This is a genomic window from Sporotomaculum syntrophicum (genome assembly GCF_009932395.1).
GTDB classification, from domain to species: domain Bacteria; phylum Bacillota; class Desulfotomaculia; order Desulfotomaculales; family Desulfallaceae; genus Sporotomaculum; species Sporotomaculum syntrophicum.
The window spans coordinates 408,712-466,382 of the sequence record NZ_LSRS01000003.1; the positions used below are offsets into that span (position 1 = coordinate 408,712).

Genomic DNA, 57,671 nt, shown 5'->3' on the forward strand with positions numbered 1-57,671 from the left:
GGACGAGGCACTGGCCGACGAAATTATCGGCCGCTCCGAACCCGTGGGTAACATAATAAGGATCGGCAGCACACCATTTAAGGTAGTGGGCGTGGTGGCTAAAGGCGACTCCATATTGGGCTTTTCAGAAGAGCCCAGGGTGTTCATCCCCAGTCGATCCTGGCAGAACATGTTCGGCACATATATAAACAGCCTGGAAGGAAGTGCTGTTTCCAGGGAAAAGGTGCAGGAAACCATGATGCAGGCCGTAAAGGTACTGGAACGGCGGCATCGCAGTTCCGCCCAATACGTTAGTTACAGCATGGAGCAGGAAATGCAGTCGGCCAACCAAGTAACCGGCATTATGACCCTGATTATCGGCGCCATCGCCGGCATATCGCTTTTAGTGGGCGGCATTGGGGTAATGAACATTATGCTGGTCTCCGTCACTGAGCGCACCAGGGAAATCGGTATTCGCATGGCCGTGGGGGCCAGGCGCAAGGATATATTGACTCAGTTTCTTATTGAGTCGGTAGTACTCTGCTTGATCGGGGGCATAATCGGCATGCTGCTCGGTGTTGGGGGAGCCTTTCTGATTGCCAAGTTGGCCAATTGGCCGCCCCTGGTATCCTGGTGGACTATGTTGATCGCCTTCACCTTCTCCGCTGCCGTCGGCATTATTTTCGGCATACTCCCCGCCAACAAAGCAGCCAAGATGAACCCCATCGAAGCATTGCGGAGGGATACATAAGATTACCCTACACCATTATAAGGTGTTTCATCTTCGAGAAAAAACAAACTGACCGACGGAATTGAACAGTTTGACAGTCAAAGGTGAACACTTTCATCCCGAAAAGGCTGTACAATAGTGTAAGCCCTCATCAGCCGAAATATATGCCGAATGGTTAATGCTGGTGTTCAACTTTCAGGCAAAAGTGTTCAGTTTAAACATCGAAAATAGCTGAATTTTATCGAAATTATGTTAAAATGGTTGACAGTTAAAATAGGCTGTCTATAATTATAACCATAAGGAGCAAATTGTAGAATTAGGGTATGATAGAGTCCATGGGCAGTTGCATACGTACGTCTCGATAATCAAATACTAATAATGTTGTATTTTATAAAAACAACAACCTGTAACCATTAGCGGGCGGTAATTGCTTTTGTAATCTAAAATCAAAATTTATTAATCAGGAGGGATAATTGGTTATGGAAAAATACACAGGCGTAAAGTTAGTTGAAGCGGAGCCAATGAGTTTAAAAGAAGCAGAACAAAAATTAAACCTGACATTAAAGCCCACTAACGAAGCCGGGTATATAGTTAAGTATCCGGATGGTTTCGACACCTGGATGCCAAAGTGGGAGTTCGAGCAGACATTTTTCAAGTTGGCAAACCAAACCTTTGCGTTGGCTCTTGATGCTATATTGCATGGAGAAAAGGTAGTCCGCACTAGTTGGAACACTAAAGAAGAGTGGTTAGAGCTTATAACCTCAGTACAGGGTAATTCTGCTGATCTTGAAAAGTCGGATACTCCCAGTGTTTTACCGTTTATCGGCAAGAGAGTGTCACCATATCGCTTTGTTCCTTGGACACCTAACATGGACGAATTACTTGCCAAGGACTGGACGATACTTAAACTGCCGAAAAAGGGTAAACAACCAGGAAGTCACTAGGTTTTCTGAATTTAACTGTTATAAATGTACTATTGAACCTCCATACAATAGCTTAGCCAGTTTGCCAGGCCACTGCCCCGGATTTTATCTACATACCGCTCGCTGTACCGTACCTTAGCTTAACATGCAGTTTAGCCGTTGCTCCAGAGTTTCTCTAAGGTAAGATATTTTAACACCGGCTACTTGGTATCACTGGGATAACACCAGGTGGGTTCAAACAAACTAATAAATCTTCTCACTAACCGAGCTTCATTACCGTCTGATGCATTAGCTAAGATATTTTTTATGTTGGTGTAATTTCTTAAGGTAGCAACGACAGCTTTTTTATCAAGTACCATTAGTTGGCTGAATGCTTTGTTTTGTTCTAAAAGGATTTATTTATGGCAAAGCATGTTACAGTACAGGCTGTTTTATACAAAAATAATAGAGCCAGGCGATTACTGCTTGGCTCTATTCTTCATTTTTCACTTCAGCAAAAGTTATAAAAGCTCACAGGCAATCTTCTCATTTTATAACCGCTAAAGAGCAAATAAAGGTTCTACTGGATGAGAAACCCACTGATATCCTGGATGGAGAACTGATAGTACAGGTTTTAAAGGAGCTAGATTAATGATACCGCCAGATGAAATGGTTTTTATTGCCGGCTTACAGCAGGATAAATTAGCCTGAATAGTGAATAAGCGCTTCATTATATTTTTGTTATAGGAGGTATTTTATCATGGAATATAGTGAGGTATTAAAATACCTGGCTCCCTGTGGTCTTGATTGCATGAGATGCGCCGATTGTGAGCAGGGAGAAATCAAACAACTAAGTTCAAGGCTTAATCAACTGCTTGGTAATTATAAGCCGGTAGCCAAAATGAAAACAGATAAACAACCTGTTTTCAACGATTACGCTCTGTTCAATGAAATCCTAACTTTATTTACCTGTATTCCTTTTCCCCCACGGCTTTAAAACAGAAACAAACACTACCACAACCAGCAGCGCCACCTGCAGGAAACCAAAATATTGGTTCATTTGGCTAAAGTATAAATAGGTAGCATCTTTTATCGCCTCTACTCGTTGGATATCGGCAATGCTTGTAGCCCCGTTTACCCATGGCCCCAGGAAGAAGGTGCCGAAGAGTATTTGGGCTATAGTCATGAACCATTTGAAAATTACCCAGTAGAATCTTGTAAATCCCCAGTTAGTGAAAAGTGAGAAAAGTAAACCGGTTAATAAAGTTCCCATGGCCGCGGGTATCACGATGAAATCGTCGATTAACTTAATCGCGGCATTAACTGCGTATAATTCGTCACCATTGGTGATTTGCTGTTTGGCAAACCCGAGCAGCACCATACTGATGCCCGCTCCAATCCAGGTACAGACCAAAAAGATGTGTAAACCCTTTAGCCAGGCTCTTCCTTTCAAGCTCAACTGTTTCATGTCGGTTATTCCTTTCCTGCCTCGAGCGCTATAGGCAAGTAAGCATATGGATACATTACTTAATATAACTGTCAAAACAATAATATAACTTAAAATAAGAAAAATCAACCAAGTTTATAATGCCAGGGACAACCCGCTCTGTATAATAAACATTTTATCTCACCTCGGATACCTTGATACAAGCTTCCCGCTAGAGTCATACAGAGCGCCAGGGTCACCATCATTATTCCATATATTCTCTGTTGTCCAAACAAGAACACCTGAGCCCGCAGTGGCATTGGGGCCTGTTGTTATTTTAATAGTTTCCCCGGGTGCCAATGTTGTACCCGACGGGAATGTGAATTCCTGATTGCCTTTTTCACTGACGAGCCTCCACCCGGAGATATTAACTGCAGCTTCGCTATTATTCTTAATGGTTGTTATTTCAGTTTTTAGATCAATGCATGCAATAGCTACGCCAGAACTTGGACTGGTTGCAGATGGACTAATGTTTGTTGATGATGCCGGTTTTGGGTTTATTGTCCCTGTATTTGCAGTACGTACTTTAACCTCTGATGGCTTTTTATTAAAGGTTACTGTGTTGGCGTCACTGGTGGCGATAATGGTACCCTGTTGGTCCGTGCGAAATACATCAATGCCGGCAGTTGCTAAATCATATAGAATCTCTGAATGCGGGTGACCATAATCGTTATCTTTACCTACACAGATTACAGCGTATTTTGGAGAGACTGCCTTCAGGAACGCAGGTGAAGTAGAGCTTGAGCTCCCATGATGTCCCACTTTTAAAACGTTAGCTTTAAGGTTATAACCGGCACGGAGCATTTCAGCTTCAGATACGTTTTCTGCATCACCGGTGAATATGAAGCTGGTATTTCCAAATGATAGCCTCAACACTGCGCTATAATTGTTAAGTTCTTCGTAGCCGGTACTATTTGGTGCAAGTAGTTCTGCTGTCACTTCCATGCCTACATCGAGCTTTAGGCCACCCTTCGCTTCCGTGACTTTTAACCCTTTATTCTTAATTGCTATAAGGAGATCTTCGTAGGTCTTTGTGGTGTGGGTAACTCTAGGCAAATATACTTTACCGACTTTAAAGTTCTTGACAGCAGCATCAAGGCCCCCTATGTGATCCTCGTGAGGATGGGTTCCAATTACATGGTCAAGCTTTTTAACGCCATTTTTCTTTAAATATTTTACTACCAGGTTACCGTCACTGTTATTGCCAGCATCTATCAATATATTATGACCAGAAGGTAATTGTATTAAAATAGCGTCTGCCTGGCCAACGTCAATGAAGTGTACTTTGAGAGTACCGGTTGCTTTATTGTTAACTTGTTTATCATTATTACCGGTTTGGCTTTGATTTTTTTGTTGATTTAAATCCTGTTGTTCCTTTGTTGTATTTAGCCCTGAATTACTTGAAATTGTCTCACTTGTTGGTTGGTTAGTTGTACTACAACCAGCCATGATACCAATTGTAGAAATTAAAATAAGTGCTGCTAAGGCATAAATTAAAAATTTACTTGCTTGTACGGCTCTACGAATTAAGTGATAGCCTGCAGTAAATATGAGAATCATACATGACAGGGCAGAGATTGCCAGTATAACGTCAGCCATTAATGTATCATCCCTTTCATCACTTAACAGTTGTTACTTAGCCAAGACACGATTTGATCCCACATAATATATATTCCTCATCTATAATCATTTTACTACGTACCTTAAGGATAACCCTTTATGATATCTAATAAATTTGATAATCTTACTTTAACCATTGTCTACATTTTTATCTTTCCTTTTAACCTCGAAACTAAAGGATAATAAATTCACACCTGTAATTACTTCCATAAAATCGATTCCTTTGTATTCAATTATTTTTTGCCCTCAATACTGGGTGTTGGCGTACTCATAAGATTAACTTTTTCGGGAACTATATACAATGAACTTAGATATATTTTTCCTGGAGGCATCTTAATGAACTTTTTAAAAAGCGCCGGGCAAACAGAAGCACTAAAACTAGATGTTCATGAGGCATATACTCTTTGGCGGGCTTATACCGATAGAAATGCCTCTATACATCACCTGAGCATGTTAAAATATTACATTCACGATGCTGATTTTAATGTTTATTTAACCAAAATACTCAGGGATTTAAAAAAGGAAAGTAATACCCTGGAGCAACTATTACAAAAATACTCTATTGCAGGTCCTGAACCGGCTGTAGATAAGCATAAAGCCGCTGGCAATGCTCAATTAGAACTAGATCAGGAAGTAGCTCAAGTGCTCAATCGGTTTATCAGGTTGGACGTTAATTTAATGGCCTTTAGTTTAAAATTTACACCTACCAATGATGATATTTGGTCATTCATGGTTGAGCTTGCTAAATCCGCAATAAATAGGATTGACAATCTTGTAATATATATGAAACTAAAAAACTGGCTTTACATGCCCCCGCTATATCCCCATGTGCCGCCGGATAACCATGAGCAGGTTGCAATCAATTCAATTACTGTACTATGGGACCAACTGGTTTACAGATATCATAATCTCCGGCAAACACAGTTTTTTTCAACCTTTGCATCTGATGCAGATTTAATAATCCTATTAAAAACGGGTATTGGAATCCTACAAAAGCAAATTAAAGCATTAGAAGATAAGATGGTATATTATGGAGTAAGCTTACCCAAGCATTATCCCAATGTCACTGTTAATATAAAAGACAAAAGTATCATAGATGATAAATTTATACTTAATATAATTAGAGTAGGCATGCGAGATGCATTGGCACTGCATGCATCATCCATTCAGGAGATCATCGTTAATGATAAGTTAAGAAAATTTTTCATCGACATGACCTTAAGTGAAATTGATTATTTAAGTAAATTTACCATATACGGAAAGGTCAAAGGTTGGGTATTTCCAACCCCGGTATTATTGGGAGTGAAATAATATTTATAAAAATCCTTGGGGGAATTAAAATGATCTTTGGGAAAAACTCCAGGCAAGTGGAATCATTAAAACTAGATACTAATGAGGCCTATACCCTCTGGCGGGCATATACAGATATGAATCTCACCATAGGCCACATGAGTTTAATAAAAAATTTTATTCACGATGCTGATTTTGTAGTTTATTTATCAAAAACTATTGAGGATTTAAAGAAGGAATGCCATACTATAGAGAAACTCATGCAAAAATACTCGATAGCCGCCCCTGAACCGGCTGTAGATAACAATAAAACCTCGGGCAATTCTGAAGTATTAACCGATCGAAATGCAGCTGAGGTATTATATCGATTTATAAGGCTGGATGTTAATTTAATGGCTTTGAGTTTAAAATATCCACCTACCAATGATGATATTTGGTCCTTTATGGTCGGTCTTACTAAATCGGCCTTATATAGGATTGACAGTCTTATAAAATATATGAAGCTAAAAAACTGGGTTAACGAGCCACCGTTGTATCCTTATGTGCCGCCGGATAATCATGAGCAGGTCGCTACCAATGAAATTGCCCTTTTGTGGGAGCATCTGATTTATAGGTATCATAGTATTAGACAGATACAGAATTTTTTAGCATTTGCTTCAGATCCCGATTTAATAACGTTATTGAAAATGATTATTGGATTAATGCAGGGAAATATTAATACGTTAGAAGATAAGCTGGTATATTATGGAGTAAGTTTGCCCAAGCATTATTCCAATATTATTGTTAATGTTGAAGATAAAACTATAGTGCCTGATAGATACTTGTTAAGCAGTATACTTCAGGTGATGAGAAATGCTATAGTTCTGCACGTCTCACTCATTCAGGAGGTCATTGTTAATGATAAGTTAAGGAAGTTTTTTATTGACCTGTCCTTAAGTGAAATCGACGATTTGGGCAAAATAACCAAGTACGGAAAGGTTAAAGGTTGGGTATTCACAACCCCCATTTATAAAGTATAAAATGAACTGGGCTTAAATACTTAATGACTTCAATGATAATGGGAAAGGTACCGAGTTTACTCTAAGCAAACAATGTTATTTATCACCAAACGGATAAAAGATCCCTAGCTTGAGCTTATACAATATTAATGAGCTTTTGTACCTATTATGCATGTTTTTTTGGCTTTACTCCATAATATGGTGTTGTATAATATTAGTAAGCAGGCTTTGAAGATACATATGGCTTTAAATTTAAGGGAGGTGAAAAATTGAATACAGTTTAACAACTCCATATCTTAATTAATTGTCTGGTTCTTCTTTAAATATTTATATTCAAGAAAGGGGGTTAATACATGAGGTTGAAAAAACACCTCCAAGTATTATTTTTTTTTAGCTTAATATTCTGTATACCATTCTTTATAACTTCAAAGGTTGATGCCGCACCACCTCCTGCCGCTCCTTCTGACCTTATTGCAATTGCAACCTCCGCAAACTCAATTTACCTAACCTGGCAAGATAACTCAGGAGCTGACAATCCCGAAGCCTGCTTCATGATTTACAGGGGTGAGCACCCTGGTGGATCCACAACTTATTTAACTTCGGTTAAAAGAGATTTTAATGAATTTACGGTCACAGACCTTTCACCTAACCAAACTTATTACTTCTCTGTTAAAGCTTATAGCGATTGGGGCAGTTCTGAAGCTTCTAACGAAGCCAACGCAACTACCTCACCTCCTTTTGCCAATCTAATAAGCTTACAGATAGGGAGCCCGGATATGTTGGTTAACGGCAAGCAACAGAAAATCGATCCTGGTAGGAACACCACCCCCATGGTAATAGATGGAAGGTCAATGGTACCTATTAAAAGCATCATTGAAGCTATGGGCGGTGAAGTTGCTTGGGACAGTGTTGAGCAAAAAGTCTCCGTGAAGCTAAAAGACAGTAATGTGGAGGTTTGGATTGGCAGTAATAAAGCCAAAGTTAACGGACTTAATGCAATAACTGATACCGCACCCAGTGTTATCAATGGCCGCACCATGCTGCCTTTAAGGTTTATCTCAGAGAACCTGGGTAGTGATGTAAAGTATAATAGCTCAACTCAAAAGGTAACCATTATCCAACGATAATATATGCGGTTGATATAATCTAGGCCAGGTTACTAACTGGCGAAAATACAAACGGGGGGGGGTAAGATGAACATCAAAAAAATTATTTATTATACATTTTCGCTGCTTTTATTACTGCTACTGACTGGAGGCTGCAGTAACTCAGAAAAAACTTCTGCACCAGTAAATAACTCCGAAAAAATTGCTGATGAAAAGAAATTATATGATCCAAGAGAACTTGTAACCAAGGAAGATGCAGAAGTTGCTCTGGGGGAACCCGCTAGAGAACCTGAATATCGGGAAAACCAAATGGGAGGAAAACTTTGCGTATATTATCCCGTAAAAGAATCCCTAGGTAAGTTTATCCAAATATCTGTCTCGCAGGATGAAGGTTTTACATCTGAACTACAATCACAAAAATACACTGCTGCAAAACTGTATATGGATACTAAGGCTGGCCTTGACCAAGTGCAAACTATATCTGGTATAGGGGACGATGCGTTTTGGGGTCCTCTCGGCCTTCACATCTTAAAAGAAAATGTTTATATAACTATCGCGGTGGGTAACACCAATAACCCAGAGAATTTGGAAATAGCCAAAACCTTAGCAATCACTGCTCTAAATAAACTTTAACTTATTGATTAAATAATTCCTATGTTGGACCAAGGAGCACCGTCATAGCAACGGTACTCCTTGGAAAATAGAAGTTAGCCAAAGTTTGTAATAGAACCTGTGAGGTGAAGATGATGGAGAAAAGAAACCGAGGTTGAACTGTATGCTGCACCATTTACATATGATACGGGCTGAACGATGCTCCCCATCGATTTGTTGTCACTTTTAGATTTACCATGGTAACGCAGCCCGCCAATTAGTAGATGATAAGTATTCACCATTCTGCTTAACACGATTAAAACCTGTACATTACGTAATTAACCGTATAAAGGATTAGAGCCAGTATTAATAATCTCAAAGTGATTTGTTTTATTCTTTTATCTTTCCTAACAGTGCCAATGAGCATGCCTATTATTGCAGCGATAACTAAAGCAAAAATTAATATACCCATAATTTATGTCTCCTTTTAATTCAAAACTTATCACAAAACCGCTGCATAAGCCACCTGCTAGCAAGCCGTTGCTGAAAAACACATCTGAGCCCACTGAAGCGTTGCCTAACTTATGATACCTGTCATCCACTCTCAATTGAACTGTTTAGTTCTCACACTTAATTTGCAGGGCGGTCAGGCTTTAACAACTAAATTGGCAAGGCGGTAAAGCCGAATTTGGCCGCAATCATGGCGTAGGTGGGTACAGGCACGCCGTGCTGCCTGCCCAGGCGGACCACCTCAAAGACAAGCCCGTCTATTTCGGAAGGCCTGTCTTGTTTGATATCCCTCTGCATGGAGGTGGTAAAGTTAGGTGCGGAGTTGTCCAGGCTTTTCAGATTAGTGGCCAGGAGGTCCACTGTAAAGTGGATGTCCATTGCCCTGGCCAGTGACTCAATCTCCCGGACCAGCGCTATAAAGGTGTCCCTCTCCTGCCCTGCCCGCTGGGCTGCGCCGGCTTCCGTATCGTAATAGATGCCGCAGGCGCCCATGGGTGACACAAGGGAGAATTTTTGCAGCGCGTCTCTCTTGATGTCGTCCGATACGATAGCCCTAATGCCGCAGTCCCGCAGGTCTGCTGCCACTTGTTCCAGTACCGGCCGGTACTCCTCAGGTTTTCTCACACCGAAGACCACTCGGAAGATATCTCCGTTGTGCATAATCGTACCGGGCTCTTTTATCTCGGCGGCGATATAAATACAGCCGTCGGTCACCAGTAATCCGGGCAGTTGTTCCTGCAGCTTATTTCCTGTGCCGAAGATATTCAGCAGCGGTATGACCACCGTATCAGAATGAGCCACTCTTTTGATAAAAGGGACGGTCGCTTCCAGGTCATAGCCCTTGACGCAGACGAATACCACATCCGGCTGCTGATGGTAGTGCTCCATATCCCGGGCCTTAATCGGGTAGACGGTGTAGTTGCCTTTAAGGGTGGTTTCCATTTTCAGGCCGTTACTTTGCATCGCCGCCAGGTGCTTTCCCCTGGCGATCAGGGTGACATCCTTACCCGCTTCTGTCATAAAGGCTCCGATACTGCCTCCTGTGCCGCCGGCTCCGATGATTATGTATTTCATTTATGCCATTCGCTCCTTGTCTCTTCATTCATAAGTATGAATGGGGCGACAATTAAATTGCCTTCTTATATTAGTTTATCATTTCCCGGTTGGGCTGGGAATAGGTTAGCAGAACCGGTAATGCCCGGTATGAGCGGAAGTTGGTGGTGCAGGTTCTTGGCCACATAACGGAGGATGTTGTGATTTTACTGGTTATGCTGCAATGCCCGGGTGACTGTTCCATATAACCGTCACCCGGGCTAACCAACCTTTCAATGCAGATGTTCATGGCTTGATTATTTAATGGCTTCAATGATATAAGAAGCAATATAATCTTCGTAATGCATACCCGGTGCCCATGACCGGACAATCTCCTTACTGTTATCCTTGGGGGCCATTTTAATCTCGGTAAAGCCGGCCTTTTGCAGCATGGCTTTGATATCTTCAGCCAGCTCTGCGCCGCCGATACAGCAGGCGTTCAAGGCCAGGTTCTGTTTGACCTCCTCAGGCAATGGCGCGATAGCCACCACATCGGAAATGGATAGCCTGCCACCGGGCTTGAGCACCCGGTAAGCATCATTAAAGACCAGTTGTTTATCCGGGGATAGGTTGATTACACAGTTGGAGATGATTACATCCACGCTGGCGTCGGCGACAGGTAAGTGTTCGATTTCTCCCAACCTGAACTCTACATTGGCATAGCCGTTTTTTTGAGCATTTCTTCTGGCTAGCTTAATCATATCCGGGGTCATGTCAATCCCGATGACATGGCCGGTTTCACCCACCTGCATTCTGGCCAGGAAACAATCAAAGCCTCCGCCGCTGCCCAGGTCAACCACTGTTTCCCCTTCTTTAAGCGCCGCGATAGCAATCGGGTTGCCACAGCCTAAGCCCATGTTAGCTTCCTCCGGCACATTGGCCAAATCGGCTTCGGTATACCCGATTCGCAGAGATGCTTCAGTGACATCCAGCGGCACCGGGCTGCAGCCGCTATTACCGCTGCAGCAGTTTCCCTCGGCCCCATTTACTGCAATGGCTGCATAATTTTTACGAATAAATTCTCTGACGGCTTCCTTATCTTCCATTTAAATCACCTTCCATCTTTTTGTTGCATTTAAGCTTTTCAACTATTAAGACGCAGGCTTAAGAAAAAGGACGCAAATTCGTACGTTTTTTTTCACAGTATCTGCAGTCACTGCATTTACGTTCATAATCTATTGTATTCATAAATCCGTTATAAAAAGAAAATTACATGTTTAAGTATTCACATTCTGCATTTCCAGGGCGTATAGTATATTTGTATATGTTTACGCAAAATTAACTTATTGAGGAAGTGCAACCCCCATGTTTAACCTTAGTCTGCCGGGTATATAAAGAACATTTAATCCCCACTTTGTTATCAGGGCGGGGATTATTGTGTAGTAATTTAAAGTTATTGCTTTTTACATTGCTAATTAACAAATAAATGCTGTTTGAGCTTTACAGCGCAGTCTGGGTAGAACCATAATACTAAAAACCTGAGTATTGTGGTACCCAGGTTGTATTCACTATGGCTTAACTGCCGCACTAGTCTACTCTCCTGTCCTCCAATTATAGCTTAGGTAATCCTGTGAACCTGCAGAGTTGGATATCCTTCCCTGTTATCAAGGATGATCTTAATTGTTTGCGCTGAGCCGAAATACCCTTTAGGAGTGTAAATTGTAATACCTTCAAACATAAATTTATTATAATTTTCAGGAACCAGTGGGAAGCCTAGATGCACGGCAGGCGCATTGAGAAAACCGCCACAGCCAATCACTATGGGTTCAAATTCCACGATAATGCATCCGTATCCGGCAAGAATATAAGCCTTAGCGTCTTCCGAAATATCAAAATTGACGGCAATAGGCAAATCACCAAGCGCCGATGCACTTATAGACATTTTAACCATCCTCCCTATATAATTTTCAATAGCAACCCTTTTCAACGAAAACCCGTAATAACATAAATTCACATACAATACCTGCAGTCAAGCTATAAATTACTTTGCTGTTGAGCTTCCATCAGTTAAGCGCAATTGTTTACTAAGCTCCCTACGAGAGCTATTCGTCACATTTTCCTCACCCTGATCCCTGCTTTGGTTCCGGTGTCGGAGGTTCCGGTTTGGGGTCGGCATCGTTTTGTGCTGGATCTTGTTGCGGAGGGTCTGTATTTGTTGGTTCATTAACTACTTGACCAGTAGAGTCGGAACTTTGCTCCTCTACCGGTATTACAACAGCAGGCTGTTGATTAGTTTTTTCTGTAGATGCATTATTATCCGTTTTCACCGTTTGATTTGTCTGAGGTGCTTGTACTTTACCAATAGTACCAGTCTCAATATTATTTAGGCCAGTGTTTTCTGTCGTGTTATTGCTATGAATTTCCTTTATTGTTGCATCCGCTGGAGTTGTTTCTTCCCCCACAGCTGCCGGCACTGTTAGCTTACCTTCCGTCTTACTGTGTGCAGGCTGCGCATAAAATATCATTGGCCATGTATACCATAAAGCAACTATTAGTATAGCCGGCAAAACAGCCACAGGTGTTTTCCACCAGGCCACGGCAGCAAGCAATGCGAAACCCGCCGCTGCTATACAATATATACAGGGTATAATCTCATTACTTTGCCAGTCCCAAATTATGTAAATAACTAAAAACAGATGCACCAGCACAGCAAACCACAATAAAAGCGATGTTCTACGGTGGCTAATTAAAACAGCAATAGCACAAACTGTATAAAAAGCAATACCGATATAAGCTAAATTATTACCCCTTTCATATGCTGCTATGATAGCCCCGGCTAGTGCCGCAATTACGACTAACTTCTTTACCAGCATCAGGAGTTTATTATTTTCCACATCAATTCCCCCACACATCTAATTTACTACTGGATTAATTACTAACTTAGTTTCTGTCCACCGGGGTCCATCTGGATGGCCAGGATTTGTGCCTGGGCTGCCCGATATCATAACGTTTGGGGTTATTCTCCGCCATGTATTTGTATACCTCCTTGCTTCATCCATTGCGCTGCTCACCGGTTAATTGACTTTTTTATTGTTAAAGGGGACCATTTCATTTTCAGTGCGTAAACAAGCACCGTAATTGCGTTCCTTTTTCCGGTGGGCTAGGTTGTCGGCTATTTGGGCAAATAAGCCGTTATTAATTGCTGCTAATCTTAGTTTAAAAACATTTTCATTTAAGGAATAAAACACCCAGCGGCCATCTTTGTCGTCTAGTACCAGATTGCTTTTCCTTAAAATCCTGAGGTGGTGAGAAACAGCCGGCTGGGACATAGCCAGCTCTTCCATAATTTCACAAACACACAAATCTTGCATGGACAACATGAAGATAATTTTCAACCTGGTTTCATCAACTATAACCTTTAAAAAATCCAACATTTCTTTCATGGTATTTCCTCAAAAAAAGTGCTGGTGGAAGCGAGTGCCTCCAGGCTAACGACTCGCTGTTACCTGGCCGGAATTTATGCCGAATAAAGCTACAGCTACGGCAATAGCCAATTCAAAGTATTACTTGCCGCGGTAAAGGAAAGGGTAGTGGTATGCTCATAGTTGATGCCCAGCTTTTTGCTTATGAAGAATGAAAACAAGAACATCGGTTATTGAATCAGCCATGCATTTTATTCCCCTATCATATAAAATATATCATCCTTATTCTAGCAAATCGTTTAAATTTGAACAACCTTTTTGAAATTAACCATTAATAACTAACCCGTAAAACAAACTTATCATAGATAAATTCCGTATATTTTTTTCACTCATCTGTAAACGTTCTTTTCAATTCTTTTGTCAGTTGTTCCTTAACGTAACCGATAAAAATTTGGCCAAATTGCTTCATTCTTACATAAAATATTTTTTATATTTAAAGTAAAATATGTCATATAAAAGTTCACTTATATAATAATTGCATATCTTCATTAAAGTCAACAGTTTGCATTTATAACAGAACAACCCCGGCAAGGATTTATATTCCTCGTGGGGTTGTTCCGGTCTCTGTATAGTTGAGCTATCAGCCCGCCTGCAATTTTTGCCATTTCATCAATTATTTCTTTAGCCAGGGCATTGTCTTTATCCATATAGTTATTAACTTCCTCTTAAGAAATTGAGGACAGGGTAACGTCTGTCAAAGCAATAAAAGAGACGGAGGTAGTGTTTTTCCCAAATACGGGCTACAGACATAGGATACTGCATTCTCCCAGAATATCAATCAGGTTTTCTTCACCTTTCTCACTCACATGGACGTACTCTACTAATCCATTTATTATGAAATATAAATGAGCCGGTCTTTTCCCCTGCTATACTATGACCGTTTTCTTGGGGTATTTAACATGTGGCCTATTTATGAAAATTTTATGCCACCTTCTTAAACCGGATGGATCATAAATAACTCTATAGTTCAGGAAAATACCCCCCCATATGCTCTCATCCTTTTTTCGTCAGAACTACTATACATCATTATAAGATTGTTGAGAAAGTTTTGTTATCTTCTAAAGTTCCACATTTTGGCGTAATATCCTTCCACAAAATAACATAATAATGTTCAAATGACATCTTCTTTAAAAACACCCGTCAAATAAAGAGCTTTCCAAGTGTTTAAAGTGATAAATAATATCAAACTGCTCTTAGAACTTTTTGTATTTTTGGATCTCACGCCAAAATTCATTAATACAGTTTTGTTCTTCGGCTCTTTTTATGAGCTTATTTATAATTTGGACATGTTTTAGACCTTCGTCCTCTTGACGCCCCAGAGATAAATGAGAAATAATTGTTTCACGTATGACTAAGGGAAGACTCATAAATGTATAAGTTAATGTTTTGTAACTAACATGATTATTGGTTTGATTTATAACGAAGGGGATATACTCTTTACTAGATGAATCATCTCTTGTGTTTTCTTTTACTTTTATTAACGGAATCTTATAGTTTTTGTATATTTTTTTATTGCACAAATTGGTATCGGCAATAAAACGATCTTCTTGATCATCTAAAATTCGAGGATAAATTCTTATATCTAGATAATCTTTTTTGTCTTCAGTAAAGATGCTTAATGTGATCCAATTATATCGTGGTATCCAATCAGGTTCCCCTCTTGAAGGGTGAGTTGCTCCACTGCCAACAATCAGTGTGCTTCTAATTTGTTCAATAGTTTGAATGTGTTTGTGGCCGTAAAGCTGAATGTGCACCCTAGAATCCATTTTGTTTTTTAGCTTTAATTTCGGGTCTTGCCAACATTGCGGCGGGTGATGACACAATGTAAGATATATTTCATTCTCTCTTCGACTTGGTATTTGACTCTCATTGATAAACATCAATCGTTCTTCAGCACCTTGAGCATTATCGTCGGCATTTGATATTATTGTGGAATTCATTCCGAGAATTTTTAAATTATACTTGTTGTTTAATGGGAACTCCGCTTCCCATTGCGGTTTATCCGGACTGATAAAACATCCGTATTTTCCGGCAAATTCCGTAATGTAACATTCAATGGGGGCAAAGAGTATATTATTATACTTATCCCTAGATAATTTTGCTAAAGTGTCATTGAACGTTTCGACAGAATCGGATGTCGCCAGTTTGTCCTGTATTAATTTCACGATATAACTTTCTTTGGGAACATCCTGGTCTACATCATGATTTCCCGGAACACAAAATACATCTTCTTCAGCTATTTCCAATCGTGAACACAATTCACGAAGAAATACAGCTCCAACTGCATACTCTTCATATTTTCCACTAAAAGCAATATCACCACAAATCAGAACACCTTTGATATTTATTAGGTGCTGCTTCGCATTATCACTAATATCGTTTAATAATTCATTTCGTAAATCCTCATCTACATCGTACCTATCACCACTAAATTTTGTAAAGTGAATATCTGATAAGTGAATAAATGAAATCAATTTATTTATCACCTCGTTCTTAGTGCTCCCACATAGTTTAAATGCACCAGGCCTTATATAATATGCTGCAAGACCAATTAATTATAAAGGAAATTGCTCTTGGGCTGCTGCCGGTGGAAATGAATGTAAATATTGGGCAAAAAAAAACTGGCTTTACGCCAGGCTGACTTAAAGGATTTTCTGTCATTTCCAGCATGTCCTGGATACCCTGAGACTTCAGAGATTAAACTTAGAATTTATTTGCAAGCACCTGATTTCTTAATTAATTTATTAGCTTGTTTGTGGTTTTAAACATGTTTTTTTATATCAATTGGCATGGCCAGCCGTAATGGTCTGTTTATCTCTCTCCTATAATGTATTGCGATCTAAAAAATCTTGTTGTTATTTACAGGTTGTTTATCCTTGGCGGTGTACTACTTTTTTCATCCCTACGCTTATTTATTACCAGCTAAACTAGCCCGAATTTTGTTGGGTGATTTTTCGCTGGTTCTTTTAACCGGGTTTTTATCTATAGGCCTATTTATGGCCACGTATGTTTTAACTGGTAATTATAAACCCCCAACCATAGCCGCTGCAGGTTTATCATTTATGACATTGGGCCTGGTGGGGCACTTTACATGTTTTTTGATAACAAGATTTCCTGCTTCACCCAGTTACATAATCTTTGTCGTTGGCCTGACATTGCTGATGTATGCAGCTTTGCTCTTTGTAAAGACAGATGGCGCACATGTTAATCCAGCTGTTTGGGCTGGCAGAAACGCCCTCAATATTTTTGTTTTGCATTACCTAATTTATGTTTATGCCAAATATGCAGGCCTGCTTGGATTATTTAACAAGCCCTTACTCGGTGCTGGTTGCTTTGGCAGTAACGGCTTTCTTTTTACTGCTAAGCAAATGGATGGTCTGGCCGCTTGCAGGCCGCCACCGCAATAATATGTACCAATGCGGTGTTTAGAAGTCACTAGTATATCTTAATCTAGTATATTGATTCGGGAATGCCGTCATGGTATATTTGTATTCCTTTTGAATGAAACGTTGTCATGAACTTGATTTGGTTTATAATAGAAAATAAAGAAGGAATAACATTTTGTGCCGCCAAGCGAGAAAGTGGTGCATCGATGGAAGGTATGGGTAAGCCTAAAGGAGGTTAAACAAGATGAAGATAGAGGAACGTTATAAGAAAAGATATAAAACAGGCGATACTCCATGGGATATTGGTAAACCTGATTTTAACCTTATTCAGACTGTATCCACAATGGCTATAACACCATGTAAAACACTGGATATTGGATGCGGAACTGGTGATAACTCTATATGGCTTGCCCAAAACAGCTTTGATGTGATAGGTATTGATACTTCGGAAACTGCAATACAGAACGCTGTTGAGAAAGCTTCCAAAGCTAATCTCAAATGTACCTTTATTATGCTTGACTTTCTGACTAACAAAATTGATGGGGCGCCATTTGGTTTTGCATTTGATAGAGGTTGTTTTCATTCATTAAATACAGATGAAGCACGGAAGAGCTTTGCAGAAAATGTAGCTGCACATTTAGAAAATTATGGCTTGTGGCTAAGTATTATTGGCAACGCTGATGAACAACGTGACAGACCGGGTCCACCTCAGCTTGCTGCTAGGGATATTGTTAACGCTGTAGAGTCTCACTTCGAAATTCTTTCGCTCGTTTCAAGCTATTTTGGGTCTAACAGCCCAACCCCTCCTAGAGCCTGGGTTTGCTTAATGCGTAAAAGGCATTTCGCATAAATACCTGGTAACCATCATTAATAATGCCAAGATTTTAAAATATACGGTTAAAATAAAAGGCCCCTGCAACGATCTTTAAATTCGCGGCAGGGACTATTTATTTTTAAGAAGCATTATTTCATTTTATGCAACTCCCGAAGATTAACTTATCCAAGTAATATCGGCCTTGTCAATCTGCCAGGAATTGTCCATATAAATAATTGTAGTCACGACACCAATAGCTCCATTACCGGACCTGTATTTTGAACCCTCGATTTGAACTTTGGTGTCGGATTTAATATCAACTTTTTTAATACTTAACAGAATTCCATTCAGTATCATATGCTTTTCATCAAACAAGCTTTTTTGTTTTAAATCATCAAAAGAAGCTTCCATAACTGTGACCTTATATTTTTTGAAATAGTCTAATATGGTTGCTTTGTCTTGTGCATTTAAATTAAGGCCGGTCATATCAATAGCAATGTATTCCATATTTGAATTCAGTCCTGCATCTAGAGGCATAAATGAATCAAAAGCCTGAGTGTATATTTGAGGCAAGTTTTGCTCGGCCTTTATTTCTGTCATTTCCTGATTACATCCTGAGAAAATATATAACATAATTATTGCTATGCCTATCCGTCCAAGAAGACGTTTTTTCATAGTAACCCCCCGAAGCAGTATGGGTGTAAGGAAATATGCCTGGATAGCTGTTATCTGGTTATATAATTTTTAGTTATTGCGTTCCAGCAGGGCTTTTAAAGATGTCTCCAAGTCCCCACCTTCCTCTATGACGGTTCCCGTCCAAAGGATGCCTATAAGCGATGTTACGCCGTCCTTCCGGGATATAACCAGTTGCGGACTGCCCATGCTGCATGTTTCCATAAGCCATCCGGCTTCATCGACCTGCATACCACCGGCCAGAACCACCTTGCTCAAATCATCCGGCAACAGGCGATATTCCAGTGCGTAAACATAAATGGGCGTATCCGTTAGCTGAGCAAACTCTTTAACCAATTCTAGGCGGATCATTTTACTATCGATGATCTTTACACTACCGCTTGATTCAAGTTGAGCAATATCGTTCCTAATATATTCCCATGCAATACTATTTACATCATCTAGTACTCCTGTCTTCAGTTCCGGTTGGGATGCTTGATTTATTCTCACTGTTCGGTTCCAGGCATCCCATCTTACTCCTGCACCTAATGCTTCAGAGACAAACCTCAGCGGAACCATAGTTCTTCCCTGAAAAACTTTAGCCGGGGCATCTAAATTGACAGCTTCTTCATTAAGAAAACCATGTGTTGCGAATGTTTGCAGGCGTATTCTGGTTTGCCCTTTAGTAGCAGTGATAGTTTCAGTTGTTGCATCATAATCTACCACAGCACCTAAAGCTTCAAAAACAGTTCGAAGGGGCACCAGTACCCGATCGTTTTCCATAACTGGTGAGGCATCAAACTGAAGTTGCTCATCGTTTAACATTACCGTAATCGGTTGAGTCGCCATAACACTAGTTGGTAAACTAGTCGTTAAAAATACTCCAACTAACAAAATTAATAGCCACTTTCTCTGCAAATCAAAAACCTCCCTTTTAAATTTTACTGGTAAGACGGTGGAAAGTAATATTTAGTTCCCTCCTCCCGTGCATCACAACCGCTGGATAAGCACTTCCACCAGCTCCTGCACCCGGGCCGTATGAAAAAACCTAGGGTAGAGTTTCATCCTCTTAAGAAAAAAATAACAGTATAGCTGTTGCCATACCATTTATCCTATAAATAATTTTTTACACCATCCCTATGATATAGTCTAATTTCTTTGAAATGTTATCAATAATTTTTTTTTGAATTAGCTTTAGATACTCAGTCAATAAGGACAATACTTTTTGGTACCATAAACACGGGTCAATCGTGCCGCTTGATATGACACCATATCTGACAAAACCCCTCAATAACATTATAAAACAGATATTCCATCCAGCTTAGCCATGTTTCTTTTTCTGACAATACTAAGCCGGATATCACAAACTTTTCTTGTTTATACCCGTAAAATAAAATGTGGCAAAGACTTAATTGGGTTGAAATGGAAAATTGAGTACTAAATGAGTAGCGCTGTAACAGACAAAACCCTGTAACATAAATTTAATAAGCTTATATAATATATTGCAATATTTCCCGTTAAAAATTTGTTGAAACGTGTCGATAATAATAATAAACTAACTATTGGTAGCGAAATATTAGTGTCCGGCTTGTTCTCGATACCTGCATCATGATTGATTAATATGTGACAACATAGTTGTTAAGGAAAGAGGAGAAGCTATATGAAGTCTATATCAAAGAATAAACGGATCAAAGTCACGGTCAACGGCCGGGAGTTGGAGGTTTATGATGAGCTGACCATTCTCCAGGCACTTATCCAGGAAGATGTGGAGATACCGCACCTTTGTTATGATATACGACTCGAAAGAGCTAACGGCAACTGTGGATTATGCGTTGTGGAGCTGGGTGAAGGTGCAGAGATGCGAGAAGTTAAATCCTGCCAGACACCCATCCAGGCAGGTATGATCATCAGGACCAACAGTGATCACTTGAAAAATTACCGTAAAGTTCGTTTGGCCCAGTTACTGTCCGACCACAATGCGGACTGCGTTGCGCCCTGTGTAAGCACCTGTCCGAATAACGTCGATATTCAAAAATATCTGCGCCATATCCAGGCCGGCAATTTTACAGAAGCACTACAGGTGATCAAAGAAACCAACCCTTTCCCTGTCGTTTGTGGGAGGGTATGCCCGCATCCTTGTGAGGCTGCTTGCCGGCGCAATTTGGTGGATGCACCGGTGGCTATTAATTACGTTAAACGTTTTGTCGCTGATCTTGACCTTGGTAGTCCAAAACCATGGTCACCCAAAGTGAAGCCTGCTTCCGGCAAGAAGATCGCCATCATTGGAGCAGGCCCTTCCGGCCTGACTGCGGCTTATTACAGTGCCATCAACGGCCATGATGTGACCGTCTTTGAACGTCAGCCTCATGCCGGTGGTATGATGCGTTACGGTATCCCGGAGTACCGGCTGCCGAAAGCTACTCTGGACAAGGAGATTGAACTGATCCGTAATCTGGGGGTTAGAATCGTTACGGGCAAAGCAGTGGGCACCCACGTCATGCTAACTGACCTGCAGCAGGATTTTGACGCGGTATATCTGGCCATCGGATCCTGGGGTACAACACCATTTCAATTGGAAGGTGTCTGGACGGGTATCCAGTATCTAGAGCAGAACGTTAAGGGATTAGATACCAATACCGGTAAAGAAGTTGTCGTTATCGGCGGTGGTAACACCGCCATCGACTGCTCTCGTACGGCGTTGAGAAACGGTGCTGAAAAAGTAACTATACTGTATCGCCGCTGCAGAGAAGAAATGCCGGCTGAACCCTATGAGATCGAGGAAGCGGAGCACGAGGGAGTCGGCATGATGTTCCTGATCTACCCGGAAAAGATCGAAATCAAAGGTGATAAAAAGATTTTACGCTGCCTCAAAATGCAGCTGGGCGAACCTGACCGTTCAGGAAGAAGAAGGCCGATTCCCATAGAAGGTAGTGAAATTATCATCGAAGCAGATACAGTCATTGCAGCCATCGGGCAGAGCACCGACACCCGCTTCCTCTACAATGACCTGCCTGTTCGCCTGAACAAATGGGGCGATGTAGATATTAACGGCAGGACCTTTGAAACCTCAGAAAGTAAGATCTTTGCCGGAGGTGACTGTGTTACCGGACCGGCCACCGTTATTCAGGCTATCGCAGCCGGTCGGCATGCGGCGGAGTCCATAGATAGCTTCCTGACCGTTGGGTATGCCAAAGTCCACCGCGAAGACTACAGCTGCAGTCGTGGTTCACTGGAAGATCTGCCCAGGTGGATGTATGAAGACACGCCTAGGCTGCCCCGGACGGTGATGCCGGCTCTGGATCCGGAGATCAGAAAGAAAAACTATGCCGAAGTGGAACTGGGCTTATCCGAGGAGCAGGCGGTGGCGGAAGCCGAACGCTGCCTACAGTGCGGCTGTAAATCCAGGTACGATTGCGACTTGAGAAACGCGGCCAGCGATTATAACCTCGAATTTAAGAGTCCTGATTATGATCGTCCATTTTTCCCGATTACTGATGATCACCCGTTCATTACCAGAGACCATAACAAATGTATTTCCTGTGGACGGTGTATTACCGCCTGTGCAGAAGTTGAAGGCCCGGATATTCTTACCTTTTATATGAAACATGGCCGCCAGCTTGTTGGCACCAAAAGCGGTCGTCCGCTTGAACATACCGATTGCATCAGCTGCGGGCACTGCGTCAACGCCTGCCCTTGCGGTGCGCTGCGCTACACCAGCGAAAAGGGAAAAGTCTTCAGAGCTTTGCATGACCCGTCCAAAACGGTAGTAGCCTTTGTTGCCCCGGCCGTACGGGCGATTATTGCTACCCGCTATGGCATATCTCCTGAGGCGGCTACTCCATTTATCGCCGGCCTGCTGAAACAGCTAGGTTTTGACAAAGTCTTTGATAACGCCTTCGCCGCCGACCTGACAATTATGGAGGAAACGACAGAGTTTCTGGACCGGGTGACCGGTCAGGGAGTGATGCCCCAGTTCACTTCTTGCTGCCCGGGCTGGGTCAACTTTGTGGAACGCAGGTATCCGGAAATTATACCGCACCTGTCCACCTGTAAATCGCCGCAGATGATGATGGGTGCTACAATAAAGAATCATTTTGCTCAAATGGCCGGCCTTGCCAGACAAGACCTCTATGTCGTTTCCATCGTGCCTTGTATTGCTAAGAAATATGAAGCCAAACGACCGGAATTTGCAACTGACGGCATTCCGGATGTGGATGCAGTACTGAATTCTGTAGAAATGCTGGAAATGATGGATCTGAAATTAATTGACCCGGCCGATGTGGTGCCACAAGAATACGATGAACCGTACAGAATGGTTTCCGGTGCCGGGATCCTGTTTGGTAATTCTGGTGGTGTAGCAGAGGCCGCTTTGAGAATGGCGGTGGAAAAGCTGTCCGGTGTACCGCTGGCCGATCATCTTGACTTCACTGAAATCAGAGGTTTTGATGGTGTCAAGGAGACCACCATCGAAGCGAATGGAGTCAAGGTGAGGGTGGCAGTAATCAGCGGGCTGCATAACGCGGAACCTATCATTCAAAAAGTAGCCCGGGGCGAGGAAATCGGCTATGACCTCATTGAAATCATGGCCTGCCCGGGTGGTTGTATCTCGGGCGCGGGACATCCGGTACCTGAAAAAATCGATTCTTTAGAAAAGCGTGAGCAGGTCCTCATCGACATCGATATGTCCTCGAAGATACGTAAATCCCAGGATAACCCGGACATCATGAAGCTTTACCAGGAGTTCTACGGCCAACCAAATTCACAGCTGGCCCATGAATTGCTGCACACCCATTATTACCAGGTGGAAGGAGATACCCTGGGTGCCAAGGTGCTCAAAAAAAGTGACTCGGCCTTCCTGACCAATGAATTTGAAATTTGCGTCTGTGATGCTTGTTCCGCCAAAGGCTCGAAGGAGTTATACCAGGCTACCTATAATAGTATTCATGCTCAGAAAATGGATGCTTTTGTTAAAGTTAGAACGACCCGCCTGAAGGCCGGCCATGCCGGAGAAGGCATCCATGTGATTTTGGACGGTAAAAAAATCGAAGCGGCAGAGTTAAGCAATATCTATAAGGCGATCCGGGCGAACAGGTAATTGATACGGACGAGCTAGTCATTCATATAGTTGGAAAAAGCCCTTACTAAAGGGCTTTTTCGCATTTAAATTGCATAACTCTTGGCTGATCAGTTAATTAATTATTCTTCAGTTAGAACTCCTCATATTATTTATCATCGAAAGTTTAGAAAGTTATACTAAACTGTTATGTTAATGCTGTAATAAACGCACCGGCCGCTACAGCCGTACCGATAACACCGGCCACGTTAGGCCCCATGGCATGCATTAACAGGTAGTTTTGCGGATTGGCTTCCATGCCCATATTTTGGACCACCCGGGCCGCCATAGGCACAGCAGACACACCGGCAGCGCCGATAAGCGGGTTGACCTTGTTCTTGACGACCAGGTTCATAAGCTTGGCTATTAATACGCCGCCTGCTGTGGCAAAGGCAAAGGCCACTACGCCCATGATAAATACGCCGATGGTTTTAGGGGTCAAGAAAACTTCTGAAGTCATAGTGGAACCAACTGCTACACCGAGAAGAATGGTGACAATGTTCATTAAAGCATTACGGCTAACGTCGGTCAGTCGTTCCACTACACCGCTCTCCATGAATAGGTTACCCAGCATAAACATAGCAATGAGCGGTGCTGACGCAGGTACCAGCAATATAATAATGAGCGCCCCCAAAATAGGGAATAAAATTTTTTCCGCCTTGTTAGGCCAGCGATTCATTTGCATAACCATGGACCGTTCTTCTTTGGTAGTTAACATCTTGGCAATAGGTGGAATTATAATCGGCACTAGCGCCATGTAGGAATATGCCGCTACTGCAACCGAACCCATCATGTGCGGTGCTAAGTTGGCGGATAGGAAAATGGAAGTTGGACCGTCGGCACCGCCGATAATACCAATACAGGCTGCTTCATAAACGGTGAAGCCCATCAATAAGGCACCAAGGAAAGCACCGTAAACACCAAGCTGAGCTGCCGCGCCAAGAAGCAGTGTTTTAGGATTCGCAAGCACCGGCCCAAAGTCAGTCATTGCACCCAGACCTAGAAAAATAAGAGGCGGGATTAATTCATTAGCAATTCCGTAGTGGTAAAAGATGTAAAAAAGTCCACCCTCTTCTAAAAGGCCGGTTAAAGGTAAGTTGGCCATAAATATTCCAAAGCCGATGGGCAATAGGAGTAGTGGCTCAACCCCTTTTATGATGGCCAGATATAAAAGGACAAATGAAATCAGCCACATGGCAATTTGACCTATGGTCACCTGCCATAAACCCCAACTACTTAAAACCTCAGCTAATTGTTCCATAAATAATCCTCCTCGTATTATTACTACAGTATTCTTTTTAACTTAACTCCTAATTTGTCATCAATTGTTAGAGCTATTACTGTCGTGGGAGCTCAACTTGAACATTTTAACATTGCTATCCAAAAAATCACTCGGTTTGTTTATCTGTTTGTTTTTTAGACAGGCTTTCTGTTATACTGCCGGTAATTGTCACGGTAATTTGCAAGACTAGCAGTACCGCGAAAACAGATACTAATCCCGATATCGCTACCATTGTGGCTTGACCCCAGTCAACCATAAATATATTCCTCCCTTCCATATAATTAAAATTGTATTTTCAACATGGGTACACTCAAAAAAACCAAATTCTGATTGTGTGCTTCAATTGTTGACTAAACATCCATACCAGGGCTCCCAAAGCTCATAACAAAAATTGTTATGCTACACCAGCAGAGGTTATCGTAATGAATTCTGATTACAATTTCATTTGGTAATGTTATTTAATTCACTAGCGTTGCATAATTGGATTTCTCAATGTCAAATACCCTTGGACTTAAAGAACGAAATTTACTTTTCAACTGCATCTGCAGATTATTACAATTGTTTAAAGAAAATAAAAAGGCAGAGAACCTCTTACGAAGCTCTCCGCCCATTAAGCTCAATATCTTGAAGCAGTTGCCTGCCCAACCGGAAATTTATTTATATTAATTTAAATTAATTTTAGCTTATTATTAATTAAAAATCAACATTTTCAATTAAAAATCAACATTTTCAACTATAAATCAACATACCTCTGGTTTTCGGTTTCGCGGTCAGTTTTTTCCGCCTAAATTTATAGGTTAGTGTTTATATTAATTAACTTTGGCATATTACCCTACACTTGTTGTCGTTTGTTTACCAAACTATGGTATTTTTTTCGATGATGGTTCACTAAATCATGTTTAGCCCCGTTACCCGCTTAAGCGGGCTGCTGTCCGTGGAGGTAATGGTTGAGCAGGACCGGGTTGTAGAAGCCAACGCCAGCGGCACCATGTTCCGGGGTTACGTGTGGATTATGCGGAACTGTCATGTTACCGACGCTGTCTATCTGATTCAGCGTATTTGCGGGATTTGTCATTCGCCCACGGCGCTATGGCCAGTTATCTGCTTAACGAGCTGTATGCCAACGAGCTGTCCGAAAATGCCCAGTATTTGCGTAATGTGATGTATGGGCGGATTTTCTGCAAAACCACATTCAGCACTTTTATCTGTTCCGCCTGCCGGATTTTGTTCGTATGCCGGATTACCCGCCTATCACGGGCAGAACCTTACGGATGCAAGGCTAAATCCGGACGACAACCGGCGTCTGGAGGGGGGCTATTAAGGCCGGCCAGCGCAGCCATGAAATCCTGGCCTAATGAAGCAAAAAAAAACTCCTCCTGCATTTAAAGGGGGAGCTTTCTCATGAGAGTCAGCAAGGCAAGACTGACCCGGGGGAGGCGGCAAGTTTAATAAAATTATCCAAAGTAGTCTGGCTATCTAAGCTTGAGACGGGGCTTGCTTATGCTGGAATTAGGGCTTTAGCTTAGACAAAAGCTGTGGTTTTGTATGCAAAGGTCTATTTATTATTAGTTGGAATTAGCTGCATTCCGATATCTAGGTATTTTTTGGCGAGATCAATATACAGCTGCTTACCATAATTCCATAGTTCGGTATCCTTTTCTTTCACTTCGCGAACCTTACAGGCCGGATTACCCGCCACTACGATTTTTTCAGGAATAACTTGACGCATCTTAACAACCGCACCTTCCGCCACGATAGTACCAGCACCAATTACTGAACGAATACTGGTTACCGAACCCATGCCCAGTACAACAAAATCGCCAACTTCAGCAGCATGCACTACTGCTCCGTGGCCAATGGTTACTTTTTTTCCTATTTTGCATGTTTCCTTCGGTGGAGCATGGACCACGACACCTTCTTCAACAGCAGTCCCGGAACCTATTTCAATAGTTCCGTAATCACCGCGCAAGATAGCACCATGACCAATGTAACAGTTGTCCCCAATTTTGACGTCCCCAATTACCAATGCTTGCTCACTAACATAAGTATCTTTACCGATTACAGGCTGCTTCCCGTCAAATGAATAAAGCAATCTTTTCACCTCTTATTAAGCAACAGACCTTTCTCTATTTCCTGGCCTGGGCATAAATCTTTCAGCTCAATCTACCAGAGAAGTAGCCAGAACGTTCTCCGGCCACTTTATAGTTTTTATAAGTTTACCAGTTGCTGTTCAATAACTTCCAAGCCGCCTTTGCAGCGCAGTTTTTTATTTTTACAGCAGTTCTTTTGTTTTTTATAGGCAGCTTAGTCTATGTAATTATTTGCACTCCTTGTACCTTTACCAGACATTTGCCCCGTCCCATCCGGCCCGTTTTCCAGCGCCTCTTGGCATATGACTCACCTCTATATGGTTTATGACATATGCCCCTAACAGTTTTTATTATACAACGTTGATCACATATGTCAATAACTTTGGAGTCAATTTTTACATCTTAGCTATCCAACCTATAATTCTTAATAATATTAATTAATAGTATTGAGGGGTTTAGGAGTAATAGGTATAATTATATTATTATCATAATTTTGTTGAAATTATAAAATATTAATTTTTTTTATTTCTTGTCTAAGCGATTGGGTTAAACAAATCTATTTTTTTAAATTGTCGGTAATTCTGCGGCGGTAGTCATCAACAGCATCTCTGGTGTTTGTAAATTTAATGAAGGTAAAGGAGGTTTTTAGCATGGAATTTAAACAGATTTACACTCCGGGACTTGCACACTGCTCATATGTTGTTGGAGGAAGTAACGGCTGTGTTGTGATAGACCCGGCCAGGGAGGTTTCGCAATACATAGCCATTGCGAACTCGTTGCGTCTCCCCATCAAGGGGATAATAGAAACGCATCTGCATGCAGACTTTGTGTCGGGGCATCTAGAACTGAGAGAATTGACGGGCGCAACTATATATATTACTGAAAAGGCCAATGCTGAGTTCGAACATTACGCCGTTAAGGATGAGGAAGAAATTCAGATCGACACGCTGCTCTTCCAGATGCTTGATACACCGGGACACACACCTGAATGTTCGGTATTTATTGTTTCTGATCTTGAACGGGGCAGGGAACCCGCCTTGGCTTTCACTGGAGATACCCTGCTGGTGGGCGATGCGGGAAGGCCGGATCTGTTCCCGGACATCAAGGAGGAGCTAGCTGCAAAACTTTACAAGAGCCTGCGCAGACTGGAAAAACTCGGTGACAATATCGAGTTATATCCGGCACACGGTGCAGGATCCCTTTGTGGTAAAGCCCTCTCTTCCAAGCTTTCTTCCACAATCGGCACAGAAAAGATGCATAATTTAGCTATATTAAAACACCCTGAGGAAGAATTTATCAGGAGCTTCTTGGAAGAAATGCCTGAGGCTCCCGATCATTTTTCCCGCTGCTCCGCGATAAACAGAAAAGGTGCGACTGCGGTTTTTAGGTTGAATGAACCGGTCGGATACACGCCGGAGGAGTTCTTAAAACTCAGCCGCACAGGCTATGTAGTTGTCGATACACGTGATCAGCTTGCGTTTGGAGCAGCTCATATTCCCGGAGCCTACGGTTTGAGCCTGAAGGGTAATTTTGCGACTTTTTCCGGTTGGGTCTTGCCACCTGATAAACCCATCCTGCTGGTTCTTGAGGATATGAGGGATATGCCTGTCGCCCTTAAAGGTCTTTACAGTGTTGGCCTTGACAATGTAGTGGGTTATCTTGACGGTGGTATGTCCGCTTATGCCGCAAGCGGTCTGGAAACTGCAAGGTTAGAAAGTATTTCGGTCACTGAAGCCAGGGAAAGGTATGAAAAAGGAGAAATACTACTTATCGACACCAGACTTAAAAGTGAATGGGACAGTGGGCATATCAAATGTACATCCCACATCCCCGCGCCTGATGTAAGAAAAATGTATCATGTTCTGGAGGGCGACAAGCCCGTTGCTTTTATCTGTAACTCAGGTAACAGATCACTTCTTGCAGCCAGTTTGATGCTTAACATGAGCAGTATGAAAAACGTCATCAATGTAATCGGTGGTACGACAGCCTGGGAAGCCCTCGATTATCCCATTGTTACGGGAGGAGAAGATATTTGTGAACTATCTGTTCGTTGATTCATGACAAATTATAGCTCCATCAACAAAGCTGAGATGACTGTAATTTATAAACATATCTGGATTGTTGCACTCGCCTGGCCAACGGCTGCACCTCAGGACACAGTTATACTTGGAATCGCCACATTACAAAACAAGCTTTTTGACAAAAGTGTTTACATCGTTTTGGGTACGATTACTGCGTTACAAATCAAGCTTATCATGTTTGAAGGCGGTTAAAGTGCTTAAGTAAATTAGATACTTGCTGGCCGGTGTCTACTTGGTTTTGTATTGAGCCGTACCGGTGCTTCAGATTATCATAAATAAAGACTACTACTTGAAAAGAGGTATGTCGTAGTGATTGAGGAAAAGATCCTGATTGCTGACGATGAAGAGCTCCTTCGCAATATGCTTAAAGAGTATCTGAGCCCGGCAGGTTACGTGGTTGATGAGGCCGAGGATGGATTTGAAGCAATGATGTTGTTTAAACAAAACAAGTATGCCCTAGTGGTTCTGGATGTGATGATGCCAAAAATGGACGGCTGGAGCGTGTGTCGGGAAATTAGGCAAATATCCAATGTACCGGTGATTATGCTGACTGCACGGGGTGAGGAGTATGACAAGCTTTACGGCTTTGAGCTGGGGGTGGACGACTACCTGGTCAAGCCTTTCAGTCCTCGGGAACTGCTCGCCCGCATCAAGGCCATTATCAAAAGAAGTGCCGGTGCGTCTGTGTCGACAGCGCCGGGTAATAAAGTAAGCTTTGAGGGTTTGGATATCGATTTTGACGCCCACAATGTTTATGTCGACGGCATGGTTATCAACCTCACGCCTAAGGAATACGATCTGCTGAATTTTTTTGCCCGGCATCCTAACCGGGTTTTTTCCCGGGAACAACTGCTGGAAAATGTATGGGGCTATGATTTTACCGGGCATGACCGGACTGTGGACACCCACGTAAAAATGCTCCGGGATAGTCTTGGGCATTACCGTAAATTCATTGTCACCGTCTGGGGAACAGGCTATAAATTTGAAACGGGAGCCAAGAAATGAAAAGCATTGGCTTTAAGCTCTGGGCGGTCATGATGGCACTGGTGATGGTGGTCTTGTTACTTTTATGGCTATTCCAGATCGTCTTCCTGGAAAATTTTTATACCCGTATGCGTATATCAGCGGTTAAAAATGAAGGCACTGCCATCGCCGGACTGCTGGTGGACGGCAACAGAGCCGAGTTCGAAAACAGGCTGGATGCTTTTGCCTATAATAACAACCTGAGCGCTGAGCTGCTGGACGGCAGTGGCAAGAACGTCTACACTACCGGCCCAACCGGTGCAGGAGGGCATATGCCCATGCAAAGAAATGCGGCTCGGAGAGAGGCCTTCCAGGCAGTCTTGGCTGGGAAGGAAACAATGATTTTGCTAACTCACCCACGCTTCGGCAATGAATTCATGCTGATCGGCTTGCCGGTAGAACAATCCGGCGGAATGTCCGGGGTGCTTTTGCTCAATATGTCCATGGCCCCGGTTGAGGATACTGCGCTGATTTTAAAACGGCAGCTGTTTTACATCACCCTAATGCTTTTGGCTGCCGCTCTGCTGCTCTCTTTGCTCCTCTCCCGCAGCTTAACTAAGCCAATTTTAGTCATCAAAAAGACGGCCGAGGAAATGGCTTCCGGGAACTTTAACGCCCGGGTTGTCCTGAAACAACAGGATGAAATTGGTCAGCTGGCCGGGACAATCAATCACCTGGGGCAACAGCTGGCTCAAATCGAGCAGCTGCGCAAGGACTTGATTGCTAACGTTTCCCATGAACTGCGCACGCCTTTGAGCATTATCAGAGGTTATGCTGAAACCATTCGGGACGTGACCGGTGATATTCCGGCCAAAAGGGAAAAACAGCTGGAGATTATCATTTTAGAGACAGAGCGGCTCAACAAAATTGTAGACGATATTTTAAACCTTTCTCAGTTCCAGTCAGGTTTAATTCAGCTGAAACTGAACTGTTTCGACCTGCAGCAGGCACTTGCTGCAGTGGTTAAGCGGTATGCTGTCTTAAGCGAGAAAACCGGGGTGCAAATCATCCGGCCGGAGGCTATTGGGGCGAGCGTGGAGGCAGACCGGGAAAGGATTGAGCAGGTGCTATATAATTTAATCAATAACGGCCTCAGCCATACCCCACCTGGCGGCAAAGTTACAATCAAAGCCATTGATCGCGCTCAAACGGTTCGGATTGAAGTGGCGGATACGGGTACCGGCATCCCGGCGGAGGACCTGCCCCATATTTGGGACCGCTATTATAAAGCGGATAAAACAGTCGCCCGGAGTTCCCTGGGTACCGGCCTGGGGCTGGCCATTGTCAAGAGTATCCTGGAAGCACACGGAACAGCCTACGGGGTGACCAGTCAGGACGGAGCCGGCACCACCTTCTGGTTTGAGCTGAGGAAAGTACAAGCAACCTAAAGAAACCATCCATAATATTTTATTAATTTTTCACACTTCTATCATACTTTTATCACAATTACTCTTTAAAATGTAAATGTAAGCAAAAAAAAATTTGAGAGGAGTGAGGAGTATTGAAAAATTTGCAAAAACTGCTGGTAATGGCAATAGTAGTAGCTCTTATTGGCGCAGCCGGCGCTGCCTATGCAGCAGTAGCAAAAACACCGGCTGAAATCACAGCCGAATTAACTGGAAAAACAGTAAGTGAACTTTACCAGGAGCGCTCGGAAGGAAAGACATACGGAGCAATCGCTAACGAGGACGCCAAGCTTGATGAATTTCAGGCCCAAATGCTGGAGCAAAAAAAGATTGTCCTTGAGCAGAGAGTTTGCGAAGGTAGTCTGACCCAGGAGCAGGCAGACAATATTTATAACACTATCCAAAGCAGGCAAGAAAACTGTGCTGGAGACGGCACCGGCATACGCGGAAGATGCGGTTTAGGTAAAGGCAATGGTTTGGGCATGGGAAACGGCAATTATGACGGAAACGTCAGCTACCGGGAGATAAAAAACGGCGCCGGTAATGGATTAGGGAATGGTTTTTGCAAGCATTAGACCATCAATAAACAAGACAGCTTTTATGCCGTCTTGTTTAATAACCTCTGAAAATATGAGCCCAGCAGGCAAACAGAGAACCGCTCCCTTGTATGCAATACTGCATCCTGGTTTTGCCATCCCTCCTGGGAATGCTTAAGTTAACTTGTCAACGGCATTTGGGCTGAATACCTACTGCTAAATATATAAATCCACCGCCCACATTGTGGCGGTGGATACTAACTAGTCGAGTTTGTTAATTTTTACCCAGGAAGAAATAGTGTCTTCTTCTCTGAGTGTTGCACCTTCAGCACCGCCGGTGGCGACGTTACGAATGGTGACAATATCCCCTGCATTAAGGTCGAGTGTAACGGCAGCTACTATAGTCTGACCTGCGCCATTAAACTCAGCAACAATGGCATCGTTAACAGCAACTGCCCAGTCCTGGGGGTTATTCTGTGACGTGTAAATCCCAAAGCTGATGTCGTAGACACCGGCTAATTCAACAGTAATTCCTTCTTCCCCAGGTGCATGAGTGATATTAAATAATGGTCCATTGTTGCTGTAATTGATGTCATCGCCTACAGGTACATTTTGTGTGCCTATCTGGAATACAAAGCCGAAAGCAGCCAAGCCCGTAATAATACCCATAATAATCCTCCTTTCTACATGTTTTGGGAAGAATATACCACATATTACCTTTCTCTTTTTCCCTGCCCCATATTATGCAAGCAATAGCCATATAGTGACAAAACAATAAAATTCAGCTGATAGCAATTAACATAGCTAACCCAACTTTGGGCTAACATTTCTTTGTGTCTGGAAAAGTTTAAATCCCACCTGAATAAATTCCCGGTGGGATTTGATTATAGCGATCATGCTATACATGAATATATATTAAAGACCGGCATGCAACGCCGGTCTTATATGCTACCTATTTGTTATCCTGCCATGGGTAAAGTATTGTGTTATTTTAACAGCAACAAGTCCAATAAGGTTCTCATTGGTCATGGCTTGATCTCCCGGGCCTATGACAGCTAATGGAGTGCGCTGCCCAGCGGCGATAACGGCAGTTATAACAGGAAACCGTTTCGTCCGCCACCATTTCATCTTCGTCGTCACAGACAAAACCGGAACATTTCTTGGCAATCCGTGCCGCCTGGACCCAGTCTTCCGTGCCGAGTATAAATTCCTCATGATGTTTTGCATTATTATCCATGTTAACTCCTTAATAAACTCTTAACTGTTGTTTAGTGCACGTTTTCCAGCATGGTGCACCGTTTTCTGCTTTATCACGATAGACCAGCACAACGCTTTTATCCCTCAGCAATACTTTTTTTACCTTTTCACCGAGCCGGATAACCTCGGATTTGTTGAGGACCTGGCCGTCCAGGCTCTGTACCAGGTCTACCGGATAGTTACTTAAAATATCACCCACACGAATAGTGTTATCCGGGGTGTCTATTTTGAGCTTGCCTTTAAACCGGCCGTCGTTTCCCCCCAGCCGCAAGCCCGCGCCGGCCAGAGCGCCGATAACCCCCTGGCCGGTGCCGCCATGCTCTGAGAGATGGATGTTTAGCCGGGCAGCCAGGTCATAAGCTTCATCCTTAGTCAGCACAAATTGCTTAGCCGTGTAGCCAAAATCAGTCAGCAGGGACTGGTTGGACAATAGTTGTGGTACGCATACGCACAGGCCGGGGTCGGAACCTTCAGCACATTCTTGTTCCAGCAGGTCTTGTGCATAGCTAATTATATCTTGTAAATGTAGCTCGGTAGTCATCACGGGAAAACACATCGCACTGTTGTGAGAGGTATAAGGTATGTCCGGGTGTACCAGTAGTTGGTGACGGGTGATGCCATAGCTTTTACCCCAGCCCTGCTTCTCGATCCCTTTGGCAATGGCTTCAGCGATTTCACCGGTACCTTTGCTGTCAAGGTTGTCAGTGTCGTCAATACATACAAGTACTCTCATGCGTTTTATTCCCTCCTGGGATGTATTTACTTATTACCCTTGGCTTTGCGCATTCCTTGGGCTTTTAACACCTGGTCTATCTCTTCATCACTCAGCTGCAGGTTAAAAAATTCTGCATAGAAACCTTTGGCCTCGTCAGCCAGGTCAAGTTCAGTAAACTTATCAGGATAGAGCAGCTGTGCTGTCCATAATATTGCCAACGGTGTTTCCAGTGAACCTGGGTGTCCCCAGCGAGAGATCCCGATGGGCATTTGATATACCCGGTGATTTTGTACCGCGCTCAAGGTAGCCCACTGCTCATTGGTCATTATGTAGTCGCCTACACCATATTCATTAACTAAGATAACATCCGGGTTCCAGAGCAAAATTTGTTCCAGGCTGGCGAAATGTTTTTCTTCAATCAGCTTTAACGGTTGATTGACTGAAACATTATTAACACCGGCTGCCTGCAGCCAGTCAGCTGGCAGGGTATCTTTCATATCCGTCCTGGTGGCCTCGTTCACTGAATGGTAAACCCTTACTCTTTGTGAGCTAGGAATAGAACTAACTTTTTTTTCCACCCGGTCAATACAAGCCTGGTAAAATTCGTTATACTTACGAGCTTCAGTCTCTGCCCCAATCGCCTGCCCAATCATAGTCACGGCGTACTGCTGCTCACGCATATTATTAAAATCAACTACCAGATAAGGAATATTGGCTTTGTTTAGTTTGGCTACTTCACCCTCGCTACGTGCAGTTTCGCCCTTAATAAAAGCAAGATCCGGCTGAGCTTTAATCAGCTCTTCAATATTTATGGAACCGGAGGTCACAGGTATATTGGCTTCTTTAATGCCCGGGTAAAGTGAGTTTAACAAAACATCTCTTTTAAGACCGTCCACCACGGAAACTATCTGATCAGCTTTGCCGAGCATGGCTACCACATGGCCTGAGAATGCATAAAGGCAGGCTATCCTATCCACCTGGTCAGGAATCTCTACCTGGCGGCCAATGCAATCTGTAACCGTTATTGTTCCGGTTTGCCCGGATGTATCAGGTTGGCTGTCTTTTGTGCCATCTTGACAGCCGGTTAATAAGAGTGATATAGCGATAACAAACGTCAAGCAAATAATTATACTACGTCTTAGCTTGATCAAACAGTTTGACCTCCTTGGAAATTATTCGCTAGTGTGCCCACAGGGATAATTTGTTTTAATTCCCCTATTTCATCGATGTGCTGCGTTACAACTTTAGCATATATATTATATACCGATTGTAGATTTTCCTCGGTGAGTATATTATCCGGATGGCCTTTAGCCATAAAACTATGGTTGCTCATCAATGCCACAAAGGTGTTGATTCCATGGTTGGCAAAATAAAACGCATGGTTAGGAAAATGGGTAGCCATCACCACGGATAGCCCTGTATCCCGGACCAGCCGCACAATGGTTTCCAGTACAATTAGTTCGTGTTTGAAATCCAGATGGGCGGTGGGCTCATCCATGATAATTAATGGTGTTTGCTGGGCCAATGCCCGGGCAATCATGACTAGCTGCCCTTCCCCCCCGCTTAATTGGGTATAAGGCCGGTCCTTATATCTACTAAGACCTACCATGGCCAGCGCATCTTCCGCAATAGCCCGGTCTTCCATATCGGGAGAACTAAACATACCGGTATGCGATGCCCTGCCCATTAACACGATATCCAGTACCGTATAGGGGAAAGTTTTGGCGTGACTTTGCGGAACGTAGGCCATCTGATTGGCAATTTCCCATATGCGGTACTGATTGATGTTTCTGCCCATTAACTTTATTTCACCCGCATTAAACTTTAAAATTCCAAGTATGCAGTCCAGCAAAGTGGTTTTGCCGCACCCGTTAGGACCGATGATGCAGTGCACCTCCCCCGGGCCGATACTAATCGAAATATGCTCAAAAATTTTAGCGCTTTTATAACTGAAGCTGGCATCAATAACCTCTAACAAATGCACTGTTACCAGCCTCCCCCTTTGGTTTTTTTGAGCAGGTAAACAAAAAATGGTCCCCCCACCAGAGCGGTTAAGATACCAAGGGGTATCTCTGAGCCGGTTATAACCCGCCCCAGGTTATCGACAATAATTAAAAAACAGCCGCCCAGAGCTATGCTTGCCGGGATAAGCAGTTTGTTATCATTGCCCACCAGCATCCGGCCTATATGTGGGATTACCAGGCCTATCCAACCAATAATGCCACTTACACACACCGCTCCGGCAGTTGCCAGGGTGGCGCAACATATGACAATGCCCTTGGACAGCGCTGTGTTTATGCCCAGCGCATGGGCTTCTTTGTCTCCCATAGAAAGCACATTGATCCTCCACCGGATGGCTACCAGCCCTGCCATACCTACTACCATGGGAATACCGGCGATGGCGATGTCCTGAAAACGCGCGGTAGCCAGGCTACCCATTAACCAAAACACAATGGTGGGTAATTCATTGTATGGATCGGCTACGTATTTAATAAAAGAAATTAGTGATGAAAAGATTGACGATACAATTACTCCGCCTAGAACTAACATAACTGTGGGAGTGGTATTGTAAACCCGGCCGATAAAATAACTGAGCAATACAGCCAGGCCGCCAAAGCAAAAGGCGAATAGATAAACGAGGCTGGTTTGATGAAATAAAATAATGGCCAGGGCTGCTCCGAAGCCGGCCCCGGAGCTAACACCCAAAATACCCGAGTTGACTAACGGATTGCGAAACAGTCCCTGAAAAGCAGCACCGCTCACTGCCAGGGAACCACCCACCAGAGCCCCCAGTATCGCCCTCGGCAGCCGGATATCCCAAACTACTGTCTGGGATATCTCCGGGATACCGGTGGCTGAGGAGGTTAGCTTAGACCATAATATTTGGGTAACAATATCAATTGACAACGGGTATCTGCCTATGAACAGGGATAAGAAGATTACAATAAACGGACTAATTAGAATTATCAGGTACATTATTTTCTTACCCGTTATATTCACCCCTTGCTGTTTAACCAAAGCTGCACCTGGTTTTGATATACTTATGATTTTCTTCTCTTGAAATACAGGTAACCGACCGCAACGGCAGAACCCACAACAATCAGGCCCAGCACCAGTGAGGGTGTATTTGACCTTCCGGATTCGTTATCAACGTCCTGAATTGATGTACCTTCCTCCGTTGAGTTAACATCAACAGCAGTTTCAGTTTCTTCATCGTTTTTAATCGTAACGTTATCCTCTTCCGGAGTCTCTTTCGAATTCACTTCCGGGCTTGAGGTAATTCCTGAACTTGGTTCTTTATTGTTATCATCGCTGTTTGAAATTGAGCTAACAGCAGCAGGTTGGCTTGGACCTACTGTCTGGCTGACATTGGGGGAATTGGTTTGACCTGCCTCCTTTACCGGCGGAACCGAATTGGTCTTTGTTGGGACATCCTGATTAGTTTCGCTGATAACGGGTGATGGTGTTGCGCCGGCTGTGGTAAAGGCTATGTGAACATCCCGCCCCAGTGTAACACCGCTCTTTGAGGTCAAGCTGGAAGCGACCTTAATTGTATAACCCGTGCCAGGTGTTAAAGCTTGCGCAGGTTTGAGAACTACATCTCTTTTTTTCTCCGGCTCAACCTGGTCATCGGCCATAATCACCTGCAGGGGTATTGCAGTTCCCTCGCTGTCAAAGAGGGCAAAACACTGCATATTGTTGTCCTTAACAGTCATGTTGATTACATTTTTGTTAAAATGCAGGTTGAATGCTCCTGAAACTGGTACATCCTTTTGTCCGGAAACCGGATTAGAGGATAGTAGTGCCAGGGGAGCATCATCACCACCGCCTGAACCATCACCTGAACCAGTTCCATTTGCAGCAAACGCTGCAGGTAAAATTACTGCGAGGCTAAATACTATGCACAGGAATGCAACCAATAGCCTTGATTTTTTATTGATGGCCACCAAATCCCTCCCTTAAGCAGTTTAATGACTCAGGAATCGCTGTACACGATATAAACAGTGCTGTAAATATTGATCTATGCCGCCGACTTATATGCCACGGGCAGATCGGCAAATGATTCGAGTACCCCGCCACTAGTAGATTTTATTTGTATATTGGGGTTATCACTTTTTAAGTAGGACAGTGTTACGCTTTGCCCGGGAGTAAGAATCTTAGTGTTTAAAACCAGCTTTATTTTACCGACTGTATTAGTGGCGCTTACTGCGGTAACGGTATTCTCGGTACCATTTACTAAAACCGTAAATTGATCACAAATTTGACTCATTAATGGATCATCCTCTGCGGGCACAGCCATATCGACGTCGAATAATATACTGATATCCCCTTTAGGGGTAACTTCTGCAATAAGTAATTGTGGTGCCGGTTTTGTTGGTGGTACTGCCAGGCTGTTGGTGACGCTTTGCGGAGCAAAAGACTCCAGCACTCCGCCGTTTGTGGCTACTATTTGCTGCGCTGCATCCCCCGGTTTAGTATAAGCGACCTGTACCACCTGCTCACCGCTGGTTACCTTGGTGGCCAGCACCAGTTTAATTTTTTTTGTTTCCTTCGCAGCTGACGCCGCCTCGATTTCCACTGGCGCTCCGTCTACGGTCACAACAAAACCGGCGTGCTTGCCGCTGGGATCGGCCATATCCTGGCTAAAAGTAACACTTATGTCACCCTGGGAGGTTACATCAGCACCCACAAAAGTTGGGGCGGAACCAGGCAAACTGTTGGTGACATTTTGCGGAGCAAAAGACTCCAGCACTCCGCCGTCTGCTGCAACTATTTGCTGCGCCGCATCCCCCGGTTTAGTATAAGCGACCTGTACCACTTGCTCACCGTTGGTTACCTTGGTGGCCAGCACCAGCTTGATTTTTTTAGTGTCCGTCACAGCTGTGGCTGCTTCAATTTCTACTGGTGCTCCGTCTACGGTCACAGCAAAACCGGCGTGCTTGCCGCTGGGATCGGCCATCGCCTTGTTAAAAACAATGTTTACATCACCTTGGCTTGTTACTTGTGCATCAGTTAGATTCGGAGCTGTCGGTTTATCTTCATCACTTCCACCACTGTTACCGCCACCGCTGCTGGAAGCCTTAACCTGGAAAGAGATTACCACTTGTTTGCCAAGGGTGTTGCCGTTATTAGCCTTTAGGTTCTTGCTGATGATCAATTTATATGTTTTACCACGAGTCAGGTCATTTTTAGGTGTAACATAAATATGCTCTTTTTCGGCATCGTTGTTGCTGATCCGGGAAACATTTATGGCTACATCGTTTCCGGTTGAACTTTCCATAGTAATGCAATTTTGGTTGTTGTCCCAGTAATCCCGGACCACACCCCGGTCAAACACCAACTTAATCTTCGGACTAACCGGAACATCGGTGCTGCCTTCAATGGATTTACCTGTATCGACCAGCAAAGCCCTGATAAAGTTTAGTGGATTGTTGCCACCCCCACCACCGGTGCCTCCGCCACTACCACTTCCACCGCCACTACCAGTGCCGGATGTCTTAATCTGGAAGGAGATCACCACTTGCTTACCCAGAGTGTTGCCGTTGTTAGCCTTTAGGTCTTTGCTGATGATTAATTTATATGTTTTACCACCGGACAAGTTCTCTTTGGGAGTAACATAAATATGCTCTTTTTCAGCATCATTGTTGCTGATCCGGGTAACATTTATGGCTACATCGTTCCCGGATGAGCTTTCCATAGTAATGCAATTTTGATTGTTGTCCCAGTAATCCCGAACCACACCCCGGTCAAACACTAACTTAATCTTTGGGCTAACCGGAACATCAGTGCTACCTTCAATGGACTTACCTGTATCAACCAGTAAAGCTCCGATATAATTCAGCGGGTTGTTGCCATCCCCACCACCGGTTCCATCTTCGGTCGGTTTAGATGTATCTTGATCGTTAACATTATTTGCCGAATTAATTTCATAAGCCATTGCCCGGTCAAGAACCACTATGGCTTCTGCACGGGTGATGGGTTGCCCGGGTCGGAAGGTTTGGTCCGCGTAACCTTTAATAATACCTTGCGCTGTAACGGCTTCTGCAGCAGTTCTACCCCAGGTGGGAATTTGGTTCTGATCACGAAATCCGTTGAGTGCATCCGCTTTCCCCGATAATTTAGAGCCTAAAACTCGGGCAATTATGGAGGAGGCTTCTAGTCTTGTAATCTGCTGATTTGGCTTAAAGGTGCCATCTTCGTACCCGCCAATGTAGCCGGCAGCAACTGCTTTGGCAACCTCTCCGGCATACCAGCTTGAGGAGTTTATATCAGAAAACTCCGGGTCAGCGGCAGCCGTAAAATTAAAGGCTTTGTTGACAAAGGTTATGAACTCGGCCCTGGAAACGGGATTATTAGGTTTAAAACTGCCATCGGGATAACCGTTGATGTAACCCTTGTTGCTCCAGTCAAGCACCTGTTTTTCTGACCAGTGCCCCGATATATCATTTGGTTGGGCAAAACACAAACCGGATAAAGAAATCAACAAACATAACGACATGAACATAATCAACGCTGTTTTTCTCAAGCATCTCACTCCTTGTCTGTTTTATTAAAAAAAATGCCGGTAATAAAAAACCCGGCATTAATGCTTTATGTATTAAAACCCTCCTTTCCATACCGGGGGGCCCAGGTGTTTCCACCTGAACCCGTCGACTCTGGCACCGTGACCATTGCTTTAGGCAGCCAAAGTTCGGAGTATGTAGTATTTAATTAGTCAACCTTTAACAAAGTAAATAAACATGTTGCTGGCCGCTAATTCGCCTCAGCCACTGTTCCAGAGAATAAGCCAACACCCTTATAAAAATAAAAGCTTTGTCCCAATGCAATTAAGGACAAAGCTTTATAGTTGCAATAAAGCTAGCATCTCCTTTCCACATGGGAGGCATTCCGGTTTCCCTAAATACCCTACCGGTCAGGTGACCATTACACGTAAGTCTACAGGTGTACCAGACTCGGAGAATGTTTTAGTATGTAATTTATATTACTAGATTAAAGTATGTTTAAAGTAAAGTCAAGTTCGATTTAATCCTCGTTTATTCGAGTCTATACTCTAAAATACTCCTTTCCAACGAACTAAGGTTTTTCTTCAGCACAAAAACGCTGGTGGAAAATTATTGAATAAAGCTCGGAATTTGTTGCTCTATAAGAATAATTAGTTCACTGCCAACCCGCAAATTAATGCATAAATCTTTGCATTCTGTCAATTCTATCATTATAATGTAAGCAATGGAGGTGATAATCATGGCTAATGCCAAAATTTTTGTTCGTGAGCGTCGCAAAGTAGGAGAACAGGAAAAGAAACCTCGTTATTTCGTTGTAGCAGTGGCAGGTGTTGATCTCCATATCAAGGCGAAGCATATCAGGAAGATGGAGATAGAAGAGATTGCCAGTGCCGTCGGAGCTGAAGTTGTATACCTGCAGGCCGGTAAAGAAAACCATGAAGATGACCTTGATAATGACGATGATGAATAAAAAAGAGGTTAGTGTATGGCATTAATACGCGAAAAGGACAGCAAAAGACTGCATATTAAAAGCAAGTTGATGGGGGAATCTTTGGTAGGCAAAACATTTTTACAAAGCCTTGAATACAAGGATGCCTTTAAAATCCTGCCTGACGTAAATGTCCTTAAAATTGGAGGACAAAGTATTACCGACATTGGGGCTAAGGCGATCCTGCCGATTATTGATGAAATAGTCCAAAACTCCGAGCAGCACAAGATGATCATTTCAACCGGCGGGGGAACCCGCTCCAGGCATGTATATGCCATAGCTATGGAACTGGGAATGCCTACCGGGATAATATCTAAGCTAGGCCAGAGCATATCTGAACAAAACGCCCTGATACTGAGTACACTTTTGACACCTTACGGGGGGATCAAAATTGGGCATGACGACATCCCCAAACTGGGAGCTTATTTTATGCAGGGCTGCATTCCGGTAATACATGGCATGCCGCCATATGGCTACTGGGAGCACCCGCCGGAGGAAGGCCGCATACCCAGCAACCGCACCGACGTAGGGGCATATTTGCTGGCTGAGGTTATAGGAGCCAAGCAGTGTATTTTTATCAAGGATGTTGACGGTCTCTACACCGACAATCCCAAGATTGACCCGGACGCCGAATTTATTCCCAAAATCGGCGCCAGAGAGCTGTTGGACAGGAACCTGGACGATCTGGTTGTGGAAAGGGTGGTACTGGAGCTGCTCACCCGGGCACAAAACATGCAGCAGGTTCAAATCATCAACGGCACTAAAGAGGGCAATTTAACCAGAGCGTTAAATGGCGAGCATGTTGGTACAATTATTTATAAAGACATCTGATACCATTCCCTCACTTAGGTGGGGGATTTTTTTGTCTTTAGCTTTAGCCTAAATTGCGGAACCTATTGCAGTGAACTGCCATATTATACAACATCTCTATTTAGAGTGTTTTTAGCAAACGCTTAGTTAATTTGGCAGGAGGTGATGATAGGTGACGTATCGAGTCCAAGCGGGAGATACCTTATTTACGATTGCCAAAAAGTTTTCAGTAACCCTGGACAATTTAATAGCTGCAAATCCGCAGGTTAATAACCCTGAGCTTATACAACCTGGTCAATTAATTTACATTCCCAAACAGGCTCAGGATACGACACAGAACCATTCCGGTGGTGGAAATAACGAGCCAGGTATACCGGGACAAAAGGCTCTGCACGTTGTTGATGTTACTTGGGATGACAAGAAGAGCCAGGATTCAAATATAATTCCCGTCAGAACGACTTTAACAGTAAGGTTTGATAAAAACGTGGTTAATGATATTGTCTGGGAGAACAATCGAAGAAGCATTTCCCTTTTATCTAATGAGAGAAATATACCCATTCATGTAACAAGGGTTAGGGATAATGTTGATTTCTCCATGAGGAATAATATATTTGTTCAACCAACCCGTCCTTTGACACCTGGAACTACGTATACGTTAAAAATATCACCTGATATGATATCAAAAGCCGGTGTTACCCTTGGCAGCTCTACGGGCGGAAAAGGTTTTACCATTAAGCTCAGGACGGAAAGCTAGTTATTTAAGGATACAAATTGTCTATGCCGAATCTGGCAATAATAAACCAGAAAAAACCGGGTTAGCTAATCACGAGCATTTAAAAATTATTTCCCCCCAAAGAAGAGAATACAAGCAAGCAAAAACTGTTAAACCCACAAAGATTTTTGGTGGGGTTATTTTTTGGATAGAGAAGCCTAAGTATAATGATGTTAAGCTACAATTTTTCGATAGCAATAACATAATATTTTGATTTAACTACACATATTTTCCCACCGTTATTTCGTTCAGTAATTTGTATTTCCACAATTGAGTTATCTAATAAAAAAGCTACCGGATTTAAACTGTCTTCTTGATTAAAAAATCCTAGTCCACCTTTATATACATCAATATAGTCTGCCATGATACAATTCCCATTTGATATGATTAAATCCTTTGATTTAATGAATTCTATTTTAGGGATCCCTTGTAAATAATGTCCGTTTAATAAAACAGTTACCCCGCTTTGCCTGTCTTTTGCTTTCCAGATGTTCATTTTTTGATAACTATATCTGTAATTTTTTGTTATTTCTTTAATATTACCGGCTGGCAATTCCACAGCTTGATTGCCTTTATAATAAGTAGCGACTAGATGCCCCTTAAATTTTCTTACCTTTGAAACTGTACTGCATTTGTTTATCTTATAATTATCCCGGCCTGGCCGTCCAATATAAACTTTGCAATCATCCAGCCAAGTTAATACTTGCTCCAAATTAAATGAATTTTTGTAAAACTTTATAGCAACAAGTATAATTCTGTTATCAATCTCAAGTAATATTGGAAAAACATCACCCAGTTGAATGCTGTGTAGTTGAAATTCGTCGTACTTTTCATGGTAACTAGTGTTGAAGCAGTATTCATAACAGTCAGGATATTCATTTATATTTTTTTTAATATTATTTAATTTATTATTAATAAAGTCACTTATGGTCAAAATATTGTCTTCTGGGACCATTTTATACAACCCCTTAAACATGATTACGAAATTCCTAGTTATTATGGGCTGATATTTTTATAGCTTTATAAAAAAGCAATGCCGGATTATCCTTGCAAAAAGCAAAACCGGACCGGTATACACCGAACCAATTCCGATATACCTGCCGGCCTGGTTACCATAACTTGAAAAGTCTTGAGGTATGCCAGACTCGGAGTTTGAATTAAATTTTTTTGTGGCTATAGTATCAGGTTAAAGTAAATTCAAAATAATGTCAATAGTGGTTTATTGCAGTTACACTGCCTTAAAGTGCCACCGGTCGGTTTTTTCCCACTCAATATCCTCAAGACTAACTAGTTAACCGCTTCATGAAAAAGGCCGATTATATGGAGTGCTGGGCATCAGTCTGTTGTTTTGCCAGTGAGCAGCCTTGGAGCGGAGCATTTCCTGCAGCAAAGGCCGGATAAAGTCAATTGGTTTAAGGTTGAAAATATACGTACTGAAATCATTAAACCATGGGCACTTCATTAAGTAGTCATCTATTTCTCCTTCAGGCAACCCATCTTTAATCATGAGAGTACAGGTAAATATTCGTTTGCAGGCATGCCAGGCAGCTTTTTCCGGATCTTTCAGCCATTTTTCCAAGCGTGATCTAGCATGATCTATCGTTTCCAGCGGGTTGGTGATAACCGGACCATGCCCTGGGTAGATACGTTTGAGGGACAGTTTGGCTACTTTTTCCAGGCTATCTTTGGCCGCCTCAATTGAAGCGGTTCCTTCGCGGAAAATATTGAGCCAGCCTACATCATTTTCTGCAAGTAAATCACCGCAGATTAACGCTTGAGTAGCAGGTAAGAACAGGCATATATGACCTAAAGTGTGACATGGAGTATGCATCACCCTTATTATTTCAGTACCAGTTTCTATTTCATCTCCATCCGACAACAAACAATTTACTATGTAAGGCTCAACAGGTCGGTCGAGCCAGCGGGAACAATAGGCCTCCGGGTGATTATTGTTAATTAAGCCTGCTTCCCAGCGATGAGCAGCAATATTAATACCGTACTTCTTTTGTAAACCTGCATTAGCCCCAACATGATCGGAATGATAATGGGTATTAATAATTAGTTGTATTGTTGCCGGTAAGTAACCGTTATCTTTGATTAATAATTCAGTTAGAGCATTTCTGAAATAAATCCTGTGTCAATTAAAACAGGTTTAGAACCGCCGACAATTACCATATTAGCACTCGGGTTCAATCTCTCGATAAAGCAAACTTCATTAGACAATGCATGTTCCTCCTGAAAGCAACTTTTCTCGATGTGTGTTCGAGCAAAGAATTATAATTGATACATGTTAAGTGTTTTTTGAGTAAATTTGTACCCCCTAAAATGAGGGGGTATGGGTGAAGGTTAATAAAGTTAATTAAAATTTTTGTTCAATTTCGGTAACACACTCGCTTTTGATCTTTCCAACCAGGAATTGCAAGGCATCGATAACATGTGGTCTGATGTCGCCGCCTATCAGCACATACATAATGTCATCACCGAGCTCTAGTTGGCCTTCATTAAGCCAGACCCTGACATGGAAGATACCGTCCATCTTATAGGTTTCAGCAATCGCCGCCTCAACCTTTGCTTCATCATACGCAAACTCCATTCCCTTTACCAACGTACCGTCATCAAGCCCCTCGCGCACCTTGACTTTGGGCGTTTGGCGCACAACGCCATTATGGACTAGAAACATCCCTTCTTGTAAAGCTGCTGGGTCATTTTTTGCTTGTATGAGCCATTCATCGATTGACGGCGATGGTTTTTTCTTCTTTCCATTAATCATAACTAATACGCTCCTTATTTATTAACGTAAAACCTCAAATTATCATTTCCCAATTTGACATAAATAGCCCTATTCTTATTAGCTTGCAACGTGACTATCTCCACGTGCTTGTAAGGGGGAACATGTCTTCCTGTTCACAATTCCAGCAACTCAAAGCCGGTGCCCGGGTCAACCTTCCGGAACGCCGTTGAATTAAGCAGCTCAAAAATAACTACCTCGCCAATGTGCCAGATGATCACTCCCTCCCTGGTGCAGCCGGTAACTGTGTCTCGATTCCGCCCGAATGCCGAGTGCATGTGCAGCTTGGGCAACCCTTCTTCGTTTATAAACAATGTGCCTATTCCCATCGCCTCGCTGGTGCCCAGCAGTTCGGTGACCATCTTGCGAGGCTTAGGAGCGTTGCCATCTTCCGGACCTACCACCACCTTGCTGTTAACGTCGGCACCGCCCAGGAAGTGTACGATGGCCGCTTCTATTCGGCGGGACTTGGCAAATTCCTCAATGACGTTGGGTATTTTGTCTTCGTGCTCCAGTCGCAGGATGAAAATCCTGCCCAGATTGGCCTCTGTGTACTTAATGACTCTCGCCTCCTTTTGGATCTTTGGTGGGACATTGGGCGAACTTGCTCCGCTTTATGCCTTGTCCTTTTCCGGCCTGGTATTTTTGCCCAGGTTGCTCTTGCCGTCCTTGCCGCTGTTGTCTGAAGTGTAGGCTTCGTGATAAGCCTGTAGCTTGGCGGTAACCAGGCCATGCACCGATTGCGCCGGGTAGACTCTCTGCTAGTCGGCCTCGCCGGCGGCTACGCCGGTAAGCAGTTCAATCCCCTCATTTACACTGGCCACGGCATAAATGTGGAATTTGCCTTCCCTTACAGTGTTCACTACTTCTTCATGCAGCTGCAGGTCCTTTACGTTTTGCCGGGGGATGATAACCCCCTGCCGGCCGGTGATGCCTTGGATTTTGCAAACCTCGAACCAGCCTTCAATTTTCTCGTTCACCCCGCCGATAGGCTGAATTTCTCCTTTTTGGTTAACCGAGCCCGTGACGGCCAGATCTTGTCGCAGTGGCAGATCAGACAGACTGGATAAGATGGCGTACAACTCCGCGCTGGAGGCGCTGTCACCGTCCACTCCATCATAGAGCTGTTCAAAGGTTAGGCTGCCGGTGAGGGATAAAGGGGTACTCTGGGCATATTTATGCCCCAAATAGCCGCTGAGGATGAGCACTCCTTTACTATGGGTTGCGCCGCTCATTCTGGTTTCCCGCTCAATGTTGACCACGCCCTCCCTCCCCAGGTAGGTGTTGGCGGTTATGCGGGAAGGTTTGCCGAATGTGTATTCCCCTGCACTCAGTACGGCCAGGCCGTTTACCTGGCCTACAATAGCCCCGTCGGTATTGATGAGGTAGGTTCCTTCCTTGAACATCTCCTGGATGCGTTCTTCAAACTTGTTAGCCCGTTTGCGTTTTTCTGCAATGGCCTTCTGCACATGGGTAGCGTCGATAATGTCTGTTCCCTCCATGGCTGCCCAGGAGTCAGCCTCGCAAAGAATATCCACAATCTGGCTAAATCGGGCGGTAAACTTGGTCCTACTGCCGCTCAGCCTGGCGGTGTACTCCACTACCCGGGCTACCGCAGCGCGGGTGAATTCCTTGAGATTTTCTTTTTTGACGGTGGTGCTGATAAAGGCAGCCAGTTTACGGGCATTCTCCCTGGTATTATCCATCTGCACGTCGAAGTCCGCGTGAATTTTGAACAGCTTGCCAAAATCCTCATCGTACTGATACATCATGTAGTAGATATAAGGGCTGCCCAGCATAATCACCTTTACGTCCACCGGGATTGCCTGGGGCTTCAGGGAGGCCATGGCAATTAAGCCGTATTGCTCGCCAAGGCTTTCCACAGACAATTTTTTTTGTTTTCAAGGTTCGTTTCATTGCTTCCCAAACCCCGGGGTTCATCAGTACATCCTTTGCGTTAACAATAAGGTATCCTCCATTAGCTAGGTGGAAGGCTCCGGCCTTGATCATGGAAAAATCAGTGCTCACCACGCCCATGCGGCTGGAATATTCGACGCGGCCGCACAAGTTGTAATAGTTGGGGTTAGACTCAATGATCACCGGCGAGCCCTCACTACCGCGGTTGTCCACCAGCAAGTTAACTGAGTAGCGTTCTTGCATCATTTCCTTGGTGGTTTTACCGAACATGGCCATCTGTTTTTCTTCCTCGCTGGAGGGAGTTCTCCTGAAATCTTTGATATTTTTCACCACATCATGTCTTACTGCTTCCAGGTAATCAATCACCCCAGGATTATCTTTATACTTCTCTTGCACTTCATCAATTAGGTGGACTACGGCAAACAGCGCCACCCGGTTGATTAGTTCGCGAATTTTTTCTCTGGTTTCCCGGTCGAGGTGCTGCATTCTGCGCATCTCAATCATGGCCAGGTCCTGCACTGCTTGCATATTGGCCTTGATTTCTTCTCTTGTCTCTTCGTCCAGCTTTTGAAATTCTTCCTCCGACAGCGGCTCGCCATCTATCAGAGGCACCAGCACATAACCGGTATTGGACCAGTTAACCTGTATAGAGTATGTTTTTGCTTTTTCAACGAAGGCTTCCTGTCTGGCGAGCTGTTCCTGGTGAAAGGCTTTCATGAGGGCAGCTCTTTCTCGTTCATAATCTTCACTGCTAAAAACTTTCGGTATCTCATTGCGCAAGTTTTCAAGCAGTTCCTTCATTTCCTGGCGAAATTCGTTGCCTGTACCCGCCGGCAGGCTGATGGCAATGGGTTGGCTGCTGTCTTCAAAATTGTTAACATAGCACCAATCCGGTGGCACAGGCTGATTTTTGGCTAGCTTGCGTACCACCTGTTTGGCGTATGTTAATTTCCCTGTGCCCACCATGCCGGAAACAAATATATTATAGCCTGGTTTTTGAGTATGGAGGCCAAACTCCATGGCCTTGACCCCGCGTTCCTGACCGATCATCTCATCCAGTGGGGGGACGTTGGCGGTGGTAGTAAAGTCAAAAAAATCTTTATCGCAATAGAAGCGCAGTTGTTCAACGCCTAATTCTGTTACGGGCGGTTTATTTTGTTTTTGTTCTTTACTGGACATAGTTTCTCTCCCCCTACGCTGTTATTAACCAGCCAGCGACAGTTGCTCCGGCGTGGCTATTGCTTTATATATAATTATAAGTATATTGGCCATAACCAGTCCTCACGCTAAGCAAACTGCAGCCAGAGACCTGTAGGACTGTCACGCTCACCCATCGTTCGCCGCCCGTTCTTGTCCTGGTCTACCCTTGATTGTTCCGGCCAGTGGCCGCCCGGTTATTTTAGATAAGAAAGAAAACAACGGTAGAACCAGTCTGGCAAGCCTTCTGCAGTCAAGTACGTATGGCTATAGTGCTGGATGGATTACGTCCAGTAATGATTGTTTTTAATATTTGTGTTCCGGCAGGTCATCTAAATTATTGTCCAGGCAATGGTCTGTGGTGCCCTCACTATTCACAGTTGCTCCTAAAAAACGGCTGAGCTTATCTTTTTAAACCTTTGGCTTTCTCTATGGCTTCTTTGGCCATCTGCTCAGCCTTATTTGCTACTACTTCAGCCTTTTCCCTGACTTCGGCAACTAAATCTTCAGCTTTATCCTTTAAATCATCAACATTCACCTTTGCGGCCATTTCTTCTGCCTTATCCTTGGCTTCCTCTAAAACTTTTTCGAATCTATCTTTTAATCCACCCACCTTGTATAGCCTCCTTAAACAATTATTAATTTTATAAACAATCTTAACATGTATTTGTCATGTTATTTATTAATATTAGCGATTTTTATGTCTTATTTTGCCTGATAGTGATCAGGCGGGAGTGAATTTGTGCGCCAAAGGGGATGAACCCAAGCTGAGCCAGTTTAAATATATAGAGTTGGACGTTTATAAACCCAATGCTTCCTTAGCAATTTTTATAAGTGGATATTCACCGGTGACCGGGTTTGGGTCCTGGTAGTAAGCATATACGATACTGGGCTCGGCATATAAAAGAGCAATACCCCGCCTGCCCCGGTGCTGCGGAAAGGTAGCGTCAACCCGTTTCAGTTGCTGTTTTGTGGCTTTCAGGGCGGGGTCTTTAACCTGCAATACTACAGGCAGCCGTCCGGAGGAATTGGTGGCCAGGTAGTCACAAACCAGCATATCCCGCAAGGCGGTTTTGTCAATGCCTGGCTGAGAGCTAAAGTATACCAACACCAGGGCGATGAAATCATTTAACGAAATCCTGTCTGCGCCTTTGGCAGCCAGGTATTCGCCAAATTGGGCAAATAGTTCAAAGGGTTTTATGTTAAGCCGTTCCAGTAGGTAAGCAAGGGTGCGCCGGAAACGGCCGCTGTTATAAAGCCGTTCCAGGGCGTCTTCAGTACGCTTAAGATAGCGCAGCTCTTCATGTGAAAGCCAGGGTGTCTCAAGTACCTCGTAGGGGGCGCGTTTATTAAACCGGCAGGGGTAATTTTCAGGTTCTTCACGCATTTGCGAACCGTGCAGCAGCTTTAAAAAGCCCAGCTGCAGCATATTGGGCTTCAGGTCGTAAGCCGTATTAAAGCTTGCGGCGAAGCTGCTTAAATCTTCGTGGGGCAGACCGGCTATCAGGTCAAGGTGCACATGGATATTACCGTTGGCTACGATCTGCCGGATATTGTTTTTTAGCCGTTCTACATTGGTTTTGCGGCGTATGGCGGTCAGAGTTTTTTCGTTGAAGCTCTGCATGCCGATTTCAACCTGGAACAAGCCTGCCGGTGCCGCAGCCAGCAGTCCTAATATTGCTTCATCAAGAATGTCCCCGGCGATCTCGAAATGGAAGCATACGCCTTCCGGGATCCTGTTGCCGTAATGCTCGAGAATAAAGCTGATTAATTCAACCGCCCTGGAACGGTTGGCGTTAAAGGTGCGGTCTACCAACTTTACCGTTTGGGTGCCGCTGTTGGCCAACATGAGGAGTTCTTTTTTGGCCCGCTCCAAACTAAAATAACGCACCTGGCCAAAACCAGAAAGGCAAAAGGCACAAGAGTACGGGCAGCCGCGGCTGGTTTCCAGGTATGCAATTCTGCTCTTTAAGGCGTTAAAATATTTCTCCGTGTAAGGGCTGGGGGGGTCATTCGCGGTAACATAAGGAGTAGCTGAGATTAATTCATCGCCTGCCCGGCTGTTTACCCCCGGGATATGCCGGGTAACTGCGTTATGATAAAGGCAGTTCAGTAGCATGGCCAAAGGTTCTTCCCCTTCACCGGAGACGACATACTGCACCAAAGGCTCTTCCTGCAATATATCCGCAGCATTGTAGCTGACCTCCGGCCCGCCCAGGACGATCACCGCCTCGGGTAATTTGTCCTTGACTAAACGCACCAATTGTTTGGTGGCCTCGATATTCCAGATGTAACAGGAGAAGCCGATGACCTGAGGCCGGTTGGCCAGGATGCGACGGGCTACGCTCTCCAGATCCTCGTTAATGGTGCCCTCGATAACTTCGGCAATGATGCCCGGTTTGCAATAGTTCTCAATCCCCGACAGCAAATACCAAGGTGCCAGGGAGGAATGGATATATTTCGAATTTAACGTGCAAAGCGCTACCCACAGAATGGGTTTCATTGAATGTTAACCCCCAAGTTGGCTTTTTTAAGTTGTTTATCATACAGTCTGTAGTGTCCAGTCCTCTAATTATGCTGTTTATTCTCTATCCTATCTTAGATTCCTTTTTAAGGTATAAAACATTTTAGCACAGTCAAAAGCATAGCAGATATGATTGCTAAAAGCAAAATTGGTTTGGTATCCAGATTGGTAGATAGTACTGAATAGCTTTTTACATTAGCGGTCAATTAATGTACAAAGACCGCACTAGTTACATTCCACTACCTAATTCGCCATAACTTACCAAACAGTGTATAATTAGATAAGGTTGTGGATAGCCGGTGCAATGCTTAACTCCAGAGGTAAAAGCATTGGGATGATGAACACCATAATGTCTGAGCAACTGTCCGCGGTATATTAAGGCATACCCAAGTATATGTAGAGAGGATTTTTATATTGCGTTCCGAGCCCAGCGAGCGGATTGATTTGCGCATTATGCAGGTGTGGAGAATAAGCGGGTTATTAAGAACTTTGCTATTTGGGGCGGTGACCTTTGCCCTTATGGCATTGGTGGGTAAATTGTTTAACTGGCCGCAGTGGTTGTCCTGGTTACCGCCGGCGGCAGCAGTGGTCTACGGCGGGCTGGAGGTTACCGTGCTGCCCCGGCTGCGCTGGGAACGCTGGCGCTACCAGGTTAACGGTGAGGAAATTTACTTGCAAAGGGGCGTGTGGTATATTAAACGGACCTTAATTCCTATGACGCGCATCCAGCATGTGGATACTGCTCAGGGTGTTTTAATGCGTCGTTATGGTTTGGCTGCCGTGGACGTTTCCACTGCAGCAGGCACCCACCAAATACCTGCCTTAGCCGAGGAAGCGGCAGATGAGCTCCGGGACCGTATTGCGGCCCTGGCCAGGGTATCCGGCGATGTTGTCTGAGCCCCGTCGCTTGCACCTGCTGGGCATCTTATTAAGCTCGCTCCAGTTGTTGAAGGATTTCTTTTTACCCCTGGTTATTTATTTTATTACCTCAATTTCCCAAAAAGGCTTTTCGACTGCCTGGCTGCTGTTCACCGGAACGGTAATTATCCTGGCTGTCCTGGTCTGGGGTGGGCTTGGCTGGTACCGGTTTACCTATCGGGTGGAAAACGACGCCCTGGTGGTTGAACAAGGGGTGCTGGTGCATAAAAGAAGCGTGATACCCCGTGAGCGCATCCAGTCCATTGATTTGAACCAGGGGCTTTGGCACCGTATATTCAATCTCGTGGCCGTGCAGGTGGAAACAGCCGGCGGGTCATCTCCTGAAGCACTATTATCTGCACTTACCCTGGCGGATGCCGAAACCCTCCGGCACGAGCTGCTGGTGCCCGGCGTTGAGGCAGAGACAAACCATGCTGAGCCGGCGGCGCTCTTAAAAAGTGCTGCTTTTAGCGAGCTGTTCCTGTTTGGCGCCACTTCGGGCGGTGCCCTGGGGCTGGTGGTTTCTTTATTCTCCGGGGCTTTAACCATGCTGGACGATATCGGTATTGAATTGGATTGGCAGCAGTATATTACCTGGATTTGGGACCAGGCCAACCTGGTTTACCTGGTGCTGCTGGTGCTTTTGGCCTTGTGGCTGCTCACGGCGCTGGGGATGGTCCTGAAATACGGCGGGTTTACCCTGACCCGCACAAATGACCGGCTGCAAATGGTATACGGGCTGTTGCAACGGCGCCAAGTATCCATACCCATCGGGCGCATTCAGGCTGTCCGCCTGGTGGAGGGTGTGCTTCGGCAGCCGTTGGGTTACTTGAGCATATATGTGGAAAGCGCAGGTTACGGGCAGAAGGGCCGGGAAAAGACGCTGCTCTGGCCGCTGGTCCGGCAAAGGGAGCTGGTGTCCCTGCTGGGGGAATTTCTTCCTGAGTTTGCCTGGGATATTCCTTTGCAGCCCTTACCTGCCAAAGCCGGGCGGCGCTACATGCTGCGTGGTTTTATCCCTGCCCTGTTGCCGGCTCTGCCGGCCCTAGTCTGGCTGCCCCGGGGGGAGCTGGCCATGGCTCTGCCGCTGTTGGGCGCGCTTTGGGGGTTCTGGGTCTATCGCAGCGCCGGCTGGGGATTGCGGGACAATATGCTTGCAGTGCGCTCCCGCAGCCTGGTCCGGACCACGTTCATTGTACCCAACCGCAAGGTGCAGTCTTTTTCCATCGGTTCCACCCCCTGGCAGCGCCGGGCCGGCTTGCTTAGCTTTGAGCTTGATCTGGCTTCCCAGGCCAGTTTTGGGTTGAGGGATATTTACCCCACCGATGCTGAAACACTGACCTGCTGGTTCAAAAAGCGCTAACTTATAACTCAATCAGAGCAGTCCCAGGAGTTGCTTGGCGTTTTCTCCCAATATCCGGGCAACGGCTTCTGTAGATATATTTAAGTTTCTTATTAATTGTATGTTCTTTTTAACATCCACACTTGGCCAGTCGGTACCGAATACAAATTTATGGGCATATCGTTCCAGGTCAGGGAAGTATGCCGGTAATTTTTGCGGTGGTAACCCCGAAAGATCGATATAAAAATTCTTGTGCAGGCGGACCAGGCTTAATGCTTCATCGTACCACAGGCCCCGTCCACCGTGAGCCATAATAATAGTCAGGTCCGGAAAATCCACAGCCAGATCATCCAAATAAATGGGCTGGGCATATTTTAAGCGAACCCCTGAAAAAATCGAGGAACCTGTATGGAATAGCACCGGGATGCCAAGTCTTTCAGCAACAGCATACAACGGGTACATAAAATTATCATTGGGATAAAAATAATTGTAGGAAGGCAGCAGCTTGAGCCCTTTAAAGCCCTGGTTTAAGCATAAATCCTCCAACATGCCGGCCATATTCTGGTGCAGGTAAGGATTTAGCGTGCAAAATGGGATTAATTTCGGGCTCACCCGACAAAAAGCCGCTACCTTTTCGTTGGTGCAAATGCCGGTTGACGTAGGCGAAAGCTCAGCAAGTACAACCGCGTAATCTACTCCATTTTGCTCCATCAACTGCAAGAAAGCATGGGGGTCGCTATATATCCGGCAAAAATTATCATATTCAGTTTTGGACTGAAAAGCGCCTGCAAAGAAATTATAAGCATCTGTGCTAAAAGATTCGTATTCTGCTAGGTGCACATGAAAATCAACTATCGTGCTCACTTCATCACCTCATTACACCTGGATATATTTGGTCGCAATATTTTCATTGAAAGCTTGGTCATGCTCAACAAACAAAATAGTCGGCCGGTATTCAAGCAACAGTTCCTCGATTTGTATCCGGGAAAGTACATCAATATAGTTGAGCGGTTCATCCCAGATATATAGATGTGCTTGTTCGCTTAGACTTTTGGCAATCAGCACTTTTTTCTTTTGACCGCCGCTGAAAGTGGAGATATCCTTTTCAAACTGGACCCTGGGAAAATCAAGTTTACGCAAATTTGTCATAAAAAGAGTTTCGTTGATACCAACGGCAGCGGCATAGTCGGTTAGATTGCCCCGTAAAAAAGAGGTATCCTGTGCAACATAAGATATTTTGAGCCGACTGCCTTTTCTAAACGAACCTGTATAATCAATTTGATCACCGCAAATAAGCTTTAAGATGCTTGATTTGCCGGCACCGTTTTTGCCACAAAGGGCAATACGGTCGCCCTGCTCTATAGTAAAACTTACTCCCGTACAGGCAGTCCGGTCATGATAATATATCGAGATGTTGGCAAGTTCGGCGAGCCTGCCGGTGTGATACTGCAGGGGGGACATTTTTAATTTGTCCGCGCTTTCGATATTTTTCAGTAGCTTAGCTTTTTCTGCAATGGCTGCTTGCTGTCTGTTCTCGATATTTTTTGCTCGAGCCATCATTTTCGCAGCCTTATGACCAATATATCCCTTGTCAGGCTTAATGCCGGACATTTTCCGGCCGCTGGTTTTAGTTTTTTCAACCTTATCCGACCAGCCGGAAACCAGCCTGGCTGCATGTGTTAAACGCCTGATATCCTTTTTCAACCTTCTGTTTTCAGCCAGCTCAAAATTGTCTTGCCTTTCTTTGTTCAGCCACCAGGAAGAAAAGTTGCCCTTTTGAATTTCGATATTCGTTTTGTTGATGGAGAGAATATGATCAATACAATTATCCAAGAAGGCTCTGTCATGGGAGACCAAAATAAAGCCTTGTTTCGACTTTAAATAATCACTGACCAGCTTTCTAGCGTGCATATCCAGGTGATTAGTGGGCTCATCGATTAATAAAAAGCTGTTCTCCTTTAAAAACAAGGCTGCCAGCAGCACTTTGGTTCGCTCACCGTCGCTGAGGGTGTTAAACGGGCGATACAAAACATCTTCCGCAACGTCAAGGAGATTTAATTCACGAAGCAGCTCCCATTGCAAAAAGTCCGGGCAGATGCTTTCCAGCACATCAATGGTGTTACTGGCCTGGTTGGCCACCTGATAAGGAAAATACTCAAAGCCGACACTGGTAGAAATGCTGCCGCTGTATGCATATTTGCCCTGCAGCAAATGGAGAAAGGTTGTCTTCCCCCTGCCGTTCCTGCCGATGAAGCCCAACTTCCAGTCGGTGTCTATTTGAAAACTTACCTGCTCAAATATATTATCGTAACTGCCTTCATATGCAAAGGTCAGATTGGCAACCTTGATTAGAGACATAATTATTTCCTCCTAAAAAAATAATAATAGGCGGTAAGAAAGCTAATTCTCGCCGCCCATTATTCAAAGCTAAGCCAAGATCCATAACTTTCTTGCCCGAGCATAACAAAACAAACGGTATCTGCTACCGTTTAAATTATTTCATTATGCTTTATCTTTTTAGCAAGAATAATTACGCATCTTTTCAAGTTCAATCCTAGGTGAAAAATATATTTACTTGTTTCCAATAGAATACCACAACTAAAAAAATTTTTGAAGTAATCTAATACAGTTTAAATAAATGCAATTTAACAGGTTTAATTCCCTTCGCAGCCTGTTTTACCAGTACAACATACCAAACGTGACCAACAAACGCAAAGGAGGCCTCCTCCAATTTCAAAAAATTCAAAAATTAAGGGAGAGTATTTCACTCTCCCTTAATTTTTGACAGATATGTCCTCTTTGGAGAATTTAACTCTGAGATGCTTTAAGCTCCATTGCTTTGCTGTAAAGGCTTCCAAAAGGTGTTCCTATGGGGAGAACTGTAAAACCGTAATGAGTATTTAATAATGTAGCCGCAGAACCGTAAAACGACATTAGTGAAATTGCCAATTCGGAGTAGGCAGCAAGTTTATGCCAAAATTCCCCGCCCCAACCTAAAGTATTCATGAATAAACCTAGGAATAGCAAGTCGATTAAAAAGAATATTATGAATAGCACTTTGTTTGTGCCCATGGCTCCTACCGTCATAAACATAGTAAAGATAAAATAGCCCAGGAAGGCGAAGCCCAGTTGATGGACATCAAATCCTGACCCTTGACCAATAATACCGGTGGTCTGCATAAACCAGGTTGAACCAACTGCAAACCAGAAAAATCCATAAGCACAAAAGGCAGTAGCTCCAAAAGTATTATTGTGTTTAAAATCCAGCCAACCGGCTACAAATTGAGCTGCAGCCCCCAGGAATATAGCCCATGGTATAATATAGGCCACTCCTGACGTTATGTCCATTTTTTGAGAAGAAGCAACTAATGTTACTATTGCAAGACCCAGCAGACCCAGCGGGGATGGGTTAGCAACCAGTTCCTGCACATGCCCGGAAACCTTTACATGATTTTCATTTGACATAGCAACCCTCCTAATAATTAATTTGGTGAGCACTAACAAAACTTGCTCAAATTCATTATTCTGCATGCTAAATGAAAAACCTGCACCAATGACCAGAATTTTTCTAAAATATATAATACTCTAAATCTTAATTGAATAATTGACTCCTGTCGTTGATTATACTAGTGCATATCTTTATCATTATGTGGGCAGAGCGGACAAATTTAAACATTAGTTGGCATATAGCAGGTAAATGAAGGATGATTGTTGTGTGTGTGGCGTGATCTGAAGTTTGAACATGGCTTAAGTCCTGCAAAGGCTGGACCAAAAACTAAATCCCTGACTTAACATAACTGTCAGGGATTAA

General features: G+C 43.8%; 54 protein-coding genes, 1 pseudogene, 2 riboswitches and 1 other annotated feature. Of the genes and pseudogenes, 20 read left to right on the forward strand and 35 right to left on the reverse strand.

The genetic code is table 11. The features are described from left to right. From SPSYN_RS06965 to SPSYN_RS06975, 3 genes are all read left to right on the forward strand, one after another. Positions 1-730 (forward strand): ABC transporter permease (locus SPSYN_RS06965; RefSeq protein WP_161821762.1); only part of this gene is annotated, 730 nt, incomplete at its 5' end. Between the two features lie 458 nt (positions 731-1,188). After that, positions 1,189-1,653 (forward strand): Thoeris anti-defense Tad2 family protein, encoded by a 465-nt coding sequence (locus SPSYN_RS06970; RefSeq protein ID WP_161821763.1) that lies wholly within the window; start codon positions 1,189-1,191, stop codon positions 1,651-1,653. 718 nt (positions 1,654-2,371) lie between these two features. Beyond that, positions 2,372-2,608 (forward strand): hypothetical protein, encoded by a 237-nt coding sequence (locus SPSYN_RS06975; protein WP_202623752.1) that lies wholly within the window; start codon positions 2,372-2,374, stop codon positions 2,606-2,608. On the opposite strand, the gene SPSYN_RS06980 is transcribed toward SPSYN_RS06975, so the two are convergent. Beyond that, positions 2,573-3,079 (reverse strand): hypothetical protein, encoded by a 507-nt coding sequence (locus tag SPSYN_RS06980; protein WP_161821764.1) that lies wholly within the window; start codon positions 3,077-3,079, stop codon positions 2,573-2,575. The genes SPSYN_RS06975 and SPSYN_RS06980 overlap by 36 nt on opposite strands. A 159-nt stretch (positions 3,080-3,238) precedes the next feature. Next, positions 3,239-4,696, reverse strand: coding sequence for an MBL fold metallo-hydrolase (locus SPSYN_RS06985; RefSeq protein WP_161821765.1), 1,458 nt, complete (start codon positions 4,694-4,696; stop codon positions 3,239-3,241). Positions 4,697-5,053: 357 nt separating this feature from the next. Here SPSYN_RS06985 and SPSYN_RS06990 point away from each other — a divergent pair, with 357 nt between their 5' ends. The 4 genes from SPSYN_RS06990 (at position 5,054) to SPSYN_RS07005 (ending at position 8,744) form a co-directional block, all read left to right on the forward strand. Beyond that, positions 5,054-6,028: a DUF3231 family protein gene (locus tag SPSYN_RS06990; protein WP_161821766.1), complete on the forward strand. Its 975-nt coding sequence runs from the start codon at positions 5,054-5,056 to the stop codon at positions 6,026-6,028. Between the two features lie 29 nt (positions 6,029-6,057). After that, positions 6,058-7,026 carry a DUF3231 family protein gene (locus SPSYN_RS06995; protein ID WP_161821767.1) on the forward strand — a complete coding sequence of 323 codons (969 nt, stop codon included), beginning with the start codon at positions 6,058-6,060 and terminating at the stop codon, positions 7,024-7,026. A gap of 332 nt (positions 7,027-7,358) precedes the next feature. Then, positions 7,359-8,132, forward strand: a complete 774-nt coding sequence (locus SPSYN_RS07000; RefSeq protein ID WP_161821768.1) for a stalk domain-containing protein — start codon at positions 7,359-7,361, stop codon at positions 8,130-8,132. Between the two features lie 66 nt (positions 8,133-8,198). Next, entirely contained in the window at positions 8,199-8,744 is a 546-nt protein-coding gene (locus SPSYN_RS07005; protein ID WP_161821769.1) for a hypothetical protein, read from the forward strand. A gap of 618 nt (positions 8,745-9,362) precedes the next feature. Here the strand turns inward: SPSYN_RS07005 and SPSYN_RS07010 are convergent. The 8 genes and pseudogenes from SPSYN_RS07010 to SPSYN_RS07045 form a co-directional block, all read right to left on the reverse strand. Next, the gene (locus SPSYN_RS07010) at positions 9,363-10,286 is read right to left on the reverse strand and encodes a ketopantoate reductase family protein (protein ID WP_161821770.1); all 924 of its coding nucleotides are present in this window, start codon (positions 10,284-10,286) and stop codon (positions 9,363-9,365) included. A gap of 275 nt (positions 10,287-10,561) precedes the next feature. Next, positions 10,562-11,350 carry an arsenite methyltransferase gene (locus SPSYN_RS07015; RefSeq protein WP_161821771.1) on the reverse strand — a complete coding sequence of 263 codons (789 nt, stop codon included), beginning with the start codon at positions 11,348-11,350 and terminating at the stop codon, positions 10,562-10,564. A 512-nt stretch (positions 11,351-11,862) separates the two neighbouring features. Further along, complete coding sequence (locus tag SPSYN_RS07020) at positions 11,863-12,186, reverse strand: CC/Se motif family (seleno)protein (protein WP_161821772.1); 324 nt, start codon at positions 12,184-12,186, stop codon at positions 11,863-11,865. A 178-nt stretch (positions 12,187-12,364) separates the two neighbouring features. Beyond that, complete coding sequence (locus SPSYN_RS07025) at positions 12,365-13,138, reverse strand: hypothetical protein (protein WP_161821773.1); 774 nt, start codon at positions 13,136-13,138, stop codon at positions 12,365-12,367. A gap of 180 nt (positions 13,139-13,318) precedes the next feature. Next, positions 13,319-13,687, reverse strand: coding sequence for an ArsR/SmtB family transcription factor (locus SPSYN_RS07030; RefSeq protein WP_161821774.1), 369 nt, complete (start codon positions 13,685-13,687; stop codon positions 13,319-13,321). Positions 13,688-13,738: 51 nt separating this feature from the next. Next, positions 13,739-13,893, reverse strand: a pseudogene (locus SPSYN_RS07035) (arsenical-resistance protein); the annotation flags it as partial. 327 nt (positions 13,894-14,220) lie between these two features. Next, positions 14,221-14,373 (reverse strand): hypothetical protein, encoded by a 153-nt coding sequence (locus SPSYN_RS07040; RefSeq protein ID WP_161821775.1) that lies wholly within the window; start codon positions 14,371-14,373, stop codon positions 14,221-14,223. Between the two features lie 546 nt (positions 14,374-14,919). Beyond that, complete coding sequence (locus SPSYN_RS07045; RefSeq protein ID WP_207708550.1) at positions 14,920-16,200, reverse strand: metallophosphoesterase; 1,281 nt, start codon at positions 16,198-16,200, stop codon at positions 14,920-14,922. A 681-nt stretch (positions 16,201-16,881) separates the two neighbouring features. Between SPSYN_RS07045 and SPSYN_RS15965 the strand changes: the two genes are divergently transcribed. Together SPSYN_RS15965 and SPSYN_RS07055 are read left to right on the forward strand one after the other, a co-directional pair. Further along, positions 16,882-17,133, forward strand: a complete 252-nt coding sequence (locus tag SPSYN_RS15965) for a hypothetical protein (protein WP_243152949.1) — start codon at positions 16,882-16,884, stop codon at positions 17,131-17,133. 223 nt (positions 17,134-17,356) lie between these two features. Beyond that, a complete protein-coding gene (locus SPSYN_RS07055; RefSeq protein ID WP_161821777.1) occupies positions 17,357-17,962 on the forward strand; it encodes a class I SAM-dependent methyltransferase in 606 nt (201 codons plus the stop codon). A gap of 141 nt (positions 17,963-18,103) precedes the next feature. Here SPSYN_RS07055 and SPSYN_RS07060 read toward each other — a convergent pair whose 3' ends face one another. Together SPSYN_RS07060 and SPSYN_RS07065 are read right to left on the reverse strand one after the other, a co-directional pair. After that, positions 18,104-18,601 (reverse strand): peptide ABC transporter substrate-binding protein, encoded by a 498-nt coding sequence (locus SPSYN_RS07060; RefSeq protein WP_161821778.1) that lies wholly within the window; start codon positions 18,599-18,601, stop codon positions 18,104-18,106. A gap of 69 nt (positions 18,602-18,670) precedes the next feature. Continuing rightward, on the reverse strand, positions 18,671-19,516 hold the full coding sequence (locus SPSYN_RS07065) for a copper amine oxidase N-terminal domain-containing protein (protein WP_161821779.1): 846 nt from the start codon (positions 19,514-19,516) through the stop codon (positions 18,671-18,673). A 742-nt stretch (positions 19,517-20,258) separates the two neighbouring features. On the opposite strand from SPSYN_RS07065, the gene SPSYN_RS07070 reads away from it, so the two are divergent. Beyond that, the gene (locus tag SPSYN_RS07070) at positions 20,259-23,693 is read left to right on the forward strand and encodes a [FeFe] hydrogenase, group A (RefSeq protein ID WP_161821780.1); all 3,435 of its coding nucleotides are present in this window, start codon (positions 20,259-20,261) and stop codon (positions 23,691-23,693) included. Between the two features lie 166 nt (positions 23,694-23,859). Here the strand turns inward: SPSYN_RS07070 and SPSYN_RS07075 are convergent, their stop codons facing one another. Together SPSYN_RS07075 and SPSYN_RS07080 are read right to left on the reverse strand one after the other, a co-directional pair. Further along, positions 23,860-24,972 carry a sodium ion-translocating decarboxylase subunit beta gene (locus SPSYN_RS07075; protein WP_161821781.1) on the reverse strand — a complete coding sequence of 371 codons (1,113 nt, stop codon included), beginning with the start codon at positions 24,970-24,972 and terminating at the stop codon, positions 23,860-23,862. Positions 24,973-25,099: 127 nt separating this feature from the next. Next, complete coding sequence (locus SPSYN_RS07080) at positions 25,100-25,249, reverse strand: hypothetical protein (RefSeq protein WP_161821782.1); 150 nt, start codon at positions 25,247-25,249, stop codon at positions 25,100-25,102. A 341-nt stretch (positions 25,250-25,590) separates the two neighbouring features. After that, positions 25,591-25,640, reverse strand: a sequence feature (sodium ion sensor (DUF1646 type); this cis-regulatory element may regulate processes involved in with the transportation of sodium ions). A 358-nt stretch (positions 25,641-25,998) separates the two neighbouring features. On the opposite strand from SPSYN_RS07080, the gene SPSYN_RS07085 reads away from it, so the two are divergent. Further along, positions 25,999-26,379, forward strand: a complete 381-nt coding sequence (locus SPSYN_RS07085; RefSeq protein ID WP_202623753.1) for a hypothetical protein — start codon at positions 25,999-26,001, stop codon at positions 26,377-26,379. 169 nt (positions 26,380-26,548) lie between these two features. Here SPSYN_RS07085 and SPSYN_RS07090 read toward each other — a convergent pair whose 3' ends face one another. After that, the gene (locus tag SPSYN_RS07090) at positions 26,549-27,085 is read right to left on the reverse strand and encodes a gamma carbonic anhydrase family protein (protein ID WP_161821783.1); all 537 of its coding nucleotides are present in this window, start codon (positions 27,083-27,085) and stop codon (positions 26,549-26,551) included. 648 nt (positions 27,086-27,733) lie between these two features. Between SPSYN_RS07090 and SPSYN_RS07095 the strand changes: the two genes are divergently transcribed. From SPSYN_RS07095 to SPSYN_RS07110, 4 genes are all read left to right on the forward strand, one after another. Further along, positions 27,734-29,137, forward strand: a complete 1,404-nt coding sequence (locus tag SPSYN_RS07095; protein ID WP_161821784.1) for an MBL fold metallo-hydrolase — start codon at positions 27,734-27,736, stop codon at positions 29,135-29,137. A 336-nt stretch (positions 29,138-29,473) separates the two neighbouring features. Next, positions 29,474-30,169, forward strand: coding sequence for a response regulator transcription factor (locus SPSYN_RS07100; protein WP_161821785.1), 696 nt, complete (start codon positions 29,474-29,476; stop codon positions 30,167-30,169). Next, a complete protein-coding gene (locus SPSYN_RS07105; RefSeq protein ID WP_161821786.1) occupies positions 30,166-31,575 on the forward strand; it encodes a sensor histidine kinase in 1,410 nt (469 codons plus the stop codon). Before SPSYN_RS07100 ends, SPSYN_RS07105 begins: the two co-directional genes overlap by 4 nt. A gap of 113 nt (positions 31,576-31,688) precedes the next feature. Further along, positions 31,689-32,168 (forward strand): DUF2680 domain-containing protein, encoded by a 480-nt coding sequence (locus SPSYN_RS07110; RefSeq protein ID WP_161821787.1) that lies wholly within the window; start codon positions 31,689-31,691, stop codon positions 32,166-32,168. A gap of 222 nt (positions 32,169-32,390) precedes the next feature. Here the strand turns inward: SPSYN_RS07110 and SPSYN_RS07115 are convergent, their stop codons facing one another. The 8 genes from SPSYN_RS07115 to SPSYN_RS07150 all read right to left on the reverse strand — a co-directional run bounded on the left by SPSYN_RS07115 (position 32,391) and on the right by SPSYN_RS07150 (position 40,627). Further along, positions 32,391-32,798, reverse strand: coding sequence for a hypothetical protein (locus SPSYN_RS07115; RefSeq protein WP_161821788.1), 408 nt, complete (start codon positions 32,796-32,798; stop codon positions 32,391-32,393). A gap of 349 nt (positions 32,799-33,147) precedes the next feature. Next, entirely contained in the window at positions 33,148-33,366 is a 219-nt protein-coding gene (locus SPSYN_RS07120; RefSeq protein ID WP_161821789.1) for a hypothetical protein, read from the reverse strand. Positions 33,367-33,375: 9 nt separating this feature from the next. Then, positions 33,376-34,119 carry a hypothetical protein gene (locus SPSYN_RS07125; RefSeq protein WP_161821790.1) on the reverse strand — a complete coding sequence of 248 codons (744 nt, stop codon included), beginning with the start codon at positions 34,117-34,119 and terminating at the stop codon, positions 33,376-33,378. A gap of 26 nt (positions 34,120-34,145) precedes the next feature. Then, positions 34,146-35,252, reverse strand: a complete 1,107-nt coding sequence (locus SPSYN_RS07130) for an ABC transporter substrate-binding protein (protein ID WP_161821791.1) — start codon at positions 35,250-35,252, stop codon at positions 34,146-34,148. Then, positions 35,249-36,085: an ABC transporter ATP-binding protein gene (locus tag SPSYN_RS07135; RefSeq protein WP_161821792.1), complete on the reverse strand. Its 837-nt coding sequence runs from the start codon at positions 36,083-36,085 to the stop codon at positions 35,249-35,251. Before SPSYN_RS07135 ends, SPSYN_RS07130 begins: the two co-directional genes overlap by 4 nt. Positions 36,086-36,087: 2 nt before the next feature. After that, positions 36,088-37,077, reverse strand: a complete 990-nt coding sequence (locus SPSYN_RS07140; RefSeq protein WP_161822226.1) for a FecCD family ABC transporter permease — start codon at positions 37,075-37,077, stop codon at positions 36,088-36,090. A 65-nt stretch (positions 37,078-37,142) separates the two neighbouring features. Then, a complete protein-coding gene (locus SPSYN_RS07145) occupies positions 37,143-38,048 on the reverse strand; it encodes an Ig-like domain-containing protein (RefSeq protein WP_161821793.1) in 906 nt (301 codons plus the stop codon). 74 nt (positions 38,049-38,122) lie between these two features. Further along, positions 38,123-40,627, reverse strand: a complete 2,505-nt coding sequence (locus tag SPSYN_RS07150) for an S-layer homology domain-containing protein (protein WP_161821794.1) — start codon at positions 40,625-40,627, stop codon at positions 38,123-38,125. Between the two features lie 64 nt (positions 40,628-40,691). Then, positions 40,692-40,809: riboswitch (molybdenum cofactor riboswitch) on the reverse strand. 141 nt (positions 40,810-40,950) lie between these two features. Next, a riboswitch (molybdenum cofactor riboswitch) is annotated at positions 40,951-41,072 on the reverse strand. A gap of 271 nt (positions 41,073-41,343) precedes the next feature. Between SPSYN_RS07150 and SPSYN_RS07155 the strand changes: the two genes are divergently transcribed. The 3 genes from SPSYN_RS07155 to SPSYN_RS07165 all read left to right on the forward strand — a co-directional run bounded on the left by SPSYN_RS07155 (position 41,344) and on the right by SPSYN_RS07165 (position 43,156). Beyond that, the gene (locus tag SPSYN_RS07155; RefSeq protein ID WP_161821795.1) at positions 41,344-41,574 is read left to right on the forward strand and encodes a hypothetical protein; all 231 of its coding nucleotides are present in this window, start codon (positions 41,344-41,346) and stop codon (positions 41,572-41,574) included. Positions 41,575-41,589: 15 nt separating this feature from the next. After that, positions 41,590-42,423, forward strand: coding sequence for an amino acid kinase family protein (locus SPSYN_RS07160; protein ID WP_161821796.1), 834 nt, complete (start codon positions 41,590-41,592; stop codon positions 42,421-42,423). 151 nt (positions 42,424-42,574) lie between these two features. Beyond that, positions 42,575-43,156 carry a LysM peptidoglycan-binding domain-containing protein gene (locus SPSYN_RS07165; protein WP_161821797.1) on the forward strand — a complete coding sequence of 194 codons (582 nt, stop codon included), beginning with the start codon at positions 42,575-42,577 and terminating at the stop codon, positions 43,154-43,156. Between the two features lie 196 nt (positions 43,157-43,352). Here the strand turns inward: SPSYN_RS07165 and SPSYN_RS07170 are convergent, their stop codons facing one another. The 9 genes from SPSYN_RS07170 to SPSYN_RS07200 all read right to left on the reverse strand — a co-directional run bounded on the left by SPSYN_RS07170 (position 43,353) and on the right by SPSYN_RS07200 (position 51,579). After that, positions 43,353-44,129, reverse strand: a complete 777-nt coding sequence (locus SPSYN_RS07170; protein WP_161821798.1) for a hypothetical protein — start codon at positions 44,127-44,129, stop codon at positions 43,353-43,355. A gap of 345 nt (positions 44,130-44,474) precedes the next feature. Next, positions 44,475-45,305, reverse strand: coding sequence for an MBL fold metallo-hydrolase (locus SPSYN_RS07175; RefSeq protein ID WP_202623781.1), 831 nt, complete (start codon positions 45,303-45,305; stop codon positions 44,475-44,477). A 228-nt stretch (positions 45,306-45,533) separates the two neighbouring features. Next, positions 45,534-45,944 (reverse strand): molybdenum cofactor biosynthesis protein MoaE, encoded by a 411-nt coding sequence (locus SPSYN_RS07180; protein WP_161821799.1) that lies wholly within the window; start codon positions 45,942-45,944, stop codon positions 45,534-45,536. A 134-nt stretch (positions 45,945-46,078) separates the two neighbouring features. Continuing rightward, complete coding sequence (locus tag SPSYN_RS07185; RefSeq protein ID WP_341478870.1) at positions 46,079-46,543, reverse strand: PPC domain-containing DNA-binding protein; 465 nt, start codon at positions 46,541-46,543, stop codon at positions 46,079-46,081. Positions 46,544-46,576: 33 nt separating this feature from the next. Continuing rightward, a complete protein-coding gene (locus tag SPSYN_RS16175) occupies positions 46,577-46,699 on the reverse strand; it encodes a hypothetical protein (RefSeq protein WP_279279249.1) in 123 nt (40 codons plus the stop codon). A gap of 24 nt (positions 46,700-46,723) precedes the next feature. Beyond that, positions 46,724-47,767 carry a Lon protease family protein gene (locus SPSYN_RS15715; protein ID WP_423828285.1) on the reverse strand — a complete coding sequence of 348 codons (1,044 nt, stop codon included), beginning with the start codon at positions 47,765-47,767 and terminating at the stop codon, positions 46,724-46,726. Continuing rightward, complete coding sequence (locus tag SPSYN_RS15970) at positions 47,715-49,058, reverse strand: AAA family ATPase (protein WP_243152952.1); 1,344 nt, start codon at positions 49,056-49,058, stop codon at positions 47,715-47,717. Before SPSYN_RS15970 ends, SPSYN_RS15715 begins: the two co-directional genes overlap by 53 nt. A 421-nt stretch (positions 49,059-49,479) precedes the next feature. Next, positions 49,480-49,689: a YtxH domain-containing protein gene (locus tag SPSYN_RS07195; protein ID WP_161821800.1), complete on the reverse strand. Its 210-nt coding sequence runs from the start codon at positions 49,687-49,689 to the stop codon at positions 49,480-49,482. A gap of 186 nt (positions 49,690-49,875) precedes the next feature. Then, positions 49,876-51,579: a B12-binding domain-containing radical SAM protein gene (locus SPSYN_RS07200; protein WP_161821801.1), complete on the reverse strand. Its 1,704-nt coding sequence runs from the start codon at positions 51,577-51,579 to the stop codon at positions 49,876-49,878. Positions 51,580-52,014: 435 nt separating this feature from the next. Here SPSYN_RS07200 and SPSYN_RS07205 point away from each other — a divergent pair, with 435 nt between their 5' ends. Both SPSYN_RS07205 and SPSYN_RS07210 read left to right on the forward strand, forming a co-directional pair. Further along, on the forward strand, positions 52,015-52,497 hold the full coding sequence (locus SPSYN_RS07205; protein WP_161821802.1) for a PH domain-containing protein: 483 nt from the start codon (positions 52,015-52,017) through the stop codon (positions 52,495-52,497). Continuing rightward, positions 52,442-53,881 (forward strand): PH domain-containing protein, encoded by a 1,440-nt coding sequence (locus SPSYN_RS07210; protein WP_207708551.1) that lies wholly within the window; start codon positions 52,442-52,444, stop codon positions 53,879-53,881. Before SPSYN_RS07205 ends, SPSYN_RS07210 begins: the two co-directional genes overlap by 56 nt. Before the next feature lie 12 nt (positions 53,882-53,893). On the opposite strand, the gene SPSYN_RS07215 is transcribed toward SPSYN_RS07210, so the two are convergent. The 3 genes from SPSYN_RS07215 to SPSYN_RS07225 form a co-directional block, all read right to left on the reverse strand. Then, positions 53,894-54,724, reverse strand: a complete 831-nt coding sequence (locus tag SPSYN_RS07215; protein WP_161821804.1) for an amidohydrolase family protein — start codon at positions 54,722-54,724, stop codon at positions 53,894-53,896. A gap of 12 nt (positions 54,725-54,736) precedes the next feature. Next, positions 54,737-56,218: an Lsa family ABC-F type ribosomal protection protein gene (locus SPSYN_RS07220; protein WP_161821805.1), complete on the reverse strand. Its 1,482-nt coding sequence runs from the start codon at positions 56,216-56,218 to the stop codon at positions 54,737-54,739. A gap of 450 nt (positions 56,219-56,668) precedes the next feature. Beyond that, positions 56,669-57,325, reverse strand: a complete 657-nt coding sequence (locus tag SPSYN_RS07225) for an acetate uptake transporter (RefSeq protein ID WP_161821806.1) — start codon at positions 57,323-57,325, stop codon at positions 56,669-56,671. Positions 57,326-57,671: the final 346 nt, after the last annotated feature.

Bases quoted from the DNA above. Each gene is read 5' to 3' on its own strand.
- SPSYN_RS06970 (WP_161821763.1), top strand. From the start codon at position 1,189: ATGGAAAAATACACAGGCGTAAAGTTAGTTGAAGCGGAGCCAATGAGT.
- SPSYN_RS06975 (WP_202623752.1), top strand. From the start codon at position 2,372: ATGGAATATAGTGAGGTATTAAAATACCTGGCTCCCTGTGGTCTTGAT.
- SPSYN_RS06980 (WP_161821764.1), bottom strand. From the start codon at position 3,079: ATGAAACAGTTGAGCTTGAAAGGAAGAGCCTGGCTAAAGGGTTTACAC.
- SPSYN_RS06985 (WP_161821765.1), bottom strand. From the start codon at position 4,696: ATGGCTGACGTTATACTGGCAATCTCTGCCCTGTCATGTATGATTCTC.
- SPSYN_RS06990 (WP_161821766.1), top strand. From the start codon at position 5,054: ATGAACTTTTTAAAAAGCGCCGGGCAAACAGAAGCACTAAAACTAGAT.
- SPSYN_RS06995 (WP_161821767.1), top strand. From the start codon at position 6,058: ATGATCTTTGGGAAAAACTCCAGGCAAGTGGAATCATTAAAACTAGAT.
- SPSYN_RS07000 (WP_161821768.1), top strand. From the start codon at position 7,359: ATGAGGTTGAAAAAACACCTCCAAGTATTATTTTTTTTTAGCTTAATA.
- SPSYN_RS07005 (WP_161821769.1), top strand. From the start codon at position 8,199: ATGAACATCAAAAAAATTATTTATTATACATTTTCGCTGCTTTTATTA.
- SPSYN_RS07010 (WP_161821770.1), bottom strand. From the start codon at position 10,286: ATGAAATACATAATCATCGGAGCCGGCGGCACAGGAGGCAGTATCGGA.
- SPSYN_RS07015 (WP_161821771.1), bottom strand. From the start codon at position 11,350: ATGGAAGATAAGGAAGCCGTCAGAGAATTTATTCGTAAAAATTATGCA.
- SPSYN_RS07020 (WP_161821772.1), bottom strand. From the start codon at position 12,186: ATGTCTATAAGTGCATCGGCGCTTGGTGATTTGCCTATTGCCGTCAAT.
- SPSYN_RS07030 (WP_161821774.1), bottom strand. From the start codon at position 13,687: ATGAAAGAAATGTTGGATTTTTTAAAGGTTATAGTTGATGAAACCAGG.
- SPSYN_RS07040 (WP_161821775.1), bottom strand. From the start codon at position 14,373: ATGGATAAAGACAATGCCCTGGCTAAAGAAATAATTGATGAAATGGCA.
- SPSYN_RS07055 (WP_161821777.1), top strand. From the start codon at position 17,357: ATGAAGATAGAGGAACGTTATAAGAAAAGATATAAAACAGGCGATACT.
- SPSYN_RS07060 (WP_161821778.1), bottom strand. From the start codon at position 18,601: ATGAAAAAACGTCTTCTTGGACGGATAGGCATAGCAATAATTATGTTA.
- SPSYN_RS07070 (WP_161821780.1), top strand. From the start codon at position 20,259: ATGAAGTCTATATCAAAGAATAAACGGATCAAAGTCACGGTCAACGGC.
- SPSYN_RS07075 (WP_161821781.1), bottom strand. From the start codon at position 24,972: ATGGAACAATTAGCTGAGGTTTTAAGTAGTTGGGGTTTATGGCAGGTG.
- SPSYN_RS07080 (WP_161821782.1), bottom strand. From the start codon at position 25,249: ATGGTTGACTGGGGTCAAGCCACAATGGTAGCGATATCGGGATTAGTA.
- SPSYN_RS07095 (WP_161821784.1), top strand. From the start codon at position 27,734: ATGGAATTTAAACAGATTTACACTCCGGGACTTGCACACTGCTCATAT.
- SPSYN_RS07105 (WP_161821786.1), top strand. From the start codon at position 30,166: ATGAAAAGCATTGGCTTTAAGCTCTGGGCGGTCATGATGGCACTGGTG.
- SPSYN_RS07115 (WP_161821788.1), bottom strand. From the start codon at position 32,798: ATGGGTATTATTACGGGCTTGGCTGCTTTCGGCTTTGTATTCCAGATA.
- SPSYN_RS07120 (WP_161821789.1), bottom strand. From the start codon at position 33,366: ATGGATAATAATGCAAAACATCATGAGGAATTTATACTCGGCACGGAA.
- SPSYN_RS07125 (WP_161821790.1), bottom strand. From the start codon at position 34,119: ATGAGAGTACTTGTATGTATTGACGACACTGACAACCTTGACAGCAAA.
- SPSYN_RS07140 (WP_161822226.1), bottom strand. From the start codon at position 37,077: ATGTACCTGATAATTCTAATTAGTCCGTTTATTGTAATCTTCTTATCC.
- SPSYN_RS07155 (WP_161821795.1), top strand. From the start codon at position 41,344: ATGGCTAATGCCAAAATTTTTGTTCGTGAGCGTCGCAAAGTAGGAGAA.
- SPSYN_RS07160 (WP_161821796.1), top strand. From the start codon at position 41,590: ATGGCATTAATACGCGAAAAGGACAGCAAAAGACTGCATATTAAAAGC.
- SPSYN_RS07170 (WP_161821798.1), bottom strand. From the start codon at position 44,129: ATGGTCCCAGAAGACAATATTTTGACCATAAGTGACTTTATTAATAAT.
- SPSYN_RS07180 (WP_161821799.1), bottom strand. From the start codon at position 45,944: ATGATTAATGGAAAGAAGAAAAAACCATCGCCGTCAATCGATGAATGG.
- SPSYN_RS15970 (WP_243152952.1), bottom strand. From the start codon at position 49,058: ATGTCCAGTAAAGAACAAAAACAAAATAAACCGCCCGTAACAGAATTA.
- SPSYN_RS07200 (WP_161821801.1), bottom strand. From the start codon at position 51,579: ATGAAACCCATTCTGTGGGTAGCGCTTTGCACGTTAAATTCGAAATAT.
- SPSYN_RS07210 (WP_207708551.1), top strand. From the start codon at position 52,442: ATGAGCTCCGGGACCGTATTGCGGCCCTGGCCAGGGTATCCGGCGATG.
- SPSYN_RS07220 (WP_161821805.1), bottom strand. From the start codon at position 56,218: ATGTCTCTAATCAAGGTTGCCAATCTGACCTTTGCATATGAAGGCAGT.
- SPSYN_RS07225 (WP_161821806.1), bottom strand. From the start codon at position 57,325: ATGTCAAATGAAAATCATGTAAAGGTTTCCGGGCATGTGCAGGAACTG.